The sequence below is a fragment of the Micrococcus lylae genome, assembly GCF_900163825.1.
GTDB lineage: Bacteria > Actinomycetota > Actinomycetes > Actinomycetales > Micrococcaceae > Micrococcus > Micrococcus lylae.
This window is the reverse complement of sequence record NZ_FUKP01000014.1, coordinates 1-57,671: the sequence shown is the minus strand read 5'-3', so window position 1 is coordinate 57,671 and position 57,671 is coordinate 1. Positions and strand designations below refer to the sequence as shown.

Below are 57,671 nucleotides of genomic sequence, written 5' to 3'. Positions count from 1 at the left end.
TAGTGGTCCTGGCCCACGTACTGCGGGTCGAGGATGCGCGAGGTCGATGCCAGCGGATCCACGGCCGGGTACAGACCACGCGAAGCGAGGTCACGGGTCAGGTTGGTGGTGGCGTCCAGGTGGGCGAACACGTTGGCCGGGGCCGGGTCGGTGTAGTCGTCCGCGGGGACGTACACAGCCTGCATCGAGGTGATGGAGTGGCCGCGAGTCGAGGTGATGCGCTCCTGCAGCACACCCATCTCGTCCGCCAGGTTCGGCTGGTAGCCCACCGCGGAGGGCATGCGGCCCAGCAGGGTGGAGACCTCGGAGCCGGCCTGGGAGAAGCGGAAGATGTTGTCGATGAACAGCAGCACGTCCTGGTTCTGCACATCGCGGAAGTACTCCGCCATGGTCAGCGCGGACAGGGCCACGCGCAGACGGGTTCCCGGCGGCTCGTCCATCTGGCCGAACACCAGGGCGGTGTCCTTGAGCACGTCGGCCTCGTCCATCTCGACCCAGAGGTCGTTGCCCTCACGGGTGCGCTCGCCGACGCCGGCGAACACGGAGGTGCCGCCGAAGTTGCGGGCCACACGGGTGATCATCTCCTGGATGAGCACGGTCTTGCCCACACCCGCACCGCCGAACAGACCGATCTTGCCGCCCTTGATGTAGGGGGTCAGCAGGTCGATCACCTTGATGCCGGTCTCCAGCATCTCGGTGGAGCCCTCAAGGGCGGCGAAGGACGGGGCGGCGCGGTGGATCGGCCAGCGCTCGGTCACGTCGAGCGAGTCGATCGGGGTGTCCAGGGTCTCGCCCAGCACGTTGAACAGGTGGCCCTTGACCACGTCGCCGACCGGCACGGAGATCGGTGCACCCGTGTCGGTGACCTGGGCGCCGCGGACGAGACCGTCGGTGGACTGCAGGGAGATCGCGCGGACCATGTTGTCGCCCAGGTGCTGGGCGACCTCGAAGGTCACGACGCGGGTCTGGCCGTTGAGGGTCAGCTCAGCAGTCAGCGCGTTGTAGATCTCCGGCATGGCGTTGGCGGGGAACTCGGCATCGATCACCGGACCGATGACGCGGGCGACGCGCCCGATGGCACCGCCGGTGGAGGCCCCGGTGCCCTGATCGTTGATGGTGGCAGTCATCTCTCTCACTTCTTATCGTGTGTGGATGGCGGGTCGGATGGCGTCTGCGCTCAGGAGTTGTTGAGCGCGTCTGCACCGGCGATGAGCTCGGTGAGCTCCTGCGTGATCTCCGCCTGTCGAGCGTTGTTCATCAGGAGCGTGTAGTCCTTGATGAGGTTCGTGGCGTTGTCGCCCGCCGACTTCATCGCGCGCTGGCGGTTGGCCAGCTCCGAGGCGGCGGCCTGCAGCATCGCGTTGAAGATGCGGGACTCGATGTACTTCGGCAGGAGGGCGTCCAGGACCTGCTCCGCGTCCGGCTCGTACTCGTACAGCGGGAGGACGTCGTCCGGGTCGGTGACCTGCTCCTCGACGACCTCGAGGGGAAGCAGGCGCACGACCGACGGATTCTGCTTGACGAGCGAGACGAACTCGGTGAAGACCACGTGGATCTCGTCCACGCCGCCGGCGGCGGTGTCCTTGAGGAACGCGTCCACAAGGGTCTCGCCGATTTCCTTGGCACGCTCGGCGACCGGGGAGTCGGTCTGGCCGGTCCACACCTTGACGTACTCGCGGCTGCGGAAGTCCAGGTAGCCCTGGGCCTTGCGGCCGAGCACGTAGAGGTCGATCTCCTTACCCTCGTCGGTGAGGCGCTGGATGAGCTCCTCCGACTTGCGCAGGACGTTCGCCGAGTAGGCGCCGGCCAGGCCGCGGTCGGAGGACATGATCAGCACGGCGGCCCGGGTCGGGTTCTCCGGCTCGGTGGTCAGCACGTGGTCGATGTCGTGCTGGGACGAGACTGCGGAGACGGCGCGCGTGATCGCGTTCGCGTACGGCAGCGACTGGTTGACCCGCTCGCGTGCCTTCGTGATGCGGGACGTGGCGATCAGTTCCATCGCCTTGAAGATCTTCTTCATCGACGAGGTCGATGCGATCTTCTGACGGTAGACCCGGATCTGGGCTCCCATGGTGGTCCTTTCCTGGCGGAGGGGCGGCGGCCCGGCGCCGGCATGACGCCGGGCCGCTCACTGATCCTCTGCGGTCAGCGCTTCTGCTTGGTGATCTGCTCCTGCGCGACCTGATCCTCGTCGATCGCCTGGTGCTCCTCGTTGCCGGCGGCGACGCCGTCCTTGCCCGAGGGCTCGAAGTTCTTCTTGAACTCCTCGATCTCCGAGGTCAGGACCTCGAGGGTGTCGTCCTCGAGCTTGCCGGTGGAGCCGATCGCACCGAGCGCCACGTCCTTGCGGCGCAGGTGGTCGATGAATTCACGCTCGAAGCGGAGGACGTCGTCCACGGCCACCTCGTCGAGGTGGCCCTTGGAACCGGCCCAGATCGACACGACCTGCTCCTCGACCGGGTACGGCATGTACTGCGGCTGCTTCAGGAGCTCCATGAGGCGCTCACCGCGGGCGAGCTGGCGGCGGGTGGCCGGGTCCAGGTCAGAGGCGAACATGGAGAACGCCTGCATGTCGCGGTACTGGGCCAGGTCCAGTTTCAGGGTGCCGGAGACCTTCTTCATGGCCTTCACCTGGGCGGCGCCGCCCACGCGGGACACGGAGATGCCGACGTCCACGGCCGGACGCTGGTTCGCGTTGAACAGGTCCGACTGCAGGAAGATCTGCCCGTCGGTGATGGAGATGACGTTGGTCGGGATGTAGGCCGACACGTCGTTCGCCTTGGTCTCGATGATCGGCAGACCGGTCATGGAGCCGGCGCCCATCTCGTCGGACAGCTTCGCGCAGCGCTCGAGCAGCCGGGAGTGCAGGTAGAACACGTCGCCCGGGTAGGCCTCGCGTCCCGGGGGACGGCGGAGGAGGAGGGAGACGGCGCGGTAGGCCTCGGCCTGCTTCGACAGGTCGTCGAAGATGATCAGGACGTGCTTGCCGCCGTACATCCAGTGCTGGCCGATGGCCGAGCCGGCGTACGGGGCTAGGTACTTGAAGCCCGCCGGGTCGGAGGCCGGGGACGCCACGATGGTGGTGTACTCCAGCGCACCCTGCTCCTCGAGGGTGGCGCGCACACCGGCGATGGTGGAGGCCTTCTGGCCGACGGCGACGTAGACGCAGCGGACCTGCTTCTCCGGATCGCCGGACTCCCAGTTGGCCTTCTGGTTCAGGATGGTGTCGACCGCGATGGCGGTCTTGCCGGTCTGGCGGTCGCCGATGATCAGCTGGCGCTGGCCACGGCCGATCGGGATCATGGCGTCGATCGCCTTGATGCCGGTCTGCAGCGGCTCGTGCACCGACTTGCGTTCGGTCACGGTCGGCGCCTGCAGCTCGAGGGCACGGCGGCCCTCGGCCTCGATCGGGCCCAGGTCGTCCAGCGGCTGGCCCAGCGGGTCCACGACGCGGCCCATGAAGCCGTCGCCGACCGGGACCGAGAGGATCTCGCCGGTGCGGTGGACCTCCATGCCCTCGCGGATCTGCTGGAACTCGCCCAGCACGACGACGCCGATCTCACGGGTGTCGAGGTTCTGGGCCAGGCCCAGGGTGCCGTTCTCGAAACGGAGGAGCTCGTTCGCCATGACGGAGGGCAGGCCCTCCACACGGGCGATGCCGTCCGCGGCGGTGAGCACGTGGCCCACCTCGGTGCGGTCTCCGCCGGTCGGTTCGTAGGATGCCGCGAAGTCGTTCAAGGCATTGCGGACATCGTCAGCGTTGATGGTCAGTTCGGCCATCTGCAGTCCCTGCTCTCTGTTGCTTTGGCGATCATCGACGTGACGATGATGCAGCGGTTCGTAAGTGTTCCGTCCCCGGTGCGGCCGACCCTCGGGTCAGCCGGCCATCCGGCGCTGGAGGTCGTTGAGTCGGCTCGACATGGACGCGTCGATCACGTCGTCGCCCACCTGCACGCGGATGCCGCCCACCACGGTGGGGTCGACGGTCATGTCCAGGACGAGCTCGCGACCGAAGGCGCGGCTCAGGCCCTGGGCCAGGCGATCCTGCTGGGTCTCGTCCAGGGGCTTGGCGACGGTGACGTCGGCGATCCACTGACGCTGACGGTCTGCCACGACGTCAGCACAGTCGCGCACGGCGCGGAAGGGCTTGCGGCCGCGGGGAGCCTTGACGGCCCGCTCCACGAGCAGCTTGCCCGGCTCGGTGGCGTCCTTGCCCAGCAGGCGGTGCGCCAGGGCCACACGGGCCTCGGCGGGGGCCTGCTGGTCGGTCAGCGCCCACTGCACCTCGTGCGAGGAGTCGGCGGTGCGGTTGAAGCCGAGCAGCTCGCGGGACAGGCCCGCAAGGCCCTCGTGCCCGCCGCGCTCGGCCTCGGCGGCCGCGGCATGGGAGGCCACGACCTCCAGGGCGTCGCCGAGATCCCGCTCAGCCGACCAGCGACGACCGGCCAGATCCTTCAGGACCTGCAGCGCACCGGGGGTCACCCGGGTGCCGAACAGGGAGTCGACGAGGCCGTGACGGCGCTCGGTCGTCCAGGCCGGGTCGGTCAGCGCGCGACGCACGGCACCGTGCTCGTCCATGACGTCCAGGGCGCCGAAGAGCTCACGGGCCAGGGCGACGCCGCCCTCGTTCAGCACCGGCTCCGCCGCCTGGAGGGCAGCGGCCAGGGAGTCCCTCGATGCACCGGTCATCATTCGGACACACCTGCGTTCTGGTGCTTGTCGAGATCAGCCAGGAATCGGTCGACCACTCGCTGGGAGCGGGCGTCGTCGTCCAGGGACTCGCCCACGATCTTGCCGGCCAGCGTGGTGGCCAGGGTGCCGACCTCGGTGCGCAGCTGGGTGGCAGCCTGGGCGCGGTCAGCGGCGATCTGGGTGTGGGCCTGCTCGGTGATGCGGTTCGCCTCGGCCTGAGCACGCTCCTTGGCCTCCGCGACGATCTGAGCGCCCTCGGTGCGGGCCTCCTCGCGGATGCGGTTGGCCTCGTGGCGGGCGTCGGCGAGCTGCTGCTCGTAGTCCGCCATCATCGCGTTCGCCTCGGCCTGGGCCTTCTCGGCCTTGGCCAGGCCGCCCTCGATCGCCTCGACACGGTCCTGGTAGGACTTCTCGAGGGCCGGGACGATGAACTTGATGACGATGAACATCAGCACGGCGAAGCCCACCGCGACGACGAGCATCTCCCACGGGTTGGGAACGAGAGGATTCGCACCCTCAGCCGCGCCCAGGATCAGTGCAGAGCTGATCATGTTTCAACCATCCTTCGGTCATGAGTCCTGAATAGGAGGAGCCGCCGGGCCGACCCTCGGGTCGGCCGACCGCTCGCTGGACACGGGCGCGTCAGGCGCCGATGACGAAGGCGAAGACCAGGCCCAAGATGGCGAGGGCCTCGGCCAGCGCGAAGCCGAGCAGGGCGATCGGCTGCAGGATGCGCTGGGCCTCCGGCTGGCGGGCGACGCCGTTGATGTAGGCGGCGAAGATGAGGCCCACGCCGATGGCGGAGCCGATGGAGGCCAGGCCGTAGCCGATCATGTTGAGAGAACCGTGGAGATCCATGGTGTTCCTTTCACGATGCCGGAGTCGGTCCCCGGCAGGGTCGGAGGGTGTTCCCGATGTGGCCCGGCGGTCACCGGCATCGAGACGTCTGTGGGGTGGCGGCCGCCGGCCGCCGCTCCGTGGCCGGTGCGCTCAGGCTGCCGGCCCCGGAAAACTCAGTGGTCGTTCGCCGCGATCGCTCCCTGGACGTAGATCGCGGTGAGCAGGGTGAACACGAAGGCCTGCAGGTACATGATCAGCAGCTCGAGGAAGTACAGCGCGACCGAGCCGATGATCGCCAGGACACCGGCGCCCTGCAGGAAGAGGGAGCCCGACTCCATGATCAGGTAGGCGGCACCGGTGCCGGCCAGCATCACGATCATGTGGCCGGCGAGCATGGTCGCCATCAGACGCAGGGAGTGGGTCAGCGGGCGCACGATGAAGTTCGAGATGACCTCGAGCGGCACGAGCAGCGGGAGGATCCAGCCCGGGACGCCGGACGGGACGACGGCCAGCTTGAAGTACTTCGGGCCGTGGTGGCGGATGCCGACGCCGATCCAGATGACGTAGACGATCAGGGCGAGGGCGTAGGCGGCGCCGGCGTGGGAGAACGACGGCAGCTGCAGCAGCGGGATCGCGCCGAAGATGTTGTTGACCAGCACGAAGAAGAAGAGGCCGAACAGCAGCGGGACCCAGGCCTTGAAGTCCTTCTCTCCGAGGATGTCCTTGGCGATGGAGTTGCGCACGAAGGAGTAGCCCGACTCGGCCAGCCACTGGGTCTTGCCCGGGACCAGCTTCGGCTTGCGCATGGCCAGCATGAAGAAGCCGGAGATCAGGACGATCGACAGGATGACCATCAGCATCTGCTTGCCGAAGCCGGTGCCGTACTCGGCACCCCACGGCAGGATCTCCGGCAGGTGGGCGTCGCTGATGCTGGGCGGCATGAAGCCGGCGCTGGCGACATTGGCGAGCACGAGGGAAAGCACGCGGGTCCTCTCTGGCAGTGATGCGTCGACAGCCCGGCTGCCGGCTCCCGCATCCGCGCACGTCAGGGCCACGGTCGGCGGCTCTGCCATGGGGAGATGTGGTCGCGCACGGCGGCACCTGTGGCCGTCGATTGTGATCTGAGATAACGATACCAAAAAGATGCCCCCGCGAACGAACTGCAGACGCCGTCAGGAGTGTGGCGCTCACCCCATTCGGGCATGGCCTGCCCGGCCCGACGCCCGCCCCGCAGATCTGCGGCGCAGGACCCGTTTCACGCGTCAGTAGATGCTGCGGCGGGTGCGTGCGAACACGAGCACCTCCGCGGCCTGCCAGACCACGATCGCCACGAGCGCGGCCACCCCTGCGGCGAGCTCGTCGAGCCACGGCGGTCGGGGGACGACGGTGAGTGCGAGGCCGTAGAGCACGATCTTGAGGACGAATGCACCGATGCTCAGCACCATGACCATCTCGCGCTGCCGGTCCCACAGCCAGGCGATGAGGGCGAGGGTGACCGCGGACAGCAGCAGCACCAGTCCCCCGCCGAGGCCGGCGGAGGCGGCGGCCGCTCCCCCGTGCATCAGGCCGGACACGAGCGCGCAGACGGCGACGGCCGCGGCGGTGGCCGCCACCGAGACCAGGAGGATCCCCCACCAGCCCCGGGTGTTCTCGCGCGGGGCTCGTCGTCGGCGGGCGGTCATCGCAGCTCCTGGGGGTCGACCTCGTCGGGGGTGGTCTCGGCCGCGCCTCGGCGGCGGCGCACCATGGGGTGCAGGGTGAGGTACCCGGCGGCGAGCAGCAGCACGGCCAGGACCGGGAGGACGACGCGGTCGTCGAAGAAGTTCAGGGACACCGCTCCCCAGGAGACGAGGAAGCTCCAGAGCCAGAGCAGCGCCACGGCCTGCGGCTGGGTGTAGCCGCCGTCCACGAGCTTGTGGTGGAGGTGGCCGCGGTCCGCGGAGAACGGGCTTGAGCCGCGGGCGGTGCGGCGGATCACCGCCGCGGTCAGGTCGATCAGCGGCAGGGCGAGCACGGCCAGCGGCAGCAGGATCGGCATGTAGGCCGGCACGTTGCGGAACCGGAACCCGTCCAGCGCGTCGACGTCGGCGGTCACGGCGACGGCGGCCGTGGCCAGCAGCAGCCCGATGAGCAGGGCGCCGGCCTCTCCCATGAAGATCTTGGCCGGGCTGACGTTGTACGGCAGGAACCCGAGGGCGGCCCCGACGAGCAGCGCCATCATGAGCGTCGCGAGATTCGAGTAGTCGAACTCGTTGATCGTCCTGGTCAGCAGGTACGAGTACACGAAGAAGGCCGACCCGCCGATCAGCGCGACGCCCGCGGCGAGGCCGTCCAGCCCGTCCACGAAGTTGATGGCGTTCATGGTCAGCACGATCACGAACACGGTCAGCAGGATCTGGATCGGCTCGTTGCCGACCGGGATCCAGGCGAAGGGCATGGCCTCGACCCTGATGCCGCCCATCGCCACCGCGAGGGCCGCGGCGATCTGCCCGGCCATCTTCGCCCACCAGCGCAGGTCCCAGAGGTCGTCCACGATCCCGAGGACCGTGATGATGCCGAGCGCCGCGAGGAGCCCGCGGACGGGGGCGGAGTCGGTGAAGATGCCGTCGAGGAAGGGCACGGTGCCGGCGACCGTCATGCCCAGGAGCACGGCCATGACCATGGCCACCCCGCCGAGCTTGGGGACGGCGCGGACGTGCATGTCGCGGGTGCGGTGCGGGCTGTAGGCGCGGCCCCGGAGCGCGACCTGGCGGATCAGCGGCGTCGTCACCAGGCAGGTGAGCGCCGTGACCGCGATGACCAGGACGTAGGCACGCATGGGGGACGGTCAGTCCCGGGGCGGGTGTTCGTCGGCCTCGGGCTCGGCGGCCTCCTCCGGCACGGAGGCGCCCCCGTTCCCCGGGGCGGGGACGCCGTCGGCGGGGTCGATGTCGGAGAAGGTCCCCGGGTCGGCGGGGGTGGCGGTCTCCGGCGGCGGGGCGTCCTCGCCCTCGGCCAGCAGGTCCGGGACGGTCTCGCGCAGCACCTCGAGCGGCAGGGCGCCCTGGCGGGCGACCCGGAAGGGGGTGACGGTGCAGTCGACGATGGTCGACGGGGTGTTCTCGGCGCGCGGGCCGCCGTCCAGGTAGACGGAGACGGTCTCGCCGAGCATCTCCTGGGCCTCCTGGACGGTGGTGGCCGCGGCCATGCCGGTGCGGTTGGCGGAGGAGACGGCCATCGGGCCCACGGCGTAGAGCAGTTCGCGCGCGGCCGGGTCGGCAGGCACGCGCAGGGCCACGGTCCCGCGGGTCTCACCGAGGTCCCAGGTGAGGGTCGGCTGGGACTTGAGGATCAGGGTGAGCGGCCCCGGCCAGTGCTCGGCGGCCAGCTGCTCGGCGGCCTCGGGGACGTCGTACGCCAGGCCCTGCATCACGTTGCGGTCCGCGATGAGCACCGGCGGCGGCATGGTGCGGCCTCGGCCCTTGGCGGCCAGCAGCACGGCGACGGCCAGCGGGGAGAACGCGTCCGCACCGATGCCGTAGACGGTGTCGGTCGGCAGCACCACGCACTCGCGGTTGCCCAGGGCCGTCCGGGCACGCTCCACGGCGTGGTGAAGGTCGGTGGTGTCCGTGACGTCGATCAGCTCACTCACGCGTTCCATTCTTCCATCATCGTCCTCTCTGTCGGTCAGGCGCGCACGGCGTGCAGCCAGCGGGGGCGTCCGGTCAGGTCCTGGTGCCCGACGACGTCGGCCCAGGCCCCCTGTGCCCTCACGGCCGAGACCAGCTCGGGCCCGTGGGTCTCGTCGTGCTCCATGGTCAGCACTCCCCCGGTCCGGAGCAGCCGGGCGGCCGCCGTGGCCATCGTCAGGGGGATGCGGGTGCCGGCCGCATCGCCGCCGTAGAGGGCGATCGCCGGATCGAGGCGAGCCTCCGGCTGGGCCGGCAGCCGCCCGTCGGGCACGTACGGCGGGTTCACGGTCACCGCGTCCGCCGTGCCGTCCAGCTCGGACAGCGCCGCGGCGGCATCGCCGAGCACCAGGTGGACGCCGAGCGGCTCCAGGTTCCGGGCCGCCCAGCGGTGGGCGGTCGGGTCCAGCTCCACGGCGTGCACGTCGGCGGGCCGCCCGGTCTCGGCGCGGGCGTGGGCGAGGGCGGCGGCGACGGCGCCGGAGCCGGTGCACAGGTCCACGAGCACGGGGCGGTCGATCCCCGCCACGGCGGCCAGGGTGTGCTCGACGAGCAGCTCGGTCTCCGGGCGCGGCAGGAAGACCCCGGGGCCCACCTGCAGGCACACGCCGTGGAAGGAGGCCTCGCCCGTGAGGTGCTGCAGTGGCACGCGCTGGGCGCGCCGGGCGACGAGCTCGCCGTAGCGCGCGGCCTCGTCCGCCGACGCCTGGGCGCCGGCGAGGATGCGGGCCAGGGCGGCACCGGTCTGAAGACCCATCACGTGGGCGGCGAGCTGCTCGGCGTCGGCCCGCGGGCTGTCCACCCCGGAGCCGGACAGACGCTGGAGCGCACCGCGCACGAGCAGGTGCCAGTCCGTCGTCGCCGGCTGCGGGAGGGCACCGCCGGAGGCGGGCCCGGCACCTCCCGCGGACAGGCCGCTGCCGGTCATGCCGCTCCCCCACCGAGGGCGTCGAGGCGGCGCTGCTCGTCCTGGGCCTGCAGGGAGGCGATGACGGGGCCGAGGTCGCCGTCCAGCACGGCGTCCAGGTTGTAGGCCTTGTAACCGGAGCGGTGGTCCGCGATCCGGTTCTCCGGGAAGTTGTAGGTCCGCACGCGCTCGGAGCGGTCCAGGGTGCGGACCTGACCGTGGCGTGCGGCGGCGTCCGCGGCCTCGCGCTCCTGGCGCTGCAGGTCCAGCAGGCGGGAGCGCAGCACGCGCAGGGCGGCCTCGCGGTTCTGCAGCTGCGACTTCTCATTCTGCATGGACACCACGATGCCCGTCGGCAGGTGGGTCAGGCGCACAGCCGAGTCGGTCGTGTTCACGGACTGCCCGCCCGGGCCCGAGGAACGGAAGACGTCCACCTTCAACTCGTGCGGGTCGATCCGGACCTCTTCGGCCTCCTCCGCCTCCGGCAGCACCAGCACGCCGGCGGCCGAGGTGTGGATGCGCCCGGCGGACTCGGTGACGGGCACGCGCTGCACCCGGTGCACACCGCCTTCGAACTTCAGGGCCGCGAACACGCCCTCGGACGGGCCGGACCCCGTGCCGCGCACGGCGATCTGCGCGTCCTTGTACCCACCGAGGTCCGATTCCGTGGCGGAGAGCACCTGGCAGGACCAGCCGCGGGACTCGGCGTAGCGCAGGTACATCCGCACCAGGTCCCCGGCGAACAGCGCGGCCTCCTCGCCGCCTTCGCCGGCCTTGACCTCCATGATCACGTCTCGGGAGTCGTCCGGGTCGCGCGGGATGAGCACGCGGCGCAGGCGCTCGGCGGCCTCGTCCCGGCGTGCGGTGAGCCCGGGCAGCTCGGCGGCGAAGGCCTCGCCGTCCTCCCCCGGTTCGGCGGCCAGCTCGGCGGCGTCGGCCAGGTCCTCCTCCGCCTGCTCCCACGCGGTGTGGGCCGCGACGACGGCCCCCAGCTCCGCGTACCGCCGCCCCAGGCGTCGAGCCAGGGCGGCATCTGCGTGCACGGCCGGGTCGGCCAGGCGCTCGGTGAGCTCGCGGTGCTCGGCGAGCAGCTCGGTGACGGAGTCGAACACGGCGGTGGCCTTTCGGAGTGGGGACGGGACAGCGGCGAACAGGACAGAGTCGGACAGGACAGGGGCGGACACGACGACGCCGGCCCCGGCGGAAGCAGGTGCTCCCGCCGGGGCCGGCGTGGCGGTGGGGACTAGTCGTCGCCCTTCGAGCCCAGGGTGGTCTTGGAGACCAGCATGAGGAACTCGGCGTTGGACGCGGTGTCCTTGATCTTGTTGGTGAGCAGCTCCAGCGCCTGCTGGGTCTCCAGACCGGAGAGCACGCGGCGCAGCTTCCACATGATCTTGACCTCCTCCGGGGAGAGAAGGGCCTCCTCGCGGCGGGTGCCGGACGCGTTGACGTCCACCGCCGGGAAGATGCGGCGCTCAGCGAGCTGGCGGGACAGGCGCAGTTCCATGTTGCCGGTGCCCTTGAACTCCTCGAAGATGACCTCGTCCATGCGGGAGCCGGTCTCCACCAGGGCGGTGGCGAGGATGGTCAGGGAGCCGCCGTTCTCGATGTTGCGGGCGGCGCCGAAGAACTTCTTCGGCGGGTACAGCGCCGAGGAGTCCACACCGCCGGAGAGGATGCGGCCCGAGGCCGGGGCGGCCAGGTTGTAGGCGCGGCCCAGGCGGGTCATGGAGTCGAGCAGGACCACCACGTCTCGGCCCAGCTCCACGAGGCGCTTGGCACGCTCGATCGCCAGCTCGGCCACGGTGGTGTGGTCGTCCGCCGGCCGGTCGAAGGTCGAGGCGATGACCTCGCCCTTCACCGAACGCTGCATGTCCGTGACCTCCTCCGGGCGCTCGTCGACGAGCACCATCATGAGGTGGACCTCGGGGTTGTTCGTGGTGATCGCGTTGGCGATCGACTGCAGGATCATCGTCTTGCCGGCCTTCGGCGGGGAGACGATGAGGCCGCGCTGACCCTTGCCGATCGGGCTGACCAGGTCGATCACGCGGGGGCCGACCAGCTTGTGGTCGGTCTCCAGGCGCAGGCGCTCCTGCGGGTACAGCGGGACCAGCTTGGAGAACTCGACGCGGGTCGGATCCTCCTCGGCCGGGGCGCCGTTCACGGTGGACAGCTTCACCAGGGCGTTGAACTTCTGACGGTTGCCGCCGCCGCTGTTGCGCTTCTCGCCCTCACGCGGGGCACGGATGGCGCCGACCACGGCGTCACCCTTGCGCAGGCCGTACTTCTTGACCATCTGCAGGGAGACGTAGACGTCGTTCTGGCCGGGCAGGTAGCCGGAGGTGCGGACGAAGGCGTAGTTGTCCAGCACGTCGAGGATGCCGGCCACCGGCTGCAGGACGTCGTCCTCGGTCAGCTCGGTGTCGTCCACCTCGGGGCCGCCGCGGCCGCGGCGGTTCCGGTTGCGGTCGTTGCGGTTGCGGTTGCGGCGGGAGCGACGCGAACCGCGCTCGTCGTCGTCGCGGTCGCCGCGGTTCCGATTCCGGCCGCCCTTGTCATTGCGGCCGCCGTTGTCGCGGTCGTCCTCGTCGCGGTCGCCGCGCTTCCGGTTCCGGCCGCCGTTGTCGTTGCGGCCGCCGTTGTCGCGGTCGTCCTCGTCGCTGCTGCGGCCGCCCTTGTCCCTGCGGCCGTTCTCGCGCTCGTGGCTGCCGGACTTCTTCTCGTCCTCAGAGCGGTCGCCGCGGTCCTCGCGGTCGCCGCCGGAGGCCTTGTCCTGGCCCTCGCCACGGGTCTCGTCCTGACCCTGCTTCCGGCGGCCACGGTCGCGGCTGTCCTGCTCGCCCTGGCTCTGCTCGTCCCGGCTCTGCTCGTCCTTGCGGTCCCCGCGCTGCTCGGCCGGCGCGGAGCCGTCCGAGTCGACGCGGCGGGAGCGGCGGGCCGGGCGCTCGGAGCGCTGTTCGCCCTGCGCGGTCTCGTCCTTCTCCGTCTTCTCGGCGGCCTTCTTCTGCTCGGCGGCCTTCTTCTCGGCCGCACGCTTCTCCGCGGCCTCGCGGTCGGCCACGGCACCGCCGCGCTGGTGGTCGGCGATCGCGGCCACCAGGTCCGACTTGCGCATGCGGCGGCTGCCGGTGATGCCGAGCTGGGAGGCCAGGGCCTGGAGCTGGGCGAGCTTGAGAGAGGCCAGTCCGCCGCCGGCGTTCGCGGAGGGGGCGGTCTGTTCCATGGATTCGGTCACGAAGGGTCCTTCTGACTCGGTTTCGGCCGTGGCGCGCTCACTGCGGGCACGGCTCGTCGATGGTTTCCGGCCGTGCTGCGCTGCGGCAGCCCTGAGGGCCGGGTGAAAAAGAGGGGGTTCTCCGCCACGGGTGGGGAGGTGGTCGTCGCCGTCGCGGCGATGCCTGCGAACCGGTCCTTGCCGATGTCCCAGAACGGGACGTGTGGAAGACGGGTCCGCCACCGCAGCAGAAGCCTGGATCGGCTCCCGTCAGCCGTGTTGGAGTGTCTCCACCCTAACACCCTCGGACGCCACGGCACTCACCGTCACGGTCCAGCGCGCCGCGGTCGACTCCGCCTCGGCCTGCAACAGCCCGGCCGCTTCTTCGGCGGCCGTCGCGCCGGCGGCGAGCACCAGCACGGTCGGGCCGGCACCGGAGACCACGGCCGCGTGGCCGGCGCGGCGCAGCACCTGGACCAGCCGGGCGCTCTCCGGCATCGCAGAGGCACGGAAGTCCTGGTGCAGCCAGTCCTTGGTGGCCGGCAGCAGCAGGGACGGGTCCTCGGCGAGGGCGTGCGTCAACAGCGCGGCGCGGCCGGCCTGGGCGGCGGCCACGGCGTGCGGCACGGTCTCCGGCAGCAGTCCGCGGGCGGTGTGGGTGGCCAGTCGGGCGTCCGGCACCGCCACCACCGGCACCAGGTCCGGGTGCAGTCGCAGCCTGGCGGTGCGGAAGCCGCCGTCGGCGTCGTCGACCCAGGAGGCGGTGGCGCCTCCGGCCAGGGCGGGCGCCACGTTGTCCGGGTGGCCTTCGCGGTGCGCACACGCGTCCAGCAGGCCGGCCGGATCCAGCCGGCCCCTCGGCTCGAGCAGCGCCTCGGCACCGGCCAGGGCCGCCACCACGGCGGCCGCGGACGACCCCAGGCCGCGCGAGTGTGGGATCACGTTGCGGGCCTGCAGGGCGAGACCGGGCGCCGTGGCGCCCCTGATGGCCAGATGCTCCAGGGCGAGGCGGACGATCAGATGCGTGCCGTCGTCGGGCAGGGCCCCCTCCCCCTCCCCGGTGACGCGGGCGGACGAGGGGCCGTCCACCACGGTGAACGTCACCTCGTCCCGCAGCTCCAGGGCGAGGCCGAGGGTGTCGAAGCCCGGGCCGAGGTTCGCGGAGGTGGCCGGCACGGCCACGCGCACGGACCGGCCGGCCGGGAGCGCACGCAGCGTCGGCATCAGGACAGCCCCAGCGCCTTGGCCACGGTGACCACGTCGACGTCCACGGACTCGGGGGTGACGTCAGATCCGTCGGCTGCCTTGAGGGCCCACTGCGGGTCCTTCAGGCCGTGCCCGGTGACGGTGATGACCCAGGTCTTGCCCTCGGGCACGTCGCCGGCGGCATGGTGCTTGAGCAGCCCTGCCACGCCGGCGGCGGAGGCCGGCTCCACGAACACGCCCTCCTTGGAGGAGAGCCAGCGGTGCGCCTGAAGGATCTCTTCGTCCGTCACGGAGTCGATGAGGCCGCCGGAGGCGTCGCGGGCGGCGGTGGCCTGGTCCCAGGAGGCGGGGTTGCCGATGCGGATGGCCGTGGCGATCGTGTCCGGCTCGAGGATCGGGTGGCCTGCCACGATCGGGGCCGCGCCGGCGGCCTGGAAGCCCCACATCGTCGGCGTCGTGGTGGCCACGGCCGGAAGCTCCTCGTCCGAGGTGCCCGGGTGCGGGTTCACGTACGGTCGGGCGTACTCCTGGTAGCCCTTCCAGTACGCGGTGATGTTGCCGGCATTGCCGACCGGCAGCAGGTGGTAGTCCGGGGCGTCGCCGAGGGCGTCGACCACCTCGAACGCGCCGGTCTTCTGGCCCTCGATGCGCGCCGGGTTCACCGAGTTCACAAGGAACACCGGGTAGTTCTCGGAGAGCTTGCGGGCCACCTCGAGGCAGTTGTCGAAGTTGCCCTGGACCTGCAGGATCTGGGCGCCGTGGGCCACGGCCTGGGACATCTTGCCCATGGAGATCTTGCCCTCCGGCACCAGCACCGCGCAGGTGATGCCGGCCTGTGCCGCGTAGGCGGCGGCAGAGGCGGAGGTGTTGCCGGTGGAGGCACAGACCACAGCCTCGGCCCCCTCGGCCACGGCGGCCGTGATGGCCACGGTCATGCCGCGGTCCTTGAAGGAGCCGGTGGGGTTCATGCCCTCGAACTTCACGTACACGTCGCCGGCCACGAGCTCGGACAGGTGCGGAGCCTGGATCAGCGGGGTGCCGCCCTCGCCCAGGGTGATGACGCGGGTGTGCTCGGTGACCGGCAGGCGGTCGGCGTACTCGCGGACGACGCCCTTCCACTGATGTGCCATCAGGTGTTCACTTTCCTTCGACTCGGACGACGGAGACGACGCCGCGGACGACGTCCAGGTCGCGCAGCTCCTCGACGGTGGCGTCGAGGTCCCGCTGGCGGGCGTGGTGGGTGATGATGCGCAGCTGGACCTCGCTCTCGCCCTCGGCGGTGGCGGAGTTCTGGCGCATCGCCTCGATGGAGACGCCGTGGCCCTCGAAGACGCCGGCCACGCGGCGCAGCACGCCGGGGGCATCGGCGACGGTGAGGACCACCATCACGGAGGTGTGGGCCTCCTCGGCGTCCAGCGCCGGCAGCGAGGCGATCGAGGTGCGCACGCGGGCCGGGCCGCCGCGCACGAGGCGCTCGGCCACCGAGACCACGTCGCCCATCACCGCGGAGGCGGTGGGGGCTCCGCCGGCGCCCGGGCCGTAGAACATGAGCTCACCGGCGTTCTCCGCTTCCACGTACACGGCGTTGTAGGCGCCGCGGACGGCGGCGAGCGGATGCTCACGCGGGACCATGGTGGGGTGCACGCGCAGCACGGCGCCCTCGGTCCCGTCCTGTCCGGTGCGGCGCTCGGCGATGCCGAGCAGCTTGATGACGTAGCCGGCGTCCGCGGCCGCGGCGGAGTCGGCGGCGGTGATCTGCGTGATGCCCTCGCAGGAGACCTCGTCGATGGAGTAGTCCGTGCCGAAGGCGAGGGTGGCCAGGATGGCGACCTTCGCGGCGGCGTCGTGGCCCTCCACGTCTGCGGTGGGGTCGGCCTCGGCGTAGCCCAGCTCCTGGGCCTCGGCCAGCGCGTCGGCGAAGTCCGCGCCGGCGCTGTCCATGCGGTCCAGGATGAAGTTCGTGGTGCCGTTGGCGATGCCCATGATGCGGGTGACCCGGTCCCCGGAGAGCGAGTCGCGCAGCGGGCGCAGGATGGGGATGGCGCCGGCCACGGCGGCCTCGAAGGCCAGCTGGGCGCCGTGCTCGGCGGCGATGGCCGAGAGCTCCTCGCCGTGCCGGGCCAGCAGCGCCTTGTTGCCGGTGACCACGGCCTTGCCGTCCCGCAGCGCCTGCTCGATCAGGGTGCGCGCCGGTTCGATGCCGCCCATCAGCTCGACCACGATGTCCGCGCCGTCGATCAGCGGCTCGGCCTCCGTTGTGTACACGTCCTTCGGCAGCTGGTAGTCACGTCTCCGGTCCGTCGAGCGCACGGCCACGCCGGCCAGGCGCAGCGGAGCACCGGCCTTGGCGGCGAGCATGTCCGCGTCCTCGGTGAGGATGCGGGCCACCTGGGATCCCACGGTGCCGCCGCCGAGCAGGGCGACGGTGATGGCCTGGGTGGTGGTCTGCGGCTGCGTCATGGTCCTCCTGGTGGGCGTTGCTTCGACTGTGCGCGGCACGGGGCGGCCGTCGGTGCGGTGTGTGCCGTCCGCCGTCCTCAGCGGGCGGGGTCCTGCGGGTCGACCTCGCGATCCAGCAGGTCCGCGACCGTCTCCCGGCGGATGATCGTGCGGGCCGCTCCCCCGGTGACGGCCACGACGGCCGGGCGGGGCAGCGCGTTGTAGTTGGAGCCCATCACGTGGGTGTAGGCGCCGGTGGCCGGGACGGCGAGCAGGTCGCCGCGGGCCACGTCTGACGGAAGGTACACGTCCTTCACCACGATGTCCCCGGACTCGCAGTGCTTGCCCACCACGCGAGACAGCACGGGGGTGGCCTGCGGCGCGCGGTTCGCGCAGACGGCCGTGTAGTCCGCGTCGTAGAGCACGGGACGGGGGTTGTCCGACATGCCGCCGTCCACGGCCACGTAGCGGCGGGCGGCGGTGGTGCCGTCCGGGGCGTCCACGTCCACGGTCTTGGTGACCCCGACGGTGTACAGGGTCAGGCCGGCGGGGCCGGCGATGGCGCGGCCGGGCTCGATGGAGATCCGCGGGCAGGCCAGACCGTGCTCGGCGGTGGCGGCGCGGACGGCCTCGGCCAGCGCCGCGGCGATCTGCGCCGGCGGCCTCGGAGTGTCCACGGCGGTGTAGGCGATGCCGTGGCCGCCGCCGAGGTCCAGCTCGGCCAGCTCGACGCCGTGGGCATCGCGCACCTCGGCGAGGAAGGCGAGCACGCGCTGGGCGGCGAGGGCGAAGCCGTCGGCCTCGAAGATCTGGGAGCCGATGTGGCAGTGCACGCCGATCAACTCCACGGACTCCGCGGCCAGGGCCGCCTCCACGGCCACGGCGGCCGGCGAGCGCCCGGTGACGTTGCCGTCGTCGTCCCCCGTGGCCGGGGCCAGGGAGAGGCCGAATTTCTGGTCCTCGTGCGCGGTGGCGATGAACTCGTGGGTGTGCGCGTGCACGCCGGGGGTCAGACGCAGCATCACCGGAGCCGTCAGACCGTGCTGCGCGGCGAGCTCGGCCAGGTGGCGCAGCTCGTCCACGGAGTCCACGATGATCCGGCCGACGCCCTGGGTGAGCGCGTCCAGCATCTCGGCGTCCGACTTGTTGTTTCCGTGCAGCCCGATGTGCGCCGGGTCCACACCGGCGCGCAGGGCGATGGCGAGCTCGCCGCCGGAGGCGGTGTCCACGCGCAGGCCCTCCTCGGCTGCCCACCGAGCCGTGGAGAGGGTGAGGAAGGACTTGCCTGCGAAGTAGACGTCCGCTCCCCCGCAGAGGTCGGCGAAGGCGGCGTCGAAGCCGGACTTGAAGGCGCGGGCACGGGCGCGGAAGTCGTCCTCGTCCACCACGAGCAGCGGGGTGCCGAAGGTCTCCGCGAGCTCGGCGGCGGGGATCCCCTGCACGGTGAGCTGCCCGGCGCCGTCGCGCGCCACGCCGGCGGCCCACAGTCGGTCCGTCAGCGCGTTGGCGTCGCCCGGGGCGGGCAGCCAGTCCGGGGCCAGCGGGGAGGCGCCCGCGGCCGGGGGCTGCGCGGACTCCCCTGCGACGACGGCCGGTCCGGTGGTCTTGTCGGGCTCGCTCATTGCGGGCCTCCTCACATTTTTGCGGGAGCGGAGACGCCGAGCAGGTCCAGGCCGTTGCGCAGGACCTGGGCGGTGGCGTCGTTGAGCCAGAGGCGGGTGCGGTTGACGTCCTGCACTGCGCCGCGGGTGCCGTCCTGTTCCGGGGCGGGGACGATGCGGCAGGCGGCGTACCAGGAGTGGTAGGCGCCGGCGACGACCTCGAGGTGGCGGGCGATGCGGTGCGGCTCGCGCAGGCGGGCGGCCATGCCCACCACGGACGGGAACTCGGCCAGCTGGGCGAGCAGCTCGCCCTCGGGCGGGTGCGTCAGCAGGGAGGCGTCGAACGCGGAGCGGTCCACGTCGTGGGCGGCGGCGGTCTCGGCGGCGTTGCAGGCGCGAGCGTGGGCGTACTGCACGTAGAAGACCGGGTTGTCGTTGGTGGCCGAGCGCAGCAGCTCCGGGTCGATCGTGATCGGCGAGTCGGCCGGGTAGCGGGCCAGGTCGTAGCGCAGGGCGTCGCGGCCGAGCCACTCGACGAGGTCCTTGAGCTCGATGATGTTGCCGGCGCGCTTGGACAGCTTGGCGCCGTTGACGGAGATCAGCTGGCCGATGAGGATCTCGATGTTCTGCGCCGGGTCGTCGCCGGCAGCGGCCGCGATGGCCTTGAGGCGGCCGACGTAGCCGTGGTGGTCCGCACCGAGCAGGTACACCTTCTCGGTGAATCCGCGGTCGCGCTTGTCCAGGTAGTAGGCGGCGTCGGCGGCGAAGTAGGTGGGTTCGCCGTTGGCCCGGATGAGGACGCGGTCCTTGTCGTCGCCGAAGGCGGTGGTCTTCAGCCACACGGCACCCTCGCGCTCCTCCACGTGGCCCTGCTCCCGCAGGCGCTCGACGGCCTGGCCGATGGCGCCGGTGTCGTGGAGGCGGCGTTCGGAGGTGAACACGTCGAAGTGCACGTCGAAGGCGGTGAGCGTGTCCTTGATGTCCTGCATCTGCAGCTCGTAGGCGGCCTCGCGGACCACCGGGCGGGCGGCCTCGTCCGTGAGGTCCAGGACGTCCGGGTGGTCCTTGGCCACCTGGTCGGCGAGGTCCTGCACGTACTGGCCGGGGTAGCCGCCCTCGGGGACCTCGCGCCCGTGCAGGCGGGCGAGCACGGAGTCGGCGAAGACGTTCATCTGGTTGCCGGCGTCGTTGACGTAGTACTCGGCGGTGACGTCGGCTCCGGAGGCGCGCAGCAGGCGGGTGATGGCGTCGCCCAGGGCGGCCCAGCGGGTGTGGCCGATGTGCAGCGGGCCGGTGGGGTTGGCGGAGACGAACTCCATGTTCACCACGTGGCCGGCCAGGGAATCGTTGCGGCCGTAGGCCTCGCCGGCCTCCACGATCTGGCGGGCCAGCTGCCCGGCGGCCGCGGCGTCCAGGGTGATGTTGAGGAAGCCGGGGCCGGCCACGTCGACCTTCGCCACGCCTTCCTGGGCGCCCACGCGCTCGGCGAGGACGGCGGCGAACTCGCGCGGGTTCATGCCGGCCTTCTTGGCGAACTGCATGGCCACGTTGGTGGCCCAGTCTCCGTGCTCGCGGCTGCGGGGACGCTCGACGCGGACGCGATCGTCCGAGAGCTCCTCACGGAGGGTCTCCGGCAGAGCGCCGTCCTCGACGGCGGCCAGCAGCTGGGCATGGATCAGGGAGGCGAGTTCTTCAGGCTTCACGGGGCCAAGTCTAGGGGCGGGACGTCCTGCGCGTCGTCCTGTGGCGCGGGGGTCTGGCCGGTGGGCTCCCGGCGGCCCTCGCCCCGCCACGCAGCCAGTCCCCCGCCGAGCGTGTGCAGGGTGTCCGCGAGCTCTGGGCGGGCATCGGCGAGCGCTGCGAGACTGCGGGCGGACCGGGCGCCGGAAGCGCACCAGAGCACCACGGTCCGCGCGCCGTCGGGTCGGAGCCGCTGCGGGTCGGCCAGCAGCTCGTCCAGCGGCAGGTGACGGTCGGCAACGCCTTCGGGCGGCTCGATCCGGTCCACCCGTCGCTCCCACCCCTCCCGGACGTCCACCAGCATCAGACCCGCGCGGGCCTGAGGGTCCGCGAACAGGGCGGCGAGCGCCGCGGGGGCCAGTTCGCCCGTGGCTCGTCCCCGCGCAGCGGCATCGGCGCCGTCGGCACGAGCAGGGGCTGTGCCGTCCTGCCGTCCCTGATCCTCGACGACGGCGGCGCATCTCGGAGCGCAGTGCGCCTCATGCTCGCTCAGGTCCGTGACGGGTGGGCGCGCCGGATCCGGGGCGAGGGCCAGGGTGGTGAAGCGCAGGGTGAGCGCGTCCACGGTGAGCAGGCGGTCGGTGAGCGTCTCCCCCACGCCGGAGAGGTGCTTGATCGCCTCGGCCGCCATGAGGGAGCCGACGATGCCCGGCAGTACGCCGATCACGCCGGCGGCGGCGCAGGTGGGCACCTGGCCCGGCTCGGGCTCCTCCGGGAAGACGTCCCGGTAGCGCGTACGGCCCGGGGCGAAGAGGGACAGCTGCCCGGCGAAGCGCAGAATCGCTCCCCACACCACGGGCACGCCGGCGATCTCGCAAGCGTCGGCCACCAGGTAGCGGGTGCCGTAGGTGTCCGCACCGTCCACCACCAGGTCCATGCCGGTGATCAGCTCCAGGGCGTTGGCCGCCGTGAGTCGCACCGGGTGCTCGACCACCCGGCACTGCGGGTGCAGCTCCCGCATCCGCGCCGCTGCCGAGGAGGTCTTGGGCTCCCCCAGGGTGGACTCGCCGTGGATCACCTGGCGGTGCAGGTTGGAGCGGTCCACCACGTCGTCGTCCACCACATGGATCTCCCCCACCCCGGCGGCGGCAAGATAGGCCAGCACGGGCGAGCCGAGCCCGCCGGCACCGACCACGAGCACCCGGGAGCGCAGCAGCGCCAGCTGTGCCTCGGGACCGAAGCCGTCCAGGGTGAGCTGCCGGGAGAAGCGCTCCAGCTGGGTGTCGTCCAGGTCCTCCAGGCCCTGCGGGCCCCGGAGGGGCCGGGAGAAATGCTGCGGGGTCCGGCTCACCGCCCCTGCCCTCCGTGCGCGTCCCCTTCCCCGGCGGCGTCCGGCGTCGGGTCGATCCGGCCCACCCGCGGCGAGGAGGCCCGGGCGTGCTCACGGCGCGGAATCCGCCCGGCCCGGGCGGCGTGCCACCCGGAGGCCACAGCGAGCCGGCAGGCGGAGGCCATGCGGGCCGGGTCGGCGGCGCGGGTGATGGCGGAGGCGGCCAGGACGGCGTCGCACCCGGCCTCCATGGCCAGGGTGACGTCCGAGGCGGTGCCGACGCCGGCGTCGAGCACCACGGGCACACCGGCCCGGGCGACGATCAGCTCCAGGTGGTGCCGGTTGAGGATGCCCAGCCCGGAGCCGATGGGCGACCCCAGGGGCATGACGGCGGCGGCACCGGCCTGCTCCAGGCGCAGGGCGGTGACGGGGTCGTCCGAGGTGTAGGCGAGCACGGTGAAGCCGTCTGCGGCCAGCCGCTCGGTGGCCTCGAGGGTCTCCACCACGTCCGGCAGCAGGGTGTGCTCGTCCGCGATGACCTCCACCTTCACCAGGTCCGTCTCCAGGGCTTCCCGGCCCAGCCGGGCGGTGAGCACGGCGTCCCGGGCGGTGTGGCAGCCGGCGGTGTTAGGCAGCACGTCGATGCCGAGGCGGTCCAGCAGCTGGACCATGGAGGCGCGGGTGTCCGTGGCCCAGCGGCGCAGGGCGACCGTGGTGAGCGTGGTGCCGGAGGCCACCAGCGCACGTTCCAGAGCGGCGAGGTCCGTGATGCCGCCGGTGCCCATGATCAGGCGGGAGGCGAGCTCGTACCCGCCGATCCGCAGGGGCGGCACGGCGGTGTTGCACCCGCTCCCGTCCGGCACGGCGGTATCCGCAGCGGTGTCCACGCTCAGCCTCCCTGGACAGCGGTGACGAGGTCCACGGCCGCACCGTCCCGCGGCACCGTGGCGTCCCAGGCCGAGCGCGGCACCACGTGGCGGTCCACGGCCACGGCCACACCGAGGCGGCCGCCGTCGGCCGCGGTGCCGTCAACGGCGACCTCGCGGCCGATGGTCTCGGCCACGAGCTGCCGCAACGTGGTGCCGGCGGGGACCTCAGCGGACTTCCCGTTGAGGGTCAGGGTCAGGGTGCTCATGCGTGTGCGCTCCTTGCGTCGGACTGGCAGGTGGTCGAGGCGTGGGCCGAGGTGCCGTCGAACCGGGCGGGGTCCGCGGCGGCCAGGGTGGCGGCCAGAGCCGGATCGATCTGCGGCAGGACGCCGCCGGCGTGCTCGGCGAGCGCGCACCCGGCCTCGGCGGCCCAGGGAGCCAGCAGGATGCCGTGGCGGTGGTAGCCGGTGGACACCACGATCCGCGGTGCGTGCGGGAGGGCGCCGAGGCAGGGGCGGTCGTCCGGGGTGCCGGGGCGCGCGGCCGTGTGCACCTGGTGCAGCTCGCAGTCCCGCAGGGCGGGCACCAGGGTGCAGGCGTCCTGCAGCAGGTCCAGCACGCCGCCGGCACGGGTGCCGGCCAGCCGGTCCTCCCGGGCGGTGGCGCCGACCACCAGCGTGCCGTCCGCCCGTGGCACGAGGTACACCTGCCGGCCGTGGACGAGCCCGCGGACGGTGCGGTCGAGCAGGTGGTCCTCGCCCGGCAGCAGCTGGTCGGCCGGCACACGCAGGCGCAGCACGTCCCCGTGGACCGGGCGCAGCGGCAGCGGGGTCGCGGTGGGGTCCCCGGCGATCTGACCGTGGCCGAGCCCGGCGGCCAGGACCGCGACGTCGGCCGTGGCCTCCGCCTCGCCGGCCGCCTCGGGGCGCCGGCCCGCATCGGACGTGGGGACGGGCTCGCCTGGCGCGTCGCCCTGCACCCCGCCGTCACCGGCCGGCCGGATCCGGACTCGTACGTGCTCCTCCTCCTGCACCGCCTCGGTCACCTGTCCGGCGGTGAGTCGGGCCAGTGGCCCAGGCAGGACGTCGCGGGCGGGGCGGATCAGGGCACGCAGCAGGGTCGCGGCGAGCGCCCGCGGGTCCACCTGGTGGTCGTCCGGAGCGTCCCAGCCGCCGGCGAGTCCCGGGGCGAGGGCGGGTGAGGCCGAGCGCAGGGCGCGGGCCGTGACGGGGGTGAGGCGGCCGTCGTCGGGACCGGTGCGGGCGAGCAGGTGGGCCCAGGCGTCCCGGTCGGCGGCGTCCGCGGCGACGATCCAGGAGCCCTCGGTGCGATGCCCGGTGGAGCCGGCGCCGGCGGCGGTGAGCAGCTCGATCAGTACCGGCCAGCCGGCCCAAGCGCGGCGCAGCAGCGGGCCGAGGGCGTCTTGGCCGTGCTGGGTCTCGGCCACCGGGGCGAGCATTCCGGCGGCGGCATGTGTGGCCCCGGCGACTTTCAGCCGGGATGGGTCCGGAGCCGGCCCGGCGAGGACAGCGGCGAGTTCGGGGGCCACGAGCTGGACGGCGTGCCCGGCGGCACGCAGGCCCACGGCGGTGGTCAGGCCGATGATCCCGGCACCGGCGACGAGGACATGCATCCCCTCGGTCTCCTCCCCACGGCGGCATGATCCGCATCGAGTCAGATGGTCGGCCTGCCGCGGGAAGCCCGGTGGGACGGTCCCGGCCGTGTGGCCCTCTCAGCCCGGCGGTCTCGGCCCGGGCTCCCATGGAACGGCACCCAGTCTGCCACAGTGGTGTGATGGCCCATACCGATCCCGCCGCGCTGCGTGACCGCCTCGCCGACGCCCGCCTGTACCTGTGCACGGACCTGGCCCGGTTCCTGGACGCCGGAGGCGGGCTGGAGAAGGACCGCTTCTCCACGTTCTGCCGCGCGGTGTTCACCGGCGGAGTGGACATCCTGCAGGTGCGGGACAAACAGGTGCCCGTGGCGGTGGAGCTGCAGGCGCTGGCCCTGGTGCGCGAGGCCGCCGAGGCTCACAGCGCCCTGGTGGCCGCCAATGACCGCGCGGACGTGGCGCGGTTGGCCGGCGTGGACGTCTTCCATGTAGGTCAGACGGACCTGACCACGCAGCAGGCCCGTGCCGTGCTCGGCCCGGACGTGGTGCTGGGCCGGTCCTGTCACACCCCGGAGCAGGTGGACGCCGCTCTGGCCGACGAGGGGCTGGACTACTTCTGCACCGGTCCGATCTGGCCGACCCCCACCAAGCCCGGACGCCCCGCCGTGGGGCTCCGCCTGCCGCAGCACGCCGCGGCCCGAAGCACGCAGATCGCCGCCGGCGGCGGGAAGGCCTCCCCGTTCTTCGCCATCGGCGGCATCGATGTGCCACAGGTCCCCCAGGTGCGCGCGGCCGGGGCCGAGCGGATCGTGGTGGTCCGCGCGATCACCCAGGCCGAGGACCCGGAGGCTGCGGCACGGGCGCTGCGCCAGGCGATGGTGTAGTGTTGTCGAGTCCGCCGCGTCCTGGTGACGCGCGCCGACCCCCGCCTCCGTAGCTCAGGGGATAGAGCGTTGGTTTCCGGTACCAAAGGCCGCAGGTTCGATTCCTGCCGGGGGCACTCACCGACGTCGAGCCGGGTCCACGCAGCGATGCGAGGACCCGGCTCCTCTCGTTCTCAGCTCCGCCCGCGCTCCCGCCAGCCGTGGTCCACGGGACCGTGCCAGCCGGGCAGCTCCGCTCTGCCGACCGCGAGCGCCTCGCCCCGGCCCATCGCCTCGGCCAGCCACGGCTTGGCCTGCCGCAGCGCCTGTTCCCAGTCGAGCCGGGCGCCGGCGAGCGTGGCCAGCGCGGAGGCCAGGGTGCAGCCGGTCCCGTGCGTGGACCGCACGCGCTGCCAGGGCCCCGTCACGACGACGGCGTCCTCCCCCGGCACGACCAGCGCGTCCGGCACGCCGGCCGGATGCTCGTCCGGGTCCAGATGGCCGCCCTTGACCAGCACGGTCACCGCGTGCCGTTCCGCCAGCTCTCCGGCGGCCTCCATGGCGCTCTCCCAGTCCGGCAGCCTCTCCCCGGTGAGGATCTCCAGCTCCGGCACGTTCGGTGTCACCAGGTCGGCGGCGTCCAGCAGCCGCACCCACGCCGCGGCGTCCACGGCGGTGAGGCTGTCCCCGCTGCTGGCGACCATCACCGGATCCAGCACCACCGGGGCCGCGCAACCCTCCAGCCAAGCGGAGACCACCTCCATCACCGCCGGCGAGCCGAGCATGCCGACCTTCACGGCATCCACCGCGATGTCCGAGCCGACCGCATCCAGCTGGTCCTGCACCACCTCCGGCGGCAGCGGGTGCACCGCCTGCACGCCCTGCGTGTTCTGCGCCGTCACGGCCGTCACCACGGTCATCCCGTAGCCGCCCCAGGCCGCGATCGTCTTCACGTCGGCCTGGATCCCGGCGCCGCCGCCGCTGTCCGATCCTGCGATGCTCAGCACCCGCGGCACCGCCTGTGCGCCCGCTGCGGCCGGCACGCCTGCTGCGGCCGCTGCAAGGGCGCCCGTCTCCTCCGTCATCTGTCTGTCTCCCTCCGTCGTCGCCACGCACCCTAACCGGTGAGATGAGACGCGCGCCACGGACTGTGCTAGCGTCCAGGGCACCCCCACGGGAGTCCCACGGCACGGGACTGAGATCGGGCTGATGCCGCCTGACAACCGTCTGAACCTGTCCGGATCATGCCGGCGAAGGAAGAAGGAGAGTGATGGCGCATGTCCGCGCCCGAGAACTACCGCACCCACCGTCTCGCCCACCTCGAGGACGCCGAGCACGGCATCCGCGTCCCCGTCACCGAGATCACCCAGGACGACTCCCCGGACGGCACCCCGAACGAGCCCCTGCGGGTCTACCGCACGATGGGTCCGGGCTGCGACCCGGCGCAGGGCCTGCCGCCACAGCGCGAGGACTGGATCCGCGCCCGCGGTGACGTGGAGGAGTACAGCGGCCGCGAGCGCGACCTGCTCGACGACGGCCGCTCGGCCGTGCGCCGCGGCGCCGCCTCACAGGAATGGGCCGGCGAGCGCCGTGCCCCGCTGCGCGCCAAGGAGGGCGCGTGCGTCACCCAGATGCACTACGCCCGCCGCAGCGAGATCACCCCGGAGATGCGCTTCGTCGCCCTGCGCGAGGGCGTGGACGTGGAGCTGGTGCGCTCCGAGGTCGCGGCCGGCCGCGCCATCATCCCGGCGAACGTGAACCACCCCGAGTCCGAGCCGATGATCATCGGCAAGGCGTTCGCCGTGAAGGTCAACGCGAACATCGGCAACTCGGCGGTGACCAGCTCGATCGCCGAGGAGGTCTCCAAGCTGCAGTGGGCCACCCGCTGGGGCGCAGACACCGTGATGGACCTGTCCACGGGCGACGACATCCACACCACCCGCGAGTGGATCCTGCGCAACTCCCCGGTGCCGATCGGCACCGTGCCGATCTACCAGGCCCTCGAGAAGGTCGGCGGGGACCACCAGGCCCTGACCTGGGAGGTCTTCCGGGACACCGTGATCGAGCAGTGCGAGCAGGGCGTGGACTACATGACCGTCCACGCCGGCGTGCTGCTGCGCCACGTGCCGCTGTCCGCGGACCGCGTGACGGGCATCGTCTCCCGCGGCGGCTCCATCATGGCCGGCTGGTGCCTGGGCCACCACAAGGAGAACTTCCTCTACGAGAACTTCGACGAGCTCTGCGAGATCTTCGCGCGCTACGACGTCGCGTTCTCCCTGGGCGACGGCCTGCGGCCGGGCTCCGTGGCGGACGCCAACGACGCCGCCCAGTTCGCCGAGCTCGACACGCTCGCCGAGCTGACGGAGCGGGCGTGGGCGCACGACGTGCAGGTGATGGTGGAGGGCCCCGGCCACATCCCACTGCACCTGGTGCGGGAGAACGTGGAACGCCAGCAGGAGCTCTGCCACGGGGCGCCGTTCTACACGCTCGGGCCCCTGGTCACGGACATCGCCCCGGCGTACGACCACATCACCTCCGCCATCGGCGCCACCGAGATCGCCCGCTACGGCACCGCGATGCTCTGCTACGTCACGCCGAAGGAGCACCTGGGCCTGCCGAACCGGGACGACGTGAAGACCGGCGTGATCACCTACAAGATCGCCGCGCACGCCGCCGACGTCGCCAAGGGTCACCCCGGCGCCCGCGACCGGGACGACGCGCTGTCCAAGGCACGCTTCGAGTTCCGCTGGCGCGATCAGTTCGGGCTGTCCCTGGATCCGCAGCTGGCCGAGGAGTTCCATGACGAGACCCTCCCGGCCGAACCGGCGAAGACCGCGCACTTCTGCTCCATGTGCGGGCCGAAGTTCTGCTCCATGCGGATCAGCCAGGACATCCGCTCCGAGTTCGGCGGAGCCGACGAGCAGGCGCGCATCGCCGCGGAGGGCATGGCCGCCAAGGCCGCGGAGTTCAGGGCCGCCGGAGGCAGCGTCTACCTGCCCGAGCCCACCGTGCGCACCGCGGCCGACGCCTGAGCCGCGAGTCCGGCTCCGGGCCGGCGGTACAGTCCTGCGCGGCCGCCGCCCTCCTGACGCCCGACGACGGCCGGTGGCCTTCTGCGGAAGGCGACCGGCCGGCGTCGTTCTCCGGGGCCGCCGCCTCTGACCCGGCTCAGTACAGCAGGTGTGCCATGCCCACGATCACCGGCAGGCAGATCACGGTGCGCAGCAGGAAGATCGAGACCAGGTGGTGGAAGCGGACGGGGATGGCCGAGCCCAGCAGCAGGCCACCGACCTCGGACATGTAGATCAGCTGGGACACGGACAGGGCGCCGATGACGAACCGGGTCATCTCCGCGGTGACGTCCGAGACGATGACCGCCGGCAGGAGCATGTCCGCGAAGCCGATGAACAGGGCCTGCGAGGCCGCCTCGGCCTCCGGCAGGCCCATGAGCTCCAACACCGGGATGAACGGGGTGCCGAGCCAGGTGAACAGCGGGGTGTGCTCGGCGACCAGCACGGCGGCGGTGCCGATGGCCATGATCACCGGCAGGATGCCCAGCCACATCTCCAGCACGTTCGAGGCACCGGTGCGGGCGACCTCCCGCACCCCCACCTCGTCCGCGCGGCGGCGGGCGGCGTGCCAGGCACGGGACAGCAGCGGGCGCGGGTCGGAGGCGGCGGTGTCGTCCTCGTTCTCGACCTGCGGGGCACCGGGGAAGCGCTCGTCCGGGAACAGGGACAGCGGAGGGATGCGGGGCATGATGACGGCGGCCACCAGGCCGGCCACCACGATCGTCAGGTAGAACGGGCCGAACATGTGCTGCAGGGACAGCTGGCCGACGATCACGATGGTGAAGGTCACCGAGACCACGTTGAAGGTGGTGCCCAGCACGGCGGCCTCACGGCGCGTGAAGTGGCCGGCCTGGTACTGCTGGCCGGTCATCAGCACGCCGATGGAGCCGTCGCCGAGCCAGGCGGCCAGGGAGGAGACCGAGGCGCGGCCCGGCACCGTGAACAGCGGGCGCATGACCTTGCGCATCAGTGCGCCGGCGAACTCGAGCAGGCCGAAGTCCAGCAGCAGCGGCAGCAGCAGGCCGGCGATGAGGAACACGGTGACCATCAGGGTCACCAGGTCCATGATCAGCCCGCCGGTGTCCTCGCCCACGAGCGCCTCCGGCCCGATCTGCAGGGCGGTCATGACCCCGAGCACGAGGCCCACCACGCGGACGAGGGTCCACACCGGGCCGACGTCGAACAGGGACGTCACCATGGGCCGGGCGCTCAGGTCCGGCTTCGTCAGCGCGACCACCAGGACGCCGAGCACGGAGACGGCCATCACGGCCACCGCGATCCACGGCAGCGCCGGGGCCAGCACGTCCTGCAGGGCGCCGGCGATCAGCGCGATCGGGATGGACACCCCGTCCTCGCCGGCCGGCAGCGGCACCACGAACAGGGCCAGGCCGATCAGGGACGGGATGAGGAACCAGGCCGCCGAGCGGCGGTGGGCCCCGACGGCCGACGCGGCCGCGGTGCGGGTCTCGGTCATGGAGTGCTCTCCCCTCGTCGTCGGGGCCGTTCCCCGCTCAGACACCCGGCCCACGGTATCCACCTGTGAGTTGTCCCACAAAATCACCGGGGGAGGGTCCGTCTGCCGCCCAGCGGAAGGCGAGGGAGCCGCCGTCGGGAGCGCGAGGGATCCGGCCGGCGCCGTCCCGTCCCACACGGACCTCTCCCCCCAGGCGTTACGGTGACCGGAAGACCTCCTCCGCCGCCACCGAGCCCGCCCACGACGACGGCCGCTTCCATCGGCAACTGCGGCCCACCGGGCCCCTGGGCATCGCCGGAGCGGTGGCCGTGGTGCTGTCCCTGATCGGCTTCTCCGACCTCATCGGGTTGGTCTACCCGGCGCTGGGCTACGCCGGCATGGTGATCATCGTGCTGATCCTCGCGCGCTGGGCCATGGCCCGGAAGGACGCGAGGGACGTAGCCTGAGCCCATGAGCACCCTCGCCGCCCGCGGCGCGAACATCGACGCCCTCGTCAAGGCCACCTCCATCGACTGGGAGGACTGGACCGCCCGGCTGGACGCCGCCGGCGGGAAGGAGCTGGACCACCGCGGACTGGCGGAGCACGCCCTCGCCGCCATCCGGGAGCAGGGCGGCTGCTCCAACCCGGAGTGGTGGGCGCAGATGACCGCCGTGGCCTACGAGCAGCACATCGGACGCCGGCTGCCCGGCCAGCGCGAGGACGGCACCTTCGAGGCCAACGTCTCCCGCACCGTGGCCGGCACCATGGACGAGGCGCTGGAGCGGGTGGTCGAGGTCTTCCCGGCGGTGCTGGCCGAGGACGGCGCCGCCTGGACGCTGGAGGGCGAACCGCGCACCTCCGCCACCGAGAAGTGGCGCTACTGGCGCGCCGACTTCACCGACGGCACCTCCGTGGCCGTGACGATCAACGACAAGAAGGTCGCCGAGGGCGCCGCACCCAAGGCCGCTGTGGCCCTCGGCCACGCCAGGCTCCCGTCCTCGGAGGCCGTCACCGAGGCCAAGGCCTTCTGGAAGGGTGTGCTCGGGCGGCTCTGAGCGGACGGCTCCGGCGGCGCCCTACGGTGGTGCCATGGACTGTGTGATCGGCGACGACGGCCTCGCCCGCCCGCCCTGGGCGGTGGCGGACGAGATGCTGCGCGAGTACTACGACACCGAATGGGGCCTGCCCGTCACGGACGAGGCCGGCCTCTACGAGCGCCTGAGCCTGGAGGCGTTCCAGTCCGGGCTGAGCTGGCGCACCGTGCTGGCCAAGCGCCCGGCCTTCCGTGAGGCCTTCGCCGGCTTCGACCCGGAGGCCGTGGCCGCGTTCGGCCCGCAGCAGGTCCGGGCCCTGCTCGCCGATCCGGGGATCATCCGCAACCGGCTGAAGGTCGCCGCGGCGATCGCCAACGCGCAGGCCACGCTGGCGATCCGGGACGAGGAGTTCGCCCCGCTGCATCCGGGCTCTCCCGGGGCGGGACACGGCTGGGACGGGGCGGGCGACCGTCCTCACCGTGGCCTGCCCGGACTGGTCTGGGCCCACCAGCCCGCGCAGACGCCCGCCCCGGCACGCATGGACGAGGTGCCCTCGACCTCGGAGGAATCGCGCGCCCTGGCGAAGGCCCTGAAGCGGCACGGGTTCCGGTTCGTCGGACCCACCACCTGCTTCGCCCTCATGGAGGCGGTGGGCGTGGTGGACACCCACCTGCTCGGCTCCTGGCGAAGGGGGACATCGGGCGTCTGGACCGACTGACCGCCCGGACGATTGGATGGAGGGGAACGACGTTCCCGACTATCGACAGCGAAGGAGTCACCGACGTGACCGCACCCTCCACCGCCGACCGCGGCTACCGCACCCAGAACCCCGCCACCGGTGAGCTGGTCCGCGAGTACCCGACCGCCACCGACGCCGAGGTGGCCCAGGCCCTCGACGCCGCCCAGACCGCCTTCGAACAGTGGTCCTCCCGGCCGCTGTCCGAGCGCGCCGCGATCGTCAAGCGCGCCTCCGAGCTGCTCGCCGAGCGCGCCAAGGACATCGCCGCCGTCGTGACCAAGGAGATGGGCAAACGCCTCGGCGAGGCCATCGGCGAGGTCCGCTTCTCCGCCCAGATCTTCGGCTACTACGCGGACAATGCGGCGACGCTGCTGGCGCACCAGGAGATCACCGACTTCGACGGCGGCACCGCGTACATCGAGAAGCTTCCGCTCGGTCCGATCCTCGGCATCATGCCGTGGAACTTCCCGATCTACCAGGTCGCCCGGTTCGCCGCCCCGAACCTCGTGCTCGGCAACACCGTGCTGCTCAAGCACGCCGAGATCACCCCGGAGTGCGCCCAGCTACTGCAGGATCTGCTGGACGAGGCGGGCCTGCCGGCCGGCGTCTACCAGAACCTCTTCGCCTCGCATGATCAGGTGTCCACGATCATCGCGGACCCGCGCGTGCAGGGCGTCTCCCTCACCGGCTCCGAGCGCGCCGGCGCGGCCGTGGCCGAGCAGGCCGGCCGCCACCTGAAGAAGTGCGTGCTCGAGCTCGGCGGCTCCGACCCGTACATCGTGCTCTCCGCCGCGGACGCCCGCGAGGCGGCCCGCGAGGCACTGCAGCGCCGCATGGGCAACTGGGGCCAGGCCTGCAACTCCAACAAGCGCATGATCGTCATGGAGGACCTCTACGAGGACTTCGTGGACGAGCTCGTCACCCAGGTCAAGGCCCTCAAGCCGGGCGACCCGACCGGCCGCGAGACCGACATCTACGGCCCGCTGTCCTCCGAGGCCGCGGCCGACGGCCTCGCGAAGCAGATCGCCGACGCCCGCGCCGGCGGCGCCACCGTCCACGTGGGCGGCGAGCGCGTCGAGGGCCCGGCCGGCGGCGGCTTCTACCTCTCCCCCGCCGTCATCACCGACGTGGACGAGGACAACGCCGCCTACCGCGACGAGCTCTTCGGCCCGGCCTGCGTGGTCTACAAGGTCTCCTCCGCAGACGAGGCCGTGGCCCTGGCCAACGACTCCGCCTTCGGCCTCGGCTCCGCCGTGTACTCCACGGACACCGAGCAGGCGAAGCAGGTCGCCTCCCGCCTGCACGTCGGCATGGCCAATGTGAACCTGGACGCCGCCATGGGCGCCCAGATGCCGTTCGGCGGCGTGAAGCGCTCCGGCTTCGGCCGCGAGCTCGGCCCGCTCGGCATCGACGAGTTCGCCAACAAGCGTCTCTACGCCGTGAAGGGCTGACACCGCGGACAGACGAAGGGCCCCGCCGGATCGGAATCCGGCGGGGCCCTTCGTGTGCGTCAGGCGATCAGACGGTCGGAGCGGCGGTGGAGCCGCCCTCGGCCGTGGCGGCCTTCGGGTCGGCGGCAGTCACCTCGTTGCCGGCGACGATGTCGATGGCGCCGGTGAACTCACGGTTGATCTCCTTGTTCACCTGGCGGGAGCGCTGGGTGAACAGGGACACCACCACACCGAGGATCAGAGCGGTCAGGAAGCCGGGGACGATCTCGTAGAGGCCGAACCACTCCCAGGTCTTCTCATCGGCCTCGGACCAGAACCAGGCGACGGCGGCGCCGGAGACCACGGCGGCCATGGCGCCCCAGGAGGTGAACTTCTCCCAGTACAGCGCCAGCAGGATCACCGGGCCGAAGGCGGCGCCGAATCCGGCCCATGCGAAGGACACGAGCTCGAGCACGGAGGCCTCCGGGTTCAGGGCGAGGATGCCGGCGATCACGGCGACGATCAGCACGCCGATGCGGCCGAGCCACAGGCCTGCGTTCGGGGACGGGTCCTTGCCGGCCACCTTGTAGAGGTCCTCCACCAGGGCAGAGGAGCACACGATCAGCTGCGAGGAGATCGTGGACATGATGGCGGCCAGGACGGCGGCCAACACCAGGCCTGCGACGAACGGGTGGAACAGGATCGCGGCCAGAACCAGGAACACGGTCTCCGTGTCATCCAGGGTGGTGCCGGGGTTGGCCTGGAAGTAGGCGATGCCCACCAGCGCCACCATCACTGCGCCGAAGACGGACAGGGCCATCCAGCTGACGCCGACGCGACGGCCGGTGGTGGCGTCCTGCGGGGTGCGCAGCGCCATGAAGCGGACGATGATGTGCGGCTGTCCGAAGTAGCCCAGGCCCCAGGCCACGGACGACAGGACGCCGATCAGGGTGGCGTTCTTGAACAGGGACAGGTGGTCGACCATCACGCCCTCGGCGTTGGGCTGGGCGTCCACGGCGCGGATGCCCTCGACCACGGCGTTCCAGCCGCCCATGTCCACGATCACGAAGATCGGCACTAGGAGCAGGGAGACGAACATCAGCAGGCCCTGGGCGACGTCGGTCAGGGAGGCGCCGAGGAAGCCGCCGAACAGGGTGTAGAGCACGGTGATGCCGGCGACCACGAGCATGCCGGTGAGGTAGTTGATCTCCAGGCCCTCGGCATAGAAGGAGTTCGGGCCGAAGGTGGACTCCACGAACTTGCCACCGGCCACCATGCCGGAGGAGACGTAGAAGGTGAAGAACACGAGGATGATCAGGCCGGAGACGATCCGCAGGATGTGAGTGCGGTCCTTGAAGCGGTTCTCCAGGAAGGACGGGATGGTGATCGAGTCGCCGGACACCTCCGTGTAGGAGCGCAGTCGCGGGGCGACGACCTTCCAGTTCACCCAGGCGCCGACGGTGAGGCCGATGGCCATCCAGCCTTCAACGAGACCGGAGGCGTAGATCGCACCCGGCAGGCCCATCAGCAGCCAGCCGGACATGTCCGAGGCACCGGCGGAGAGCGCCGCGACGGACGGCTTCATGTTGCGCCCGGCGAGCATGTAGTCGTCAAGGTCGGTGTTCTGGCGAGCCGCGTACAGGCCGATGAAGATCATCGCCGTGAAATACAGCAGAATCGCCGCTATCAGGAAGACGGTGTTCAAGTCCATGATTCCACCGTTGCACAATCAGCCACTCATCCCCAATGGAACCCCAGGTCAGAGCGAGATTCAGGGAGTATGGAGACTGGTCACAGCAGGGGTTTGTGAGATGGAACACAGTCGGCTGCCTTCGAGGCTGCCACGTAGACTGTGCGACGTCATGACGCACCCCACCACTTCTTCCCCCGCCGTCGGCGCGCGCCCGGTCACCTTCCCCGAGCACCTCCCGGTCGCGGCCCGGCGGGAGGAGATCATGGAGGCGATCGCCGAGCACCAGGTGGTGATCGTCGCCGGCGAGACCGGCTCCGGCAAGACCACCCAGCTGCCCAAGATGTGCCTGGCCCTCGGCCTGGACGAGCACGGGACGATCGGCCACACCCAGCCGCGCCGCATCGCGGCCCGCTCCGTGGCCGAGCGCATCGCCGAGGAGCTGCAGGAGCCCATTGGCCAGACCGTCGGCTACCAGGTCCGCTTCACCTCGGCCACCTCCGCGGACACCCGCGTGAAGGTCATGACGGACGGCATCCTGCTCGCCGAGATCCCCCACGACCCACTGCTGCAGCGGTACTCCGTGATCATCATCGACGAGGCCCACGAGCGCAGCCTGAACATCGACTTCCTGCTCGGCTACCTCAAGCGGATCCTGCCGCAGCGCCCGGACCTGAAGCTCATCGTCACCTCCGCGACCATCGACCCCGAGTCCTTCGCCCGCCACTTCGGCCGTCCCGCCACGGAGCAGGACGATCCGGATCAGACCGTCGAGGTCCAGGAGGGGGCCGTCGTCGTGCCCGCCCCGGTGATCGAGGTCTCCGGACGCACCTACCCGGTTCAGATCCGCTATCGGCCGCTGGCGGCCGAGCCCTCCCCGGACGACGAGTACGACGACGCGGACGACGCCGCCGAGACCCGGGACCCCGTGGACGCGATCGGCGACGCCGTGCTGGAGCTGGCCGACGAGCCGGACGGGGACATCCTGGTGTTCCTTCCCGGCGAGCGCGAGATCCGCGACGCCGCCGACGCCCTCCAGTCCGTGGTGGCCCGGCACGCCACGCTCGCCGGCACCGAGATCCTGCCGCTCTACGGCCGCCTGTCCATGGCCGAGCAGCACCGCGTGTTCTCCCGGGCGGGCAAGGGCGTGCGGCGGCGGATCGTGCTGGCCACCAACGTGGCGGAGACGTCCCTGACCGTGCCGGGCATCAAGTACGTCATCGACACCGGCACCGCCCGCATCTCCCGGTACTCGAACCGCACGAAGGTCCAGCGCCTGCCGATCGAGCGCGTCTCCCAGGCCTCGGCGAACCAGCGTTCGGGACGTTCCGGCCGCACCTCGGACGGCATCGCGATCCGCCTGTACTCGGAGGAGGACTTCCTCTCCCGCCCCGAGTTCACAGACCCGGAGATCCTGCGCACCTCCCTGGCCTCGGTGATCCTGCAGATGCTCTCGCTCGGGGTGGCCACCACTCCCGGCGAGGTGCGAGACTTCCCGTTCCTGCAGTCCCCGGACGGACGGCAGGTCTCCGACGGCGCCACCGCCCTCACCGAACTCGGTGCCCTGAACACCGGTCAGCCGGTCACCCTGAGGAACGGGCGGACCCGCACGTTCCCGACCGGGACCATCACCCCGCTCGGCCGCCGCCTGGCCCGCCTGCCCGTGGACCCGCGCCTGGGCCGCATGATCCTGGAGGCCGGCGAGCGCGGCTGCGTCCGCGAGGTCATGGTGGTGACCGCCTTCCTCACCCTCCAGGACCCGCGCGAGCGCCCCGCCGAGAAGCGGGAGCAGGCGGACGAGCTGCACGGCCGCTTCGCGGACGCGAACTCGGACTTCACGGCGATCCTCAACCTCTGGGCCTATCTGCGTGAGCAGCAGAAGGAGCTCTCCGGCAACGCGTTCCGCCGCCTGTGCCGCACCGAACACATCAACTACCTGCGCGTGCGCGAGTGGCAGGACCTGGTCCAGCAGCTGCGCCAGCTCGCCCAGCAGGTGGGCGTGTCCGTGCAGGCCGGCCCCGTGGACCCGGTGGGCCAGCACGAGCCCGTGCACAAGGCGCTGCTGTCCGGGCTGCTCTCCCAGATCGGCTCCTACGACGAGCGGCGCCGGGAGTACGCCGGACCGCGCGGCACCCGGTTCGCCGTGTTCCCCGGCTCCGCCCTGTTCAAGAAGCGACACCCGCTGGTGATGGCCGCCGAGCTGGTGGAGACCTCCCGGCTCTGGGCCCGCACCGTGGCGCGGATCGAGCCGGAGTGGGCGGAGGAGGTCGGCGCCGGGCTGGTCAAGCGCAGCTACTCCGAGCCGCACTGGTCCCGCCGCCAGGGCTCCGTGGTGGCGCAGGAGAAGGTCACGCTGCTCGGTGTGACGCTGGTGCAGGACCGCACGGTGCGCTTCGGCCGGATCGACCCGGTGCTGTCTCGCGAGCTGTTCCTCCGCCGCGCCCTGGTGGAGGGCGACTGGAAGACCCGTCACCACTTCTTCGCCCGCAATAGGAAGGCCCTGGCCGAGGTGGACGAGCTCGAGTCCCGCCTGCGCCGCCGGGACCTGCGCGTCTCGGACGAGGACCTCTTCGCCTTCTACGACGAGCGCGTGCCCGCGAACGTGGTCTCCGAGCGGCACTTCGACTCCTGGTGGAAGAAGCAGCGCCACAAGACCCCGGACCTGCTGGACTTCGATCCCGCCCAGCTGATGACCACCGCGGCCGAGGAGCTGGACCAGGACGCATTCCCCACCACCTTCATGCACCCGCTGCCCGGCGGGGACGCGCTCGAGCTGGACCTGGACTACACCTTCGACCCCACCGGAGCCTCCGGCACCGACGGCATCACGGTCACCCTGGACGTGCTGGTGCTGAACCAGATGGACCCGGAGCGCTTCGCCTGGCTCGTGCCCGGCCTGCGAGCCGAGCTCATCACCGCCCTGATCAAGGCGCTGCCCAAGGCCACCCGCAAGCACCTGGTCCCGGCCCCGGATGTGGCCCGCGAGCTCGCCGCCGCCCTGGAGGCCGGCGCGGACCCGCGCACCGAATCCCTGCCGGAGGCGCTGTCCACGGCGGTGAGACGGCTGCGCGGGCAGATCGTGGAGCCCGGCGCCTGGCGCCTGGATGCCGTGCCGGACCACCTGCGCATGGACTACCGGATCGTGGACCACCGCGGCGCCGTGGTGGGCGCCGGTCAGGACCTGGCCGACCTGCAGACCCGTCTGGCCACGGCCAACCGCTCGGCCATCGCCGCACGCCTCTCCGGCAAGGACACCGCCGCCCCCACGCCCGGAACCGGTCAGGGCAAGGGCCGGCAGGGACGGGGCACGGCGGGCCCAGGCACCCGGGAGGGGGCCGTCGTCGGGAAGGACGGGCGCGATGCCCAGGGCTCGGCGGCCGCCTTCGAGGAGCTGCATGGGCTGACGTCCTGGACGTTCGGGACGCTCGAGCGGAAGGTGTCCACCGCTTCGGGCCCGGGCGGGCCGCGGATCACCGGCTATCCCACGCTGGTGCCGGAGCCGGGCCCGAAGGGTACCCGGGCCGCCGGGCTGACGGTGGCGCGCTCCCGGGAGGATCAGGCCGTCTGGCACCGTGCCGGCGTGATCCAGCTGTTGCTGGCCACCCTGCCCTCACCGCAGCGCTACGTGATGGACCACCTGGACAACCGGGAGAAGCTGACCTTCACCCAGAACCCGCACGGCTCCGTGGACTCGCTGGTGGCGGACTGCACGACGGCGGCGGTGGACCGGCTCGTGGGGGACGAGCTGCCCTTCTCCGAGGCCGAGTTCCGTGGCCTGTTCGACCGCGTCCGCGCCGAGCTGATCGACACGGTCTTCGCGGTGACGTCCCTGGTGGAGCGGGTGCTGTCCGGGGCAGCGGCGGTGCGCCGCCGTCTCAAGAGGTCCGTGTCCCTGGCGATGGCCCCGGCCCTGTCCGACGTGAAGGCGCACCTGGACCAGCTCGTCTTCGACGGCTTCGTGGCCGCCACCGGCTGGCAGCAGCTGCAGCACCTGCCCCGGTACATCGCCGGCATCGAGGCGCGGCTGGCCAAGCTCGACGCCGGCGGCCACCTGCAGCGCGACGGCCAGCACATGGCGATCGTCCAGGGACTCGAGGACGACTTCGACGCCGCTGTGGAGGCGCACCGGAGCCGATACCCGGACACCCCGCTGCCGGCGGATCTGGACGCGGTGCGCTGGCTGATCGAGGAGCTGCGGGTGTCCTTCTTCGCCCAGGAGCTTGGCACCGCCGTGTCCGTGTCCGAGAAGCGCGTGCGCCAGGCGCTGAACCGCGCGAAGGGTGTCTGAGGCGCAGGCCGGTAGGCGTGCACCTCGCCAGAGCCCTGGCCGAGGCACGGCGCGTCACTTCGTCGGCCCTCCCCGTCTGACGCCCCCTCGTGAGGGCATCCGCCAGCGCGTGAATTCGCAAGATCCGAGGCATGTCGCGGCCTCCTCTGTGTCGGAGTCTCCTGTCTTCTATTGCGCAATCCATGAGCACTGAGATACTGTGTGACTCATCCCACACACTCAGCACCTACCTTTCACCCAGGAGATTCCCATGAAGGCGTGGATCACCCGCACCGGTGCTGGACTGGCAGCAGGCGCACTGCTGGCAGTCTCCGCTGCCACACCAGCTCAAGCACTGACCAAGAGCGGCACCCAAACCTGCGATGCCGGCGGCGGGCACGTCGGCTTGCGCGCGGAGCAGCAGCTTCTCGGCCACACCATGCACTTCAACGTCGGCGGAAAAACCCACAAGGTATCCCAGCGTTATTCGTACGGATTCAACTCCGGACTGCGCATGACGCAGAACTGGACGGCCAGTTCTGCGTCCCTTCTGCTTTCCGGCACCAACGGCTACTGCTACTACCCCTACTGAAGGCTCCATGCGGCGTTACCAATGGACCGCCATAGCGCTGGCAGGAGCGCTCAGCATCACGGCGTGCGCTGGCTCTGGGAGTCCCCCCGCCCAATCCGACGCCCCGACCCAGGCAGGGCCCGAGTCCTCCTGGGACCCCGCGAGTTGGGTCCCTACCGAGAAGATCGAGCCACGGATGACGGACGAGGCGGAGCGAGAGCAGTGGTACCAGGAGAAGATCGCCGCTGATGCCCGCGCCCTCGGCCTCGACGACGTCCCCAACGTCGATCGTCGCGGCTGGGCGACGTCCACGGCAGAACACGAGAAGTGGGTCGCCGACTGCATGACGGACCGCGGCGTCCCGACCACCTGGAACGGTCCAGCCCGCGGCGGTATCCAGTACGACACTCCGCCGGAGTCACAGAAACAGGCCGTGGCACTGGTCGAGTGGACATGCTCGGCGATGTACCCGATCGATCCCACTCTCCTACAGGACTGGACGGACGCACAGCTGCGCCTCGTCTACGACTACTGGGAGCAGTACGAGATCCCGTGCCTCGAGGCCCGTGGCTTCACCGTGGACACCTCCACACGTCCCTCGAAGGAGTCCTTCGTGGCGAAGTTCCACACCCAGGAACGGCACCGGTGGTGGCCCGTGCAGGACACCCTGGTCGGCCTCGACGACGCCCGCTACGCAGACGTCATCGAAGCCTGCCCCGAGTTCCCCGCGGACGCCGTCCTCTATGGATATGACGGATGAACCGCACCAAGATCCTTCGCTGGGCCGCTGGCATTCTCGTCCTCGCCCTCGTGGGCATCGCGGCCTTCTGGGCCGGTCGGACCACGCTGGCTCCGGCGGACAGCACAGTGCAGCGGCCGTCCAGTGACAGCACCGTCACGGTCGAGGAGCATGAGCTCGGACGCGAGATCACCGTAGGCACGGCAGTCAAGCGAGAACAGACGCCCGCTGCCACCAATCTGCTGGACGGGGTGGTCACCCAGGCCTCAACCTCCGGCGAGTTCGCCGCAGGCGACGTGCTCTACGCGGTCGCTCAACGCCCCGTCGTCCTCGTCACAGGCACCATGCCCATGTGGCGCCCCCTCACTGAAGGTGCCGCCGGGGACGACGTCACGGCGTTCCAGGAGATGCTCGCGGCAGATCAGCGCGGCCTCAAGGTCTCCGGAACCTGGGACGCGGCCACCGCACAGGCCTGGAAGGCCTGGTTGGCCGACCGGGGATATCCGGAAGCGGACACGGTCGAACTGGGTCAGCTCGTCATGGTGGAGGAGTCGCCCATCTCACTGGCGATCGACACGCAGTCCGGCTCCGTGGGCACACAGCTCACCGGCGGGGAGACGGTCGTCTCCATGCCAAGCAGCGATCCCGCGTTCGTGATCGAAGCATCGTCCCCGGAGCAGGCCGCCCTGATCCCCGCAGGAACCCTCGTGACCGTCCCCTACGGTGAGCACACCTGGAAGGCCATCGCCGGTGAGGCGTCCCAAGCAGACGACGGCCCCGTCGAGATCCCGCTGACCTCCCCCGACGGCGGGGTCGTCTGCGCCGACCGATGCGCCGACCTGCCGGCGGAAAAGAGCACCAGTCTCCTGTCCCAGGTGAGCGTGGTCCCGCCCCAGTCCGGCCCCGTGGTCCCCGTCTCCGCCCTGCGTGCACAACCGGACGGACGCACCGTGGTGACCGTCGTCGAGGACGGCGTCGACGAGGAACGAGAGGTCACCGTGAAGACCTCCGCCGATGGACTGGCCGTGGTTGAGGGCGTCGAGACAGGCGAACGGGTCCGAGTTCTGAACGAGGCACCATGAGCGCCCCGTCAGCGGGTGTGTCCGTCGAGGACCTGCGCTTCGCCTACCGGCGCGGGGCCGAGGAGATCTTCGACGGTCTCACCTACTCCTTCACTCCCGGTGCGGTCACGGCCCTGACCGGGCCGTCCGGCAGAGGGAAGTCGACGCTGCTCTACGTGCTCGCACTGATGCTGACGCCGACCACCGGCAGAGTGCGACTGGGAGAGACCGACGCCTCGTCCCTTCCCGATCGGGACAGGTCAGGGCTCCGGGCCGGCACGATCGGCTTCGTGTTCCAGGACTCCGAACTGGATCCGTCACGCTCGATCGTCGACTCCGTCATGGAGCCGGGGCTCTACGCCGGCCTGGAGAAGGGAGCATCGGAGGACCGGGCCCGGAGCCTGCTGGCCAGGTTCGGGCTCGAGCACCGGGCCGACCACCGGCCGGGTGAGATCTCCGGTGGGCAGGCACAGCGCGTGGCCGTGTGCCGTGCCCTGGTCAATGAGCCTGCCGTCATCCTTGCCGACGAGCCCACCGGGAATCTCGATCCGGACAACGCCGCACTCGTGCTGGACGCCTTGGCCGAGGCTGCAGCCGAGGGGCGGACGGTGATCGTCGCCACCCACGACCCCCAGGTGGTGTCCCGCGCCGACGAGGTGGTGAGGCTGTGAGGATCGCCGTCCTGCTGCGAGAGTCCCTGGCGTCTGCCCGCAGCGCCCTCGTCCCCTCCCTCCTGGTCCTGCTCGTCGTCGGTGCCATGTGCCTGGCCTGCGTGCTGACCGTCGGCCGTCAGGCCGCCACGGAACAAGCCATCGCCGAGGAGCTGTCCGGACCCGCGGCCCGCGTGCTGACCCTGACCGACAACGGCTCCTCCGCTCTGACAGACGCCACGGTCCAGACGCTCACCGGCCTGGACACCGCCGCCAGTGTCATCGCCCAGCAGATCCCCGTGGACACCGTCAACGGCGCCCTCGGTGAGGGCAGCACACCCATCCCCCTCAGCGGCGTCACGGGCACCGTGAACACCAGCATCAAGCTGACACGGGGACGCATGCCCGCCGTGGGAGAAGTCGTGTTGCCCGAGGCGAAGCAGGCAGAGTTCGGCTTCGCCGAGCCGTCCGGCTTCCTGGAGGCATCCGACGGACGGCAGTGGGCCGTCGTCGGGGCCTTCACAGCTGAGGAGCCGTTCAGCGACCTCACCGACTATGCGCTGGCGGCTCCCACCGGTGCTGATCACGTCTCGTTCCAGACCGTCCGCGTCCTGGCAGCAGACGTGTCCAGCGTGAGAGCCATGCAGACGGCCGTGCTGGCCGTGGTCGACCCCGCCGAGAACGACGTCCGCGTCCAGACGGCGAGCGCGCTCTCTGAACAGAACAGGGCCGTCACCGGCCAGCTGGCCGGGCTGGGACGCTCCCTGCTGGTGCTGATCCTCGGCGCGGGCGCGTTCTTCGTGGCCATCGTCGTGCTCTCGGACGTGCTCATCCGCCGCCGGGACCTGGGACGGCGCCGTACCCTCGGCATCACCCGTGCGGACCTCGTCGGCCTGGTCGCAGCCCGGACGGGTGTGCCCGCTGCGCTGGGTGCCGTCCTCGGCTCGGGCACCGGTTATGCGGTCCTCACCGTCCAGGGCAACAGCCTTGGGGTGGACTTCGTGGGCGCCGTCGCCGTCCTCGCTGCCCTGACCGCGGTGGCGGCGAGCCTGCCCCCGGCGACTTTCGCCGCCTTCCGGGACCCGGTCAGGGTCATGCGCACCGCGTGAGGGCCGAGACCCCTGGAGCGAGGCTCAGGCCTGGGGGACGCGCTCGCCGTGGCCGGCGTCGCGCAAGGCGGCACGGATCTTCTCCGCGGCCTCGTCCAGGTCCGCCTGGTCCGGGTTCTGGTCCTTCCGGTCCAGGTCGAAGTCCCGCAGCGAGTTCGAGGGCCACACGTGCACGTGCAGGTGCGGGACCTCATAGCCAGCCACCATCAGGCCGGCGCGAGCGGCCCCGAAGGCCTCCACCTGCGCCTTGCCGATGGTGTGGGCCACGCCCATCACATGCGCCACAGTCTCCGGGTCTGCGTCCGTCCAGCGATCGACCTCGTCGACGGGGACCACGAGGACGTGTCCGGGCTGCAGCGGCGCGACGTCCAGGAAGGCGACGCAGGTCTCGTCCCTCCACACGAAGCGGCCGGGGATCTCTCCGTTGATGATGCGGGTGAAGATCGTGGCGGACATGAGGTGTCTCCTTCGACGTCGTCGGGTGTCTCGATCTGTGCGGTCGTGCTCCGGGGCCGGCGCGCTCCGTCCGGTCCGTCAGCGGCTCCGAGGTGCGAGGCTGCCGACAGCAGAGCCGTCAGGTGCGGAGCCGGCAGGTGCGGAGCCGGCAGGTGCGGAGCCGGCAGGCTCCGGGCCGGTGGCCACGGGTCGGTTCGGGTCGTTGCACCAAGCAGACCACGAGCCGGGGAACAGCGCCACCCCGTGCAGGCCGGCGGCCGCCATGGCCATCACCTGGTGCGCGGCCGTCACCCCGGACCCGCAGTACACGGCCACCGGGGCGTCTTCGTCCACCCCGGCGGTGACGGCGGCGAAGCGCTCGGCGAGGTCCTTCCGCGGACGGAGGCGGCCGTCGTCACCCAGGTTGCCGCTGGTCGGCAGGTTCACGGCGCGGGGGATGTGGCCGGCCACCGGGTCCAGCGGCTCGGTCTCGCCGCGGTACCGCTCCGGCGCGCGGGCGTCCAGCAGCAGGCCCGCCTCGGCGATCGCCTCGGCGCCGTCCGCATCCACCACCGGCATGCGGCCCCAGGAGGCGCAGGCGGAGCCGGGGGCCGGGATGACCTCGCCGGCCTGCAGGGCCAGGCCCGCGTCCCGCCAGGCGGCCAGGCCGCCGTCCAGCACCAGGCAGGAGCGGATGCCGGCATGGCGCAGCAGCCACCACGCGCGGGCGGCGGAGGTGCCGCCGCAGTCGTCGTAGACCACCACGGTGTCGCCGTCGTCCACACCCCAGCGCTGCACGGTCTCGGCGAAGTCGGCCGGCGTCGGCAGTGGGTGGCGGCCGTCCTGCGGGCTGCCGTGGCCGGCCAGGTCCCCGTCCATGGAGACGTACACGGCCCCGGGGAGGTGGCCGCGCAGGTAGGCGGCGTGGTCCGCACCCCCGGCCGCAACGGACCAGCGCACGTCCAGCAGCACGACGCCCCGGCCACCCTGCGGGCCGTCCCCGGAGGCGAAGGCGGGAGAGGCCGCACGCGCTGGCGGGGTGCCGTCCGGGAGCTCGTGGCCCAGCCAGGCCGCCAACGTCTCCACGCTTACGAGCAGGGGCGGGCCCGCCGGGTCTGCGGGGGCGGCCGACTCGATGACGGTGTGCGATCTGCTCTGGCTGTCCACGGCTCCCACTCTAGTCCCGGCCTCCGGTCCACGGCAGGGCCTGTGCACAACCCCGGCAGCTTCGGATTGCTAGGCTGACAGGCAGGGATCGGCGCCGTCCACCTGTTGTGTCCGGCACAGCGGCCGGTCCCCCAATGCACCGATGTGAGCCTGTAGGAGGCAGACACCGTGACCACCCCCGGCCCCCAGGGCACCGCGCCCCGCGGACGCACCACCCGTCAGAAGGTGGCCGTGGACCGCGCCCTGGGGGAACTCGACGACTTCGTCTCGGCCCAGGAGCTGCACCAGCACCTCAAGGACTCCGGGGACCGCGTCTCCTTGGCCACCGTGTACCGCACCCTCCAGCAGCAGCTGGACGAGGGCCGCGTGGACGTGCTGCGCCGTGAGGACGGTGAGTCCGTCTACCGCCGTTGCGTCGCCGACGAGCACCACCATCACCTGGTCTGCCGCCGCTGCTGGAAGACCGTGGAGATCACCGCCCCGGACGTGGAGGAGTGGGCACAGCGGGTCGCCCAGGACCACGGGTACACCGAGCCGTCCCACACCCTGGAGGTCACCGGTCTCTGCGCGGAGTGCTCCGCCTCCTGACGGTGCGTCGGCTGAAGGTGCTTCGGTTGTAGGGGCTTCGGCTGTAGGGGCTTCGGCTGAAGGTGCTTCGGCCCGCCTTCCCACTGCAGAGCGGGGTGCAACCCTGGCGCGTACTGGTGAGGACACACCGTCTCGCACGTACTGGTGAGGACACACCGTCTCGCACGTACTGGTGAGGACACACCGTCTCAGGCCCTTCCCCGGCGGACGATGAGGGCGTGTCCTCACCAGTTGGCGACGACGGACGGGACCAGTTCGCGACGACGGACGGGGTGCCCGGCGTTCAGTCCGGCGTTCACTCCTACGGGCCGTTCACTCCCGCGGGCGTTCAGTCCTGCGGGCGTTCAGACTCCACCGGCTCGTCCCAGAACGCACCCTGCGGGGCGTGGAGCGTGCCGATGCCGTAGACGGCCTCCAAGTTGGTGCGGGTCAAGACCTCCCGGGGCGGGCCGGAGGCCACCACGCGGCCGTTCATCAACACCACGTGCTCGGCAGCGAAGGCCTCGTCCAGGTCATGGGTGGTGAACACCACGGACACGCCGCGGGTGGGCTCCTCATGGATCAGCTCGTCGATGGTCTGGGCGGAGACCAAGTCCAGGCCGGTGAGCGGCTCGTCCAGCATGAGCACGTCGTGCTCCTGGGCCAGGCCCTGAGCCACGTAGACGCGCTGGCGCTGGCCGCCGGAGAGCTCGGAGAGGTGGCGGTGGGCCAGGTCCGTGATCTTCATCCGCTCCATGGCCTCGTCCACGCGACGGCGGTCCTGACGCGTCAGGCGGCCGAACCAGCCGGTGCCAGCGTAGGTACCCATGGTGACCACGTCCTGCACTGTGAGCGGGGTTCCCTGTGGCACCTGCACGGACTGCATCACGAAGGACACCTTCCGCGCATGCTCCTCGGCGGACTGGCCGTGCACGGTGACGGTGCCCTGAGTCGGCTTGAGCACCCCGGCCAGGGCCTGCAGCAGGGTGGACTTGCCGGAGCCGTTGGGACCGATCACGGCCACCACTCCCCCGGCCGGAAGCGAGAAGTCCGAGGCGCGCACGGCCAGATGCTCGCCGTGGCGCAGCTCCACACCGTGGCCGCAGGCCAGCTCATCGGCGGGTCCGGGCAGGCGGTGGGCGCCGCCGGTCGGGTGCGTGTGGGCGTGCGCGGCGCTCATGCGGTGGGCTCCTTCACGGTCGGTTCGACGGCGGGCGTCAGCACTGCGTCCCCGGCCACGCGGCGTTCGGCGCGGCGTCCGGCACGGCGGCCCCGGCCGCGGCCGCGGCGCAGCACGGCCTGCACGGTCAGCACCACGAAGAACAGGACGATCGGCACCAGGGCCATGGTGGCCGAGGCCGCGGTGTTCCGGTGGAAGGACAGGATCAGGCCGAGGGTGACGGAGAAGGCGCCCAGGACCATGGCGGTGAACATCATCGCCGGGACGGTGCGGGTGACCAGGGCGGCGGTGGCCGGGGGCCCGACCAGCAGGCCGAACACCAGCACGGTGCCCACGGCCTGGAACGAGCCGATCACGGCCGCGCCGATCATCACGAGCAGCAGCACGTGGGTCAGCTGTGGGCGCATGCCCAGGGACCGGGCCTTGGACTCGGAGAAGCTCAGGGTCAGCAGCGGGCGGTAGAGCAGCAGGGCCAGCAGCACCACGGCCGCGGCGATGCCGCCCTGGATCCACAGGTGCTCGACGCTCACACCCAGGGCGTCTCCGAACAGGATGGACGTCAGAGACCCGGTGTAGGAGTCGGACATCGAGATGATGACCACGCCGAGCGCCATCATGCCCACGAACAGCAGGCCGATGGCCGTGTCCTCCTTGAGCGTGGTGGCCCGGTGCACCAGAGAGATGCCGGAGAGCATCACCAGAGCGGCCACGGCCGCACCGACGTAGACGTTGCCGCCGAGCAGCACGGCGGTCGCGATGCCGGGCATCACGCCGTGCACGAAGGCGTCGCCGAAGAAGCTCATGCCGCGCAGCACCAGCCAGGTGCCCACCACGGAGCACATGACGGCCGCGATCAGCCCTCCCATCAGGGCCCGTTGCTGGAAGCCGAGCTCAAAGGGCGCGGTCAGCCATTCCATGTGCGGTCTCCTCTCCGGAGGGTGGATGCGGTCCCGGCCGGGGCCTGTGCCCTCGCGCGGGTCACTCGCCGAGCTCGTCGGCCAGCTTCTGGGCGTTGTAGACCATGGCCTTCTCGTAGGTGTCGGCCTCCGAGCCATGCGGACCGATGCCGCCCTCGTAGAGCTCGACCACCGGGATGCCGTCGCTGTCCTGGGACAGGGAGGTCACCTCGGCCATCGGAGTGCCCACCGAGGTCAGCAGCGCCGAGGCGCCGTTGTCGCGCAGGATCTCGGTCAGCTCGGCCAGGGCCTGCGAGGAGGGCTTGCCGTCGGTGGAGCCGCCGGGGACGACCACGCCGGTGACCACGAAGTCGTAGGCCTCGGCGAAGTAGCCGTAGGCATCGTGGTCCGTCATGAGGGTCCGCTTGTCCTCCGGGATCCTCGCGAGGATCTCGCGGACCTTCTCGTCGGTCTTCACCAGCTCGTCGTGGACCTGGGCTCCGCATTCGGCGTACTTCTCATCCCCGGTCTTCTCCTTCAGGGTCTGGCCCATGAAGGTCGCGGCCTTCGCCATGCGGGCGGCGTCCAGCCAGAAGTGCGGGTCCTCCGAGCCGTGGTCGTGCCCGTCGTGGTCGCCGTGGTCGTCGTGGTCGTGGCCGGAGCCGGCGCCGAAGGGGATCGGGTCGACCTCCGGGGCCACCTCCACGACCTCGGCGCCGTCGGCCTCCGCGTTGCGCAGGGCCGAGCCCATGCCGCCCTCCAGGCCCAGGCCGTTGGTGAACACCAGGCCGGACCGGGCCATCTCGGCCACCTGCTGGGAGGAGGCGGCGAAGTCGTGCGGGTCGTCGCCCGGCCCCATCACGGACAGGCCCTGGGCGCCGTTGCACTGCGCGATCTGGTCCAGCACGGAGCCCAGCTGGGTGGTGGTCGCCACCGCCACGGTCTCCCTCTCGCCGCTGTCCTCGGCGCCCGGGCCCGGCTCATCGGAGCCGCCGCAGGCGGTCAGCGCCAGAGCGGAGGCGGACAGCAGGGCCGTGAGGGCCAGGAATGGACGGGCGGAGGACACAGACATGCGTGCAGGCCTTTCCGTGACGGGGGTCCGGCGCGCCGAACACGACCGGAGGGAATGAAAATCGTTCGCAACGATAGCACTGCGGGCAGGGGTCCCGCGTCCGCGGAGGCGGCACCGCCGCCCGGACGTGAGGGATCTCCCACAGCCGTCTGCGGCGGACGGCCGGCGAGGGCACGACGACGGCCGCTCGCCGTCGTCAGGCGACGCGGCCGCCGTCGGGGGGTCACCCTCAGGAGGGGTGCACCCGGCGGGTGGACTGGGTGGCGTCATGGATCTCGCCGACGAGCTCCTCGAGGACGTCCTCGAGGAAGAGGACGCCGACGGTCACGCCGTCCTCGTCGATCACGCGGGCCAGGTGCGAACCGGTGCGCTGCATCAGAGCCAGCGCGTCCTCGACCTCGTCCGCGGCGCGGACGTTGGCCAGCGAGCGGACCTTCGTCACCGGCACCGGCAGCTGATGGCCGCTCGGCGGGACGGTGAGCACGTCCTTGAGGTGGAGGTAGCCGGAGAGGCCGCCGTCGCCGTCGTCCACCGCGAAGCGCGAGTAGCCGATGCGGCCGACGTTCCATTCGAAGCGCTCCGGGGAGATGCCCTCCGGGACGGTGACGACCTTGTCGATCGGCACCATGACGTCCCCGGCGGTGTTGTCCGAGAACTCGAGCGCCGAGTGCAGCACGCCGGACTCGTCCTCCAGGGTGCCGGACTTCGTGGACTCGGCCACGATCGACTGGACCTCTTCGAGGGTGTAGCTGGAGGCCACCTCGTCCTTCGGCTCCACGCCCAGGGCATGCAGTGCGAGGTTGGCGGTGCGGTTGAGGATCCAGATGATCGGCATCAGCAGCTTGGACAGCCACACCAGCGGGGTGGCCAGCAGCATGACCGCCCTGTCCGCGAAGGACACTGCGGCGTTCTTCGGGACCATCTCACCGAGGGTCACGTGCAGGAAGGTCACGATCAGCAGCGCCAGGACGAACGCGGTGACATCCGCGACGCCCGTCGGCAGCCCGAGTGCCTCCATCGGCACGACCATCAGGTGGTGCAGCGCCGGCTCGGACACGTTCAAGATCAGCAGGGAGCACACGGTGATGCCGAGCTGGCAGACCGCGAGCATCTGGGAGACGTGCTCCATGGCGAACAGGGCGACCTTCGCCTGGCGCGAGCCGGCGTCGGCCTTCGGCTCGATCTGCGAGCGGCGGGCGCCCATGACGGCGAACTCGCCGCCCACGAAGAAGGCGTTGGCCGCCAGCAGGAGAACGAGCCAGATCAGGCCCATCACGTCGTCGCTCATGCGGTCGCCTCCCCGTCACGGGCGGGCGCGGGCTCGAACCGGACGCGCTCGATACGGCGACCCTCCATGCGCTCCACCGAGATGGACCCGCCGTCGATCTCGACCACGTCGCCCACCTGGGCGATGCGGCCGAGGCGGGCCATGATGAAGCCGCCGATGGTCTCATACGCACCGTCCTCCGGCACCTCGAGGGCGGCGATCTGAGCGTGCGCCTCGTCCGGGCGCAGATCCGCCGGGAAGTACCAGCGGCCGGAGGCGGTCTGGAGCACGCCCGGGGTGACACGGTCGTGCTCGTCTGCGACCTCGCCGACGATCTCCTCGACGACGTCCTCGAGGGTGACCATGCCGGCGGTGCCGCCGTACTCGTCCAGGACCACGGCCACCTGCAGCGGCGCCTCCCGCAGCTCGGTGAGCAGCTGGTCCAGGTGCACGGTCTCCGGAACCTGGATGACGTCGGTCATCACCGAGCCCGCGGTGAGGCCCTCGCGGCGCTCCAGCGGGATCGCCACGGCCTTCTTCACGTGCAGCACGCCGCGGATGTCGTCCGAGGAATCGCCGATCACCGGGAAGCGGGAGTAGCCCGTGGAGCGGGCCAGGTCCAGCACGGCGGTGATGGAGTCGTCCGCGCCGATCGTCTCCATGCGGATGCGCGGGGTCATCACGTCGGCCGCGGTGCGGTCAGCGAAGCGCAGCGTGCGGTCCAGGAAGGTCGCGGTGCGCTCGTCCAGGGTGCCCATCTGCGCCGAGCGGCGCACCAGGGAGGACAGCTCCTCGGGGCTGCGGGCGCCGGAGATCTCCTCCTTGGCCTCCAGGCCCATGCGGTGCAGGACCTTGTTAGAGAAGCCGTTCAGCACGACGATCGCCGGCTTGAACACGGCGGTGAACATCAGCTGCGGGCGGGCCATCAGCCGGCCCAGGCGCATCGGCTCGGCGATGGCCAGGTTCTTCGGGATCAGCTCGCCGATCAGCATGGACAGCAGGGTCGCGATCACCATGGCGATGACGAGCGACGTGGTCCGGACGGCGGCCTCGGGGACACCGAGCTGGGCGAGCGGGTCGTCGATCAGGGCGCCGATGGCCGGGTCCATGACGTAGCCGGTGAGCAGGGTCGTCAGCGTGATGCCCAGCTGGCACGCCGAGAGCTGGGTGGACAGGGACTTGAGGCAGCGCAGCAGCGGTTCGGCCCCCTTGTCCCCGTCGTCCACCATGCGCTGGACGGTGGGGACGTCGATGGCGATCATCGAGAACTCGACGGCCACGAAGAATCCGGTGCCGAGGATCAGGAGCATGCCGAGGGCCAGGAGGATCCACTCCATCGTCAGCATCCCCCGCTCTCGGGGACGCCGGACGTCATGGCGATGCGCGGTGCGTCAGATGCGCTGGGACTGGAAGGCTCCGATCCGGCCGCGTCGGCGACGCCGACATGGCGGGTGGGCGCAACAGAACAGTGTTGGTCCATAGTGCCCATGAGTATACGGCCCGAAGAGCACCTCATTTTCCGCGCGCCGCGCGTGTGCGCGCACGGGACGCGGGCGCACGAACGTGGCACGAGCGGTCCCCTCCGGTCCCGGCAGCGCCGCAGGTCACCAGGACGCGGAGACCGGACGGCCCTCCTCGTAGCCGGCGGCCGACTGCACGCCCACCACGGCGCGCTCGCGGAACTCCGCGAGGGTGGTGGCGCCGGCGTAGGTGAGGCTGGAGCGCACGCCCGAGGTGATGGAGTCCAGCAGGTCCTCCACGGAGGGACGGGCGGGGTCGATGTACATGCGGGAGGAGGAGATGCCCTCCTCGAACATGGCCTTGCGGGCCTGGCTGAACGCGTCGTCGTGCCGGGTGCGGTGCTGCACGGCACGCGCCGAGGCCATGCCGAAGCTCTCCTTGTAGCGGCGGCCGTCCGGCCCCACCACCACGTCGCCCGGCGACTCCAGCGTTCCGGCGAACCAGGAGCCGACCATCACCTGGCTCGCTCCGGCGGCCAGGGCCAGCGCCACGTCCCGCGGGTGCTTCACGCCGCCGTCCGCCCACACGTGGGCGCCGCGCTCCCGGGCCGCCGCGGCGCACTCGAGCACGGCCGAGAACTGGGGGCGCCCGACCGCCGTCATCATCCGGGTGGTGCACATCGCCCCCGGTCCCACGCCGACCTTGACGATGTCCGCTCCGGCGGAGACCAGGTCCCGCACTCCGTCCGCCGTCACCACGTTGCCGGCCACCACGGGCACGCCGTCCACCTCGGAGCGGACCGTGTCCAGGGCCTGCAGCATGGTCGCCTGGTGTCCGTGCGCGGTGTCCACCACGAGCACGTCCACGCCCGCGTCCACGAGGTCACGGGCCTTCTGCCGGACCGGACCGTTGATGCCCACGGCGGCGCCGACGCGGAGGGTGCCCCGGCCGTCCAGGGCGGGGACGAACACGGTCGACCGGACGGCCCCGCGGTCGGTGAGGACGCCCACGAGGCGTCCGTGGCCGTCGTCGTCCCCCTGCTCCACGACCGGGGCGAGCCGCACGCGGGCCTCGGCCATGCGGTCGAAGGCGGACCGCGCCGAGGAGGCGATCTGCTCCGGGGTGCCGGAGGGCACCTCGTCGGCGGTGAGCACCAGGACGGGCGGGGCCATGACGGAGCCGACCGCGGCCCACCGGTCCTTGCCCTCGCAGTCCGCGCGGGAGAGCAGGCCGAGGAGGCGGCCGTCGTCGTCCACCACGCAGACGGCGTCGTGGTTCCGGCGGTCGAAGAGGTGGATCGCATCCAGCAGCGGCGCCTTCGGGCCCACCGTGAGCGGGGTGTCCAGCACCGGGTGGGCCGCCTTCACGCGGGCCGTCACCTCGGAGATCACCTCCACGTCCACGTCCTGCGGCAGGATGCCCAGGCCGCCGCGGCGGGCCATGGTCTCCACCATCCGGCGGCCCGTCACGGCGGTCATGTTCGAGGCGACGAGGGGGATGGTGGTGCCGGTGCCGTCGTCGGGGGAGATGTCCACGTCCATGCGGGACGTCACCGAGGAGCGGGAGGGCACCAGGAAGACGTCCGAGTAGGTGAGGTCCGAGGTCGGCGGGGTCAGAAATCGCATGGAGCCAGTGTCCCAGATCACCCACGCCGGCGAGGCCCGCCCCGCGTGCGGGCAGAGGCGGCTGTCAGATGGTCAGAACGCGCCCGGAGAACACTATGATGGACAGAAGGCGATTCACCTGTCCCGCCGGCCGTGCGCGCGCGAAACGGCGCGTGCCCGGCAGGCGGCACCGGCAGGAGTGAGATCGCGGCCGCATGGCCGACCCCGCGGGGCCGACCGTGGACACGGTCGGCGCCTCCCGGCGCCGCTCCGTGCACCGCTGACCAAGCATCATCAGAGAAGAGGCGTTACACAGTGCCAGAGCTCACGACCGACCGACTCGCCGAAGAGTTCCCGGGCAACGAGAGGCTCGTCGCCGAGATCTACCGGAAGTACCAGTCGGATCCGACGTCCGTGGACTCCCAGTGGGCCCAGATCTTCGCACGGCTCGAGGCCACCCAGCCCGCCGCCGCGGAGAAGGAGGCGAAGCCGGCAGAGAAGAAGGCCGAGAAGCCCGCCGCGAAGAAGGAGGCCTCCCCCGCAGAGGACCCGGGCAAGAAGGCCCCGGAGAAGTCCTCCTCCGCAGCGGCCACGCCCGCCGCGAAGAAGTCGGCCTCCGGCGTGAAGAAGTCCTCCTCCACCTCCAAGGCCGTGCCGTCCGAGCCGACCGCGTCCGAGAAGTCCGCTGAGGAGAAGCAGGAGAAGGCCACCGTCCTCAAGGGCATGGCCAAGGCCGTCGCCTCCAACATGGACGCCTCCCTGTCCATGCCGACCGCCACCACCGTCCGCGACCTGCCGGCCAAGCTGCTGATCGACAACCGCGTGGTCATCAACAGCCACCTGGCCCGTTCCCGCGGCGGCAAGGTCTCCTTCACCCACCTCATCGGCTATGCCGTGGTCAAGGCCCTCGGGCAGATGCCGTCCATGAACGTCACCTACGAAGAGCGGGACGGCAAGCCCACCATGGTGGAGCCGCCCCACGTGAACTTCGGCATCGCCATCGACCTGCCGAAGCCGGATGGCACCCGCTCCCTCGTGGTGCCTAACATCAAGGCCGCCGAGACCATGAACTTCCTCGAGTTCTGGAACGCCTACGACGACCTGGTGAAGCGCGGCCGCGCCAACAAGCTCACCATGGACGACTACGCCGGCACCACGGTCTCCCTGACCAACCCGGGCGGCATCGGCACCGTGCACTCCGTGCCGCGCCTGTCCAAGGGTCAGGCCGCCATCATCGGCGTCGGCGCCCTCACCTACCCCGCCGCCTTCCAGGGCGCCTCGGAGTCCACCCTCAACGACCTGGCCGTCTCCAAGACGATCACCCTGACCTCGACCTACGACCACCGTGTCATCCAGGGCGCCGGGTCGGGCGAGTTCCTCAAGATCGTCCACGGCCTGCTGCTCGGCGAGCAGGACTTCTACGACGACCTCTTCGAAGACCTGCGCATCCCCTACGAGCCCGTCCGCTGGGCCCAGGACATGCAGGTCAACCCGGAGGAGCAGGTGGGCAAGGTCGCCCGCGTGCAGCAGCTCATCCACGCCTACCGCGACCGCGGCCACCTCATGGCGGACGTGGACCCGCTCGAGTACACGATGCGCTCCCACCCGGACCTCGACGTCCTCGAGCACGGCCTGACCCTGTGGGACCTGGACCGCGAGTGGCCCACCGGCGGCTTCGGCGGCAAGTCCGTCCTGTCCCTGCGCAACATCCTCGGCGTGCTGCGCGACGCCTACTGCCGCACCATCGGCGTGGAGTACATGCACATCCAGGACCCGTCCGAGCGCGCCTGGTTCCAGGACAAGCTGGAGCGCCCGTACGCCAAGCCCACGCGTGAGGAGCAGCTGCGCATCCTCGGCCGCCTCAACGCCGCCGAGGCGTTCGAGACCTTCCTGCAGACGAAGTACATCGGCCAGAAGCGCTTCTCCCTCGAGGGCGGCGAGTCCCTGATCCCGCTGCTGGACGGCGTGCTCTCCGAGGCAGCCGACTCCGGCCTGGACGAGGTCACCATCGGCATGGCCCACCGTGGCCGCCTCAACGTGCTGACCAACATCGCCGGCAAGACCTACGCCCAGGTCTTCCGCGAGTTCGAGGGCGCCACCCCGGGCGGCGCCTCCGGCTCCGGCGACGTGAAGTACCACATGGGCACCGAGGGCACCTTCGTGTCCGACGCCGGCAACCGCACCAAGGTGTACCTGGCCGCGAACCCGTCCCACCTGGAGGCCGTGAACCCGGTCCTGGAGGGTGTGGCCCGCGCGAAGCAGGACCGCCTCAACCGCGGCTCCGAGAGCCCGGACTCCTTCTCCGTGCTCCCGATCCTGGTGCACGGCGACGCCGCGTTCGCCGGCCAGGGCGTGGTGGGCGAGACCCTCGGCCTGTCCCAGCTGCGCGGCTACCGGACCGGCGGCACCGTGCACGTGATCGTGAACAACCAGGTGGGCTTCACCACCCCGCCGTCCCAGGCCCGCTCCTCGGTGTACGCCACGGACGTGGCCAAGACGATCCAGGCGCCGATCTTCCACGTGAACGGTGACGAGCCGGAGTCCGTGGTCCACGTGGCCCGCCTGGCGTTCGAGTACCGCCAGCGGTTCCACAAGGACGTGGTCATCGACCTCATCTGCTACCGCCGCCGCGGTCACAACGAGGGCGACGACCCGTCGATGACGCAGCCGCGCATGTACAACCTGATCGAGAAGAAGCGCTCGACCCGCAAGCTGTACGTGGAGTCCCTGGTGGGCCGCGGCGACATCACCCAGGAGGAGGCCGACTCGGCGCTGAAGGACTACCAGCAGCGCCTGGAGCAGGCCTTCGCCGAGACCCACGCCGTGCACACCGGCGCCATCCCGGTGGTCGGCACGGGCATCGAGCCGGCCGGTGAGAAGGACCGGCTGCCGCAGGCCCCGGAGGGCACCGCGATCTCCGCGGAGCTGCTGCGCGAGATCGGCGAGGCCCACCTGGCCACCCCGGAGGGGTTCACCGTCCACCCGAAGCTCACCTCCCTGCTGGAGAAGCGCGCCAAGATGGCCGTGGACGGCGGCATCGACTGGGGCTTCGCCGAGCTGGCCGCCTTCGGCTCGCTGCTGAAGGAGGGCGTGTCCGTGCGCCTGGCAGGCCAGGACTCGCAGCGCGGCACCTTCACCCAGCGCCACTCGGTCTTCCATGACCGCGCCACCGACGACGAGTGGACCCCGCTCAAGGACCTCGCCAGCGGCGGTGCCAAGTTCTGGGTCTACAACTCGCTGCTGTCCGAGTACGCCGCCCTCGGCTTCGAGTACGGCTACTCCGTGGAGCGCTCCGACGCGCTCGTGCTCTGGGAGGCCCAGTTCGGCGACTTCGTCAACGGCGCCCAGACGATCATCGACGAGTTCATCTCCTCCGCCGAGCAGAAGTGGTCCCAGACCTCGTCGATCGTGCTGCTGTTGCCGCACGGCTACGAGGGCCAGGGCCCGGACCACTCCTCCGCCCGCATCGAGCGCTTCCTGCAGATGTGCGCGGAGGACAACATGCGCGTGGTGAACCCGTCCACCGGTGCGAACCACTTCCACGTGCTGCGGGAGCAGGCATACGCCCGCCCGCGCAAGCCGCTGATCGTGTTCAGCCCGAAGCAGCTGCTGCGCCTGAAGGCCGCCGCCTGCTCCGTGGAGGACTTCACCGAGGGCGGCTTCCAGCCGGTCATCCCGGACACGTCCGTGAAGGCGGAGGACGTCCGGCGTGTCGTCCTGGTCTCCGGCCGCCTGTACTACGACCTCGTCGCGCGTCGCGCGAAGGAGGGCGACGAGTCCACGGCGATCGTGCGCGTCGAGCAGCTGTACCCGCTGCCGGCCGAGGAGATCAAGGAGCAGCTCGCCCAGTACCCGGACGCCGAGGTCGTCTGGGCGCAAGACGAGCCGGCCAACCAGGGTCCGTGGCCGTTCATGGCCCTGAACCTGGTGCCTCAGCTGGACCGCGAGGTCACCCTCGCCTCCCGCCCGGCGCTGGCCGCGACCTCCGCCGGCACCAAGGGCCGCCACGACGAGGAGGCCGAGGTCCTGCAGAAGGCCGTCTTCGGCCTCTGACCCGCTCCATGTGAGTGCCGCGGTCCGGCTCCGTTCCCACGGGGCCGGGCCGCGGCACAGCCGGACAGACACCCGTACACCGCTTCAGAACGAGAAGGAGTCCCCCAGTGGACACTCGCCAGATCCGCATCGCCGCCGTCGGCGACCAGCTCCTGGCCGGCGCCGGCGACCCCCGTGCGATCGGCTGGTGGGGACGCGTCCTGGCCCGCACCAGCGCCCCGGACGTGAGCCTGGAGAACTATGTGCTGGCCGTGCCGCACGAGACCACCGAGCAGCTCAACGAACGCTGGTGGACCGAGACCTCGCGCCGCTTCGACGACACCACCGAGAACCGTCTCGTGGTGGCCCTGTCCGACGCTGACCTGGACTTGGACGCCTCGTCCACGGCCCGGTCCCGCCTGAACCTGGCCAACATCCTGGACTCGGCGGCGCAGAAGGACATCCGCACCCTCGTGGTGGGTCCGACCCCGTCCCTGGACGAGGAGCGCAACCAGCGCCTGGCCGAGCTGAACGTCGCCTACGCGGACGTCGCGGACCGCCGTCACTCGGTCTACGTGGACACCTTCACCCCGCTGGTGTCCCACGAGCAGTGGCGCTCGGACCTGGCCGCCGGCCAGGGCCGTCCAGGCCAGGCCGGCCACGGCCTGATCGCCTGGCTGGTGCTGCACCGCGGCTGGTACCAGTGGCTCGGCGTCCCGGAGCCGACCGCCTGATCCTGTCCCTTCGGCTGGCCCCGGCCGGAGCATCACGACGACGGCCGCCCCCTTCACGGGGTGTGTGACGTCCCGACAGCCCGCACCGTGACAGGTGCACGTTCCTCCCGACCGGCGACCCCGCCGTGGTGTGGAAGAATGGTGAAGTTCGCAACTGAGAAGGAGGTGCGCAGATGAGCAAGCGTGCCCGCAAGCGCCGCGACCGCCGCAAGTCCGGCGCGAACCACGGCAAGCGTCCCAACGCCTGAAGCCAGGCGCCGGGGTGACCGCTGAGGTTCCCACAGACGACGAGGGCCCTCACCCGGAAACGGGTGAGGGCCCTCGTTCCGTGTGGAGGGGTCCTGGGCACGGGCCGGGCGAACGGGTCCGGGCCGCGGGTCGGGCCGGGCCGCCCGGACGGTGCTGTCGGCCCTGCTCCCGGTGCCGACTGGTGAAGACACGCCCTCTTCCCTGGCCGACACGGGTTCCGTGAGGGTGAGTCCTCGCCAGGAGTCGGGCAGGGAAGAGGGCGTGTCTTCAC

Annotated in this window: 49 protein-coding genes, 1 tRNA gene and 1 riboswitch (1 of these 51 running past the window's edge); of the genes, 17 read left to right on the top strand and 33 right to left on the bottom strand. The window is 71.4% G+C overall.

Annotation, left to right across the window (positions count from 1 at the left end; translation table 11 throughout):
• The 22 genes from atpD to FM125_RS02110 form a co-directional block, all read right to left on the bottom strand.
• Positions 1–1,127 carry the 5' portion of a F0F1 ATP synthase subunit beta gene (gene atpD / locus FM125_RS02215; RefSeq protein WP_087133518.1) on the bottom strand. The gene continues 331 nt to the left of window position 1, outside the view, so the window shows 1,127 of its 1,458 coding nt (coding positions 1–1,127); its start codon is at positions 1,125–1,127; its stop codon lies off the left edge, out of view.
• Between the two features lie 50 nt (positions 1,128–1,177).
• Positions 1,178–2,071: a F0F1 ATP synthase subunit gamma gene (locus FM125_RS02210; protein ID WP_087133517.1), complete on the bottom strand. Its 894-nt coding sequence runs from the start codon at positions 2,069–2,071 to the stop codon at positions 1,178–1,180.
• 74 nt (positions 2,072–2,145) lie between these two features.
• The gene (gene atpA / locus FM125_RS02205; RefSeq protein ID WP_067189200.1) at positions 2,146–3,780 is read right to left on the bottom strand and encodes a F0F1 ATP synthase subunit alpha; all 1,635 of its coding nucleotides are present in this window, start codon (positions 3,778–3,780) and stop codon (positions 2,146–2,148) included.
• Positions 3,781–3,876: 96 nt separating this feature from the next.
• Complete coding sequence (locus tag FM125_RS02200; RefSeq protein ID WP_087133516.1) at positions 3,877–4,692, bottom strand: F0F1 ATP synthase subunit delta; 816 nt, start codon at positions 4,690–4,692, stop codon at positions 3,877–3,879.
• On the bottom strand, positions 4,689–5,243 hold the full coding sequence (locus tag FM125_RS02195; RefSeq protein WP_067189196.1) for a F0F1 ATP synthase subunit B: 555 nt from the start codon (positions 5,241–5,243) through the stop codon (positions 4,689–4,691). The genes FM125_RS02200 and FM125_RS02195 overlap by 4 nt, the downstream gene beginning before the upstream one ends.
• A gap of 91 nt (positions 5,244–5,334) precedes the next feature.
• On the bottom strand, positions 5,335–5,550 hold the full coding sequence (locus FM125_RS02190; protein ID WP_067189194.1) for an ATP synthase subunit C: 216 nt from the start codon (positions 5,548–5,550) through the stop codon (positions 5,335–5,337).
• A 155-nt stretch (positions 5,551–5,705) separates the two neighbouring features.
• A complete protein-coding gene (gene atpB, locus FM125_RS02185; RefSeq protein ID WP_087133515.1) occupies positions 5,706–6,515 on the bottom strand; it encodes a F0F1 ATP synthase subunit A in 810 nt (269 codons plus the stop codon).
• 279 nt (positions 6,516–6,794) lie between these two features.
• Positions 6,795–7,214 carry a Cg1360 family ATP-synthase-associated protein gene (locus FM125_RS02180; RefSeq protein WP_067189189.1) on the bottom strand — a complete coding sequence of 140 codons (420 nt, stop codon included), beginning with the start codon at positions 7,212–7,214 and terminating at the stop codon, positions 6,795–6,797.
• Positions 7,211–8,350: an MraY family glycosyltransferase gene (locus tag FM125_RS02175; RefSeq protein ID WP_087133514.1), complete on the bottom strand. Its 1,140-nt coding sequence runs from the start codon at positions 8,348–8,350 to the stop codon at positions 7,211–7,213. Before FM125_RS02175 ends, FM125_RS02180 begins: the two co-directional genes overlap by 4 nt.
• Before the next feature lie 9 nt (positions 8,351–8,359).
• Positions 8,360–9,172: an L-threonylcarbamoyladenylate synthase gene (locus tag FM125_RS02170; protein ID WP_087133513.1), complete on the bottom strand. Its 813-nt coding sequence runs from the start codon at positions 9,170–9,172 to the stop codon at positions 8,360–8,362.
• A gap of 26 nt (positions 9,173–9,198) precedes the next feature.
• Positions 9,199–10,128 carry a N5-glutamine methyltransferase family protein gene (locus tag FM125_RS02165; protein ID WP_087133512.1) on the bottom strand — a complete coding sequence of 310 codons (930 nt, stop codon included), beginning with the start codon at positions 10,126–10,128 and terminating at the stop codon, positions 9,199–9,201.
• Complete coding sequence (prfA, locus tag FM125_RS02160; RefSeq protein WP_087133552.1) at positions 10,125–11,219, bottom strand: peptide chain release factor 1; 1,095 nt, start codon at positions 11,217–11,219, stop codon at positions 10,125–10,127. Before prfA ends, FM125_RS02165 begins: the two co-directional genes overlap by 4 nt.
• A 131-nt stretch (positions 11,220–11,350) precedes the next feature.
• Positions 11,351–13,342, bottom strand: coding sequence for a transcription termination factor Rho (gene rho / locus FM125_RS02155; protein WP_070639804.1), 1,992 nt, complete (start codon positions 13,340–13,342; stop codon positions 11,351–11,353).
• 249 nt (positions 13,343–13,591) lie between these two features.
• A complete protein-coding gene (thrB, locus tag FM125_RS02150) occupies positions 13,592–14,545 on the bottom strand; it encodes a homoserine kinase (RefSeq protein ID WP_087133511.1) in 954 nt (317 codons plus the stop codon).
• Complete coding sequence (gene thrC, locus FM125_RS02145; RefSeq protein WP_087133510.1) at positions 14,545–15,657, bottom strand: threonine synthase; 1,113 nt, start codon at positions 15,655–15,657, stop codon at positions 14,545–14,547. The genes thrB and thrC overlap by 1 nt, the downstream gene beginning before the upstream one ends.
• 7 nt (positions 15,658–15,664) lie before the next feature.
• Positions 15,665–16,987 carry a homoserine dehydrogenase gene (locus tag FM125_RS02140; protein ID WP_070639811.1) on the bottom strand — a complete coding sequence of 441 codons (1,323 nt, stop codon included), beginning with the start codon at positions 16,985–16,987 and terminating at the stop codon, positions 15,665–15,667.
• A gap of 77 nt (positions 16,988–17,064) precedes the next feature.
• Positions 17,065–18,588, bottom strand: a complete 1,524-nt coding sequence (lysA, locus tag FM125_RS02135) for a diaminopimelate decarboxylase (protein ID WP_083315370.1) — start codon at positions 18,586–18,588, stop codon at positions 17,065–17,067.
• Between the two features lie 11 nt (positions 18,589–18,599).
• Positions 18,600–20,270 carry an arginine--tRNA ligase gene (gene argS, locus FM125_RS02130; protein WP_087133509.1) on the bottom strand — a complete coding sequence of 557 codons (1,671 nt, stop codon included), beginning with the start codon at positions 20,268–20,270 and terminating at the stop codon, positions 18,600–18,602.
• On the bottom strand, positions 20,267–21,598 hold the full coding sequence (locus tag FM125_RS02125) for a HesA/MoeB/ThiF family protein (protein WP_245829727.1): 1,332 nt from the start codon (positions 21,596–21,598) through the stop codon (positions 20,267–20,269). Before FM125_RS02125 ends, argS begins: the two co-directional genes overlap by 4 nt.
• Complete coding sequence (locus FM125_RS02120; RefSeq protein ID WP_281251960.1) at positions 21,595–22,464, bottom strand: thiazole synthase; 870 nt, start codon at positions 22,462–22,464, stop codon at positions 21,595–21,597. The genes FM125_RS02125 and FM125_RS02120 overlap by 4 nt, the downstream gene beginning before the upstream one ends.
• Before the next feature lie 2 nt (positions 22,465–22,466).
• Entirely contained in the window at positions 22,467–22,712 is a 246-nt protein-coding gene (thiS, locus tag FM125_RS02115) for a sulfur carrier protein ThiS (protein ID WP_067189167.1), read from the bottom strand.
• Positions 22,709–24,079, bottom strand: coding sequence for an FAD-dependent oxidoreductase (locus tag FM125_RS02110; protein ID WP_087133508.1), 1,371 nt, complete (start codon positions 24,077–24,079; stop codon positions 22,709–22,711). The genes thiS and FM125_RS02110 overlap by 4 nt, the downstream gene beginning before the upstream one ends.
• A gap of 161 nt (positions 24,080–24,240) precedes the next feature.
• On the opposite strand from FM125_RS02110, the gene thiE reads away from it, so the two are divergent.
• Positions 24,241–24,942 (top strand): thiamine phosphate synthase, encoded by a 702-nt coding sequence (gene thiE / locus FM125_RS02105; protein WP_245829725.1) that lies wholly within the window; start codon positions 24,241–24,243, stop codon positions 24,940–24,942.
• A 43-nt stretch (positions 24,943–24,985) separates the two neighbouring features.
• A tRNA-Arg gene (locus FM125_RS02100) sits at positions 24,986–25,058 on the top strand.
• Between the two features lie 57 nt (positions 25,059–25,115).
• On the opposite strand, the gene thiD is transcribed toward FM125_RS02100, so the two are convergent.
• Entirely contained in the window at positions 25,116–26,006 is an 891-nt protein-coding gene (thiD, locus tag FM125_RS02095) for a bifunctional hydroxymethylpyrimidine kinase/phosphomethylpyrimidine kinase (protein WP_087133506.1), read from the bottom strand.
• Between the two features lie 78 nt (positions 26,007–26,084).
• Positions 26,085–26,197: riboswitch (TPP riboswitch) on the top strand.
• A gap of 1 nt (position 26,198) precedes the next feature.
• Between thiD and thiC the strand changes: the two genes are divergently transcribed.
• Positions 26,199–27,953, top strand: a complete 1,755-nt coding sequence (gene thiC, locus FM125_RS02090) for a phosphomethylpyrimidine synthase ThiC (protein WP_087133505.1) — start codon at positions 26,199–26,201, stop codon at positions 27,951–27,953.
• Between the two features lie 136 nt (positions 27,954–28,089).
• Here the strand turns inward: thiC and FM125_RS02085 are convergent, their stop codons facing one another.
• Positions 28,090–29,466: a YjiH family protein gene (locus FM125_RS02085; RefSeq protein ID WP_087133504.1), complete on the bottom strand. Its 1,377-nt coding sequence runs from the start codon at positions 29,464–29,466 to the stop codon at positions 28,090–28,092.
• 308 nt (positions 29,467–29,774) lie between these two features.
• On the opposite strand from FM125_RS02085, the gene FM125_RS11920 reads away from it, so the two are divergent.
• From FM125_RS11920 to FM125_RS02070, 4 genes are all read left to right on the top strand, one after another.
• Positions 29,775–29,912, top strand: coding sequence for a hypothetical protein (locus FM125_RS11920; protein ID WP_180525300.1), 138 nt, complete (start codon positions 29,775–29,777; stop codon positions 29,910–29,912).
• A 4-nt stretch (positions 29,913–29,916) separates the two neighbouring features.
• Positions 29,917–30,501 (top strand): hypothetical protein, encoded by a 585-nt coding sequence (locus FM125_RS02080; RefSeq protein WP_087133503.1) that lies wholly within the window; start codon positions 29,917–29,919, stop codon positions 30,499–30,501.
• 34 nt (positions 30,502–30,535) lie between these two features.
• Positions 30,536–31,198: a DNA-3-methyladenine glycosylase I gene (locus FM125_RS02075; RefSeq protein WP_087133502.1), complete on the top strand. Its 663-nt coding sequence runs from the start codon at positions 30,536–30,538 to the stop codon at positions 31,196–31,198.
• Between the two features lie 65 nt (positions 31,199–31,263).
• A complete protein-coding gene (locus tag FM125_RS02070; RefSeq protein WP_087133501.1) occupies positions 31,264–32,670 on the top strand; it encodes an NAD-dependent succinate-semialdehyde dehydrogenase in 1,407 nt (468 codons plus the stop codon).
• A gap of 67 nt (positions 32,671–32,737) precedes the next feature.
• Here the strand turns inward: FM125_RS02070 and putP are convergent, their stop codons facing one another.
• Complete coding sequence (gene putP, locus FM125_RS02065; RefSeq protein ID WP_087133500.1) at positions 32,738–34,360, bottom strand: sodium/proline symporter PutP; 1,623 nt, start codon at positions 34,358–34,360, stop codon at positions 32,738–32,740.
• Between the two features lie 151 nt (positions 34,361–34,511).
• On the opposite strand from putP, the gene hrpA reads away from it, so the two are divergent.
• The 6 genes from hrpA to FM125_RS02040 all read left to right on the top strand — a co-directional run bounded on the left by hrpA (position 34,512) and on the right by FM125_RS02040 (position 42,736).
• Positions 34,512–38,627 (top strand): ATP-dependent RNA helicase HrpA, encoded by a 4,116-nt coding sequence (hrpA, locus tag FM125_RS02060; protein ID WP_087133499.1) that lies wholly within the window; start codon positions 34,512–34,514, stop codon positions 38,625–38,627.
• 250 nt (positions 38,628–38,877) lie between these two features.
• A complete protein-coding gene (locus FM125_RS11685; protein WP_143745190.1) occupies positions 38,878–39,198 on the top strand; it encodes a hypothetical protein in 321 nt (106 codons plus the stop codon).
• Between the two features lie 175 nt (positions 39,199–39,373).
• The gene (locus FM125_RS02055) at positions 39,374–39,937 is read left to right on the top strand and encodes a hypothetical protein (RefSeq protein ID WP_245829724.1); all 564 of its coding nucleotides are present in this window, start codon (positions 39,374–39,376) and stop codon (positions 39,935–39,937) included.
• A complete protein-coding gene (locus tag FM125_RS02050) occupies positions 39,934–40,998 on the top strand; it encodes a permuted SH3 domain-containing protein (RefSeq protein ID WP_087133498.1) in 1,065 nt (354 codons plus the stop codon). Before FM125_RS02055 ends, FM125_RS02050 begins: the two co-directional genes overlap by 4 nt.
• Entirely contained in the window at positions 40,995–41,648 is a 654-nt protein-coding gene (locus tag FM125_RS02045; protein WP_087133497.1) for an ABC transporter ATP-binding protein, read from the top strand. Before FM125_RS02050 ends, FM125_RS02045 begins: the two co-directional genes overlap by 4 nt.
• Positions 41,645–42,736: an FtsX-like permease family protein gene (locus tag FM125_RS02040; RefSeq protein WP_087133496.1), complete on the top strand. Its 1,092-nt coding sequence runs from the start codon at positions 41,645–41,647 to the stop codon at positions 42,734–42,736. The genes FM125_RS02045 and FM125_RS02040 overlap by 4 nt, the downstream gene beginning before the upstream one ends.
• Positions 42,737–42,760: 24 nt before the next feature.
• On the opposite strand, the gene FM125_RS02035 is transcribed toward FM125_RS02040, so the two are convergent.
• Positions 42,761–43,192 carry an HIT family protein gene (locus tag FM125_RS02035; protein WP_087133495.1) on the bottom strand — a complete coding sequence of 144 codons (432 nt, stop codon included), beginning with the start codon at positions 43,190–43,192 and terminating at the stop codon, positions 42,761–42,763.
• Between the two features lie 78 nt (positions 43,193–43,270).
• Complete coding sequence (locus FM125_RS02030; protein WP_425435772.1) at positions 43,271–44,338, bottom strand: sulfurtransferase; 1,068 nt, start codon at positions 44,336–44,338, stop codon at positions 43,271–43,273.
• A gap of 168 nt (positions 44,339–44,506) precedes the next feature.
• Here FM125_RS02030 and FM125_RS02025 point away from each other — a divergent pair, with 168 nt between their 5' ends.
• Positions 44,507–44,926 carry a Fur family transcriptional regulator gene (locus tag FM125_RS02025; RefSeq protein WP_087133493.1) on the top strand — a complete coding sequence of 140 codons (420 nt, stop codon included), beginning with the start codon at positions 44,507–44,509 and terminating at the stop codon, positions 44,924–44,926.
• A gap of 328 nt (positions 44,927–45,254) precedes the next feature.
• Here the strand turns inward: FM125_RS02025 and FM125_RS02020 are convergent, their stop codons facing one another.
• The 6 genes from FM125_RS02020 to guaB1 form a co-directional block, all read right to left on the bottom strand.
• Positions 45,255–46,085, bottom strand: a complete 831-nt coding sequence (locus FM125_RS02020; RefSeq protein ID WP_087133492.1) for a metal ABC transporter ATP-binding protein — start codon at positions 46,083–46,085, stop codon at positions 45,255–45,257.
• Entirely contained in the window at positions 46,082–47,002 is a 921-nt protein-coding gene (locus tag FM125_RS02015) for a metal ABC transporter permease (RefSeq protein WP_087133491.1), read from the bottom strand. The genes FM125_RS02020 and FM125_RS02015 overlap by 4 nt, the downstream gene beginning before the upstream one ends.
• 61 nt (positions 47,003–47,063) lie before the next feature.
• Complete coding sequence (locus FM125_RS02010) at positions 47,064–48,053, bottom strand: metal ABC transporter substrate-binding protein (protein ID WP_087133490.1); 990 nt, start codon at positions 48,051–48,053, stop codon at positions 47,064–47,066.
• A 229-nt stretch (positions 48,054–48,282) separates the two neighbouring features.
• On the bottom strand, positions 48,283–49,341 hold the full coding sequence (locus FM125_RS02005; RefSeq protein ID WP_087133489.1) for a hemolysin family protein: 1,059 nt from the start codon (positions 49,339–49,341) through the stop codon (positions 48,283–48,285).
• Positions 49,338–50,657, bottom strand: coding sequence for a hemolysin family protein (locus FM125_RS02000; RefSeq protein ID WP_067189222.1), 1,320 nt, complete (start codon positions 50,655–50,657; stop codon positions 49,338–49,340). The genes FM125_RS02005 and FM125_RS02000 overlap by 4 nt, the downstream gene beginning before the upstream one ends.
• Positions 50,658–50,924: 267 nt before the next feature.
• Entirely contained in the window at positions 50,925–52,406 is a 1,482-nt protein-coding gene (gene guaB1 / locus FM125_RS01995) for a GMP reductase (RefSeq protein ID WP_087133488.1), read from the bottom strand.
• Positions 52,407–52,700: 294 nt separating this feature from the next.
• On the opposite strand from guaB1, the gene FM125_RS01990 reads away from it, so the two are divergent.
• The 3 genes from FM125_RS01990 to FM125_RS12445 all read left to right on the top strand — a co-directional run bounded on the left by FM125_RS01990 (position 52,701) and on the right by FM125_RS12445 (position 57,399).
• Positions 52,701–56,438, top strand: coding sequence for a multifunctional oxoglutarate decarboxylase/oxoglutarate dehydrogenase thiamine pyrophosphate-binding subunit/dihydrolipoyllysine-residue succinyltransferase subunit (locus tag FM125_RS01990; protein ID WP_087133487.1), 3,738 nt, complete (start codon positions 52,701–52,703; stop codon positions 56,436–56,438).
• 107 nt (positions 56,439–56,545) lie between these two features.
• Positions 56,546–57,151 (top strand): GDSL-type esterase/lipase family protein, encoded by a 606-nt coding sequence (locus FM125_RS01985; RefSeq protein WP_087133486.1) that lies wholly within the window; start codon positions 56,546–56,548, stop codon positions 57,149–57,151.
• Positions 57,152–57,324: 173 nt separating this feature from the next.
• Entirely contained in the window at positions 57,325–57,399 is a 75-nt protein-coding gene (locus tag FM125_RS12445; protein WP_102213400.1) for a 50S ribosomal protein bL37, read from the top strand.
• Positions 57,400–57,671 lie beyond the last annotated feature (272 nt).

Excerpts from the sequence above, each read along its gene's own strand:
- FM125_RS02210 (WP_087133517.1), bottom strand. The coding sequence starts at position 2,071 with ATGGGAGCCCAGATCCGGGTCTACCGTCAGAAGATCGCATCGACCTCG.
- guaB1 (WP_087133488.1), bottom strand. The coding sequence starts at position 52,406 with ATGCGATTTCTGACCCCGCCGACCTCGGACCTCACCTACTCGGACGTC.
- FM125_RS02010 (WP_087133490.1), bottom strand. The coding sequence starts at position 48,053 with ATGTCTGTGTCCTCCGCCCGTCCATTCCTGGCCCTCACGGCCCTGCTG.
- FM125_RS11685 (WP_143745190.1), top strand. The coding sequence starts at position 38,878 with ATGAAGGCGTGGATCACCCGCACCGGTGCTGGACTGGCAGCAGGCGCA.
- thrB (WP_087133511.1), bottom strand. The coding sequence starts at position 14,545 with ATGCCGACGCTGCGTGCGCTCCCGGCCGGCCGGTCCGTGCGCGTGGCC.
- putP (WP_087133500.1), bottom strand. The coding sequence starts at position 34,360 with ATGGACTTGAACACCGTCTTCCTGATAGCGGCGATTCTGCTGTATTTC.
- FM125_RS02055 (WP_245829724.1), top strand. The coding sequence starts at position 39,374 with ATGACGGACGAGGCGGAGCGAGAGCAGTGGTACCAGGAGAAGATCGCC.
- FM125_RS02020 (WP_087133492.1), bottom strand. The coding sequence starts at position 46,085 with ATGAGCGCCGCGCACGCCCACACGCACCCGACCGGCGGCGCCCACCGC.
- FM125_RS02015 (WP_087133491.1), bottom strand. The coding sequence starts at position 47,002 with ATGGAATGGCTGACCGCGCCCTTTGAGCTCGGCTTCCAGCAACGGGCC.
- FM125_RS02165 (WP_087133512.1), bottom strand. The coding sequence starts at position 10,128 with ATGACCGGCAGCGGCCTGTCCGCGGGAGGTGCCGGGCCCGCCTCCGGC.
- thrC (WP_087133510.1), bottom strand. The coding sequence starts at position 15,657 with ATGGCACATCAGTGGAAGGGCGTCGTCCGCGAGTACGCCGACCGCCTG.
- FM125_RS02200 (WP_087133516.1), bottom strand. The coding sequence starts at position 4,692 with ATGATGACCGGTGCATCGAGGGACTCCCTGGCCGCTGCCCTCCAGGCG.
- FM125_RS02045 (WP_087133497.1), top strand. The coding sequence starts at position 40,995 with ATGAGCGCCCCGTCAGCGGGTGTGTCCGTCGAGGACCTGCGCTTCGCC.
- atpA (WP_067189200.1), bottom strand. The coding sequence starts at position 3,780 with ATGGCCGAACTGACCATCAACGCTGACGATGTCCGCAATGCCTTGAAC.
- FM125_RS02175 (WP_087133514.1), bottom strand. The coding sequence starts at position 8,350 with ATGCGTGCCTACGTCCTGGTCATCGCGGTCACGGCGCTCACCTGCCTG.
- hrpA (WP_087133499.1), top strand. The coding sequence starts at position 34,512 with ATGACGCACCCCACCACTTCTTCCCCCGCCGTCGGCGCGCGCCCGGTC.
- FM125_RS02140 (WP_070639811.1), bottom strand. The coding sequence starts at position 16,987 with ATGACGCAGCCGCAGACCACCACCCAGGCCATCACCGTCGCCCTGCTC.
- thiS (WP_067189167.1), bottom strand. The coding sequence starts at position 22,712 with ATGAGCACCCTGACCCTGACCCTCAACGGGAAGTCCGCTGAGGTCCCC.
- FM125_RS02000 (WP_067189222.1), bottom strand. The coding sequence starts at position 50,657 with ATGGAGTGGATCCTCCTGGCCCTCGGCATGCTCCTGATCCTCGGCACC.
- FM125_RS02195 (WP_067189196.1), bottom strand. The coding sequence starts at position 5,243 with ATGATCAGCTCTGCACTGATCCTGGGCGCGGCTGAGGGTGCGAATCCT.
- FM125_RS02005 (WP_087133489.1), bottom strand. The coding sequence starts at position 49,341 with ATGAGCGACGACGTGATGGGCCTGATCTGGCTCGTTCTCCTGCTGGCG.
- FM125_RS02170 (WP_087133513.1), bottom strand. The coding sequence starts at position 9,172 with ATGGAACGCGTGAGTGAGCTGATCGACGTCACGGACACCACCGACCTT.
- FM125_RS02035 (WP_087133495.1), bottom strand. The coding sequence starts at position 43,192 with ATGTCCGCCACGATCTTCACCCGCATCATCAACGGAGAGATCCCCGGC.
- FM125_RS02075 (WP_087133502.1), top strand. The coding sequence starts at position 30,536 with ATGGACTGTGTGATCGGCGACGACGGCCTCGCCCGCCCGCCCTGGGCG.
- FM125_RS02190 (WP_067189194.1), bottom strand. The coding sequence starts at position 5,550 with ATGGATCTCCACGGTTCTCTCAACATGATCGGCTACGGCCTGGCCTCC.
- thiC (WP_087133505.1), top strand. The coding sequence starts at position 26,199 with ATGTCCGCGCCCGAGAACTACCGCACCCACCGTCTCGCCCACCTCGAG.
- FM125_RS02080 (WP_087133503.1), top strand. The coding sequence starts at position 29,917 with ATGAGCACCCTCGCCGCCCGCGGCGCGAACATCGACGCCCTCGTCAAG.
- FM125_RS02180 (WP_067189189.1), bottom strand. The coding sequence starts at position 7,214 with ATGACCGCCCGCCGACGACGAGCCCCGCGCGAGAACACCCGGGGCTGG.
- FM125_RS02110 (WP_087133508.1), bottom strand. The coding sequence starts at position 24,079 with ATGCATGTCCTCGTCGCCGGTGCCGGGATCATCGGCCTGACCACCGCC.
- FM125_RS02085 (WP_087133504.1), bottom strand. The coding sequence starts at position 29,466 with ATGACCGAGACCCGCACCGCGGCCGCGTCGGCCGTCGGGGCCCACCGC.
- FM125_RS02050 (WP_087133498.1), top strand. The coding sequence starts at position 39,934 with ATGAACCGCACCAAGATCCTTCGCTGGGCCGCTGGCATTCTCGTCCTC.
- lysA (WP_083315370.1), bottom strand. The coding sequence starts at position 18,588 with ATGAGCGAGCCCGACAAGACCACCGGACCGGCCGTCGTCGCAGGGGAG.
- thiE (WP_245829725.1), top strand. The coding sequence starts at position 24,241 with ATGGCCCATACCGATCCCGCCGCGCTGCGTGACCGCCTCGCCGACGCC.
- thiD (WP_087133506.1), bottom strand. The coding sequence starts at position 26,006 with ATGACGGAGGAGACGGGCGCCCTTGCAGCGGCCGCAGCAGGCGTGCCG.